At 64.3% G+C, this 57,671-nt stretch carries 50 protein-coding genes (1 of these 50 running past the window's edge); 26 read left to right on the plus strand and 24 right to left on the minus strand.

What is annotated here, in order from left to right; genetic code table 11:
• From QN358_RS07075 to QN358_RS07100, 6 genes are all read right to left on the minus strand, one after another.
• Positions 1-1,064: LacI family DNA-binding transcriptional regulator (locus QN358_RS07075; RefSeq protein ID WP_323511975.1), on the minus strand; the 1,064-nt coding region annotated here is incomplete at its 3' end.
• 72 nt (positions 1,065-1,136) lie between these two features.
• On the minus strand, positions 1,137-2,210 hold the full coding sequence (locus tag QN358_RS07080; protein ID WP_136643415.1) for an ABC transporter permease: 1,074 nt from the start codon (positions 2,208-2,210) through the stop codon (positions 1,137-1,139).
• Between the two features lie 48 nt (positions 2,211-2,258).
• Positions 2,259-3,773, minus strand: a complete 1,515-nt coding sequence (locus QN358_RS07085) for a sugar ABC transporter ATP-binding protein (RefSeq protein WP_136643416.1) — start codon at positions 3,771-3,773, stop codon at positions 2,259-2,261.
• A gap of 3 nt (positions 3,774-3,776) precedes the next feature.
• Positions 3,777-4,862 (minus strand): sugar ABC transporter substrate-binding protein, encoded by a 1,086-nt coding sequence (locus QN358_RS07090; RefSeq protein WP_136643417.1) that lies wholly within the window; start codon positions 4,860-4,862, stop codon positions 3,777-3,779.
• Between the two features lie 145 nt (positions 4,863-5,007).
• A complete protein-coding gene (locus QN358_RS07095) occupies positions 5,008-6,093 on the minus strand; it encodes a nitrilase-related carbon-nitrogen hydrolase (protein ID WP_136643418.1) in 1,086 nt (361 codons plus the stop codon).
• Positions 6,094-6,654: 561 nt separating this feature from the next.
• Entirely contained in the window at positions 6,655-7,188 is a 534-nt protein-coding gene (locus QN358_RS07100) for an alpha/beta fold hydrolase (protein ID WP_136643419.1), read from the minus strand.
• 518 nt (positions 7,189-7,706) lie between these two features.
• On the opposite strand from QN358_RS07100, the gene QN358_RS07105 reads away from it, so the two are divergent.
• A complete protein-coding gene (locus QN358_RS07105) occupies positions 7,707-8,744 on the plus strand; it encodes a zinc-binding dehydrogenase (protein WP_201799356.1) in 1,038 nt (345 codons plus the stop codon).
• 50 nt (positions 8,745-8,794) lie between these two features.
• Complete coding sequence (locus QN358_RS07110) at positions 8,795-9,202, plus strand: cupin domain-containing protein (protein ID WP_136643420.1); 408 nt, start codon at positions 8,795-8,797, stop codon at positions 9,200-9,202.
• A 19-nt stretch (positions 9,203-9,221) separates the two neighbouring features.
• Here the strand turns inward: QN358_RS07110 and QN358_RS07115 are convergent, their stop codons facing one another.
• Positions 9,222-10,124, minus strand: a complete 903-nt coding sequence (locus QN358_RS07115; RefSeq protein ID WP_136643421.1) for a helix-turn-helix transcriptional regulator — start codon at positions 10,122-10,124, stop codon at positions 9,222-9,224.
• A gap of 135 nt (positions 10,125-10,259) precedes the next feature.
• Here QN358_RS07115 and QN358_RS07120 point away from each other — a divergent pair, with 135 nt between their 5' ends.
• The gene (locus tag QN358_RS07120; RefSeq protein WP_136643422.1) at positions 10,260-11,225 is read left to right on the plus strand and encodes a DUF817 domain-containing protein; all 966 of its coding nucleotides are present in this window, start codon (positions 10,260-10,262) and stop codon (positions 11,223-11,225) included.
• Between the two features lie 19 nt (positions 11,226-11,244).
• Here QN358_RS07120 and QN358_RS07125 read toward each other — a convergent pair whose 3' ends face one another.
• The 4 genes from QN358_RS07125 to QN358_RS07140 form a co-directional block, all read right to left on the minus strand.
• Positions 11,245-11,739 carry an Hcp family type VI secretion system effector gene (locus QN358_RS07125; protein ID WP_136643423.1) on the minus strand — a complete coding sequence of 165 codons (495 nt, stop codon included), beginning with the start codon at positions 11,737-11,739 and terminating at the stop codon, positions 11,245-11,247.
• A 26-nt stretch (positions 11,740-11,765) separates the two neighbouring features.
• Positions 11,766-12,314, minus strand: coding sequence for an allene oxide cyclase barrel-like domain-containing protein (locus QN358_RS07130; RefSeq protein ID WP_136643424.1), 549 nt, complete (start codon positions 12,312-12,314; stop codon positions 11,766-11,768).
• 138 nt (positions 12,315-12,452) lie between these two features.
• A complete protein-coding gene (locus QN358_RS07135; protein WP_136643425.1) occupies positions 12,453-13,847 on the minus strand; it encodes a dihydrolipoyl dehydrogenase family protein in 1,395 nt (464 codons plus the stop codon).
• Positions 13,840-14,667 (minus strand): bacteriorhodopsin-like, encoded by an 828-nt coding sequence (locus tag QN358_RS07140; protein ID WP_201799357.1) that lies wholly within the window; start codon positions 14,665-14,667, stop codon positions 13,840-13,842. The genes QN358_RS07135 and QN358_RS07140 overlap by 8 nt, the downstream gene beginning before the upstream one ends.
• A 201-nt stretch (positions 14,668-14,868) precedes the next feature.
• Between QN358_RS07140 and QN358_RS07145 the strand changes: the two genes are divergently transcribed.
• Both QN358_RS07145 and QN358_RS07150 read left to right on the plus strand, forming a co-directional pair.
• Positions 14,869-15,327, plus strand: coding sequence for a Fur family transcriptional regulator (locus QN358_RS07145; RefSeq protein WP_136643426.1), 459 nt, complete (start codon positions 14,869-14,871; stop codon positions 15,325-15,327).
• A gap of 141 nt (positions 15,328-15,468) precedes the next feature.
• The gene (locus tag QN358_RS07150) at positions 15,469-15,795 is read left to right on the plus strand and encodes a hypothetical protein (RefSeq protein WP_136643427.1); all 327 of its coding nucleotides are present in this window, start codon (positions 15,469-15,471) and stop codon (positions 15,793-15,795) included.
• Here the strand turns inward: QN358_RS07150 and QN358_RS07155 are convergent.
• The 5 genes from QN358_RS07155 to QN358_RS07175 form a co-directional block, all read right to left on the minus strand.
• Positions 15,792-17,318: an alpha-N-arabinofuranosidase gene (locus QN358_RS07155; RefSeq protein ID WP_323511976.1), complete on the minus strand. Its 1,527-nt coding sequence runs from the start codon at positions 17,316-17,318 to the stop codon at positions 15,792-15,794. The genes QN358_RS07150 and QN358_RS07155 overlap by 4 nt on opposite strands.
• Positions 17,319-17,362: 44 nt before the next feature.
• Positions 17,363-18,289: a carbohydrate ABC transporter permease gene (locus tag QN358_RS07160; protein WP_136643429.1), complete on the minus strand. Its 927-nt coding sequence runs from the start codon at positions 18,287-18,289 to the stop codon at positions 17,363-17,365.
• Positions 18,286-19,260, minus strand: coding sequence for a carbohydrate ABC transporter permease (locus tag QN358_RS07165; RefSeq protein WP_136643430.1), 975 nt, complete (start codon positions 19,258-19,260; stop codon positions 18,286-18,288). Before QN358_RS07165 ends, QN358_RS07160 begins: the two co-directional genes overlap by 4 nt.
• A gap of 103 nt (positions 19,261-19,363) precedes the next feature.
• Positions 19,364-20,728, minus strand: coding sequence for an extracellular solute-binding protein (locus QN358_RS07170; protein WP_162849209.1), 1,365 nt, complete (start codon positions 20,726-20,728; stop codon positions 19,364-19,366).
• Positions 20,729-20,940: 212 nt separating this feature from the next.
• On the minus strand, positions 20,941-21,945 hold the full coding sequence (locus QN358_RS07175; protein ID WP_237280512.1) for a LacI family DNA-binding transcriptional regulator: 1,005 nt from the start codon (positions 21,943-21,945) through the stop codon (positions 20,941-20,943).
• 162 nt (positions 21,946-22,107) lie between these two features.
• Between QN358_RS07175 and QN358_RS07180 the strand changes: the two genes are divergently transcribed.
• The 5 genes from QN358_RS07180 (at position 22,108) to QN358_RS07200 (ending at position 32,596) form a co-directional block, all read left to right on the plus strand.
• On the plus strand, positions 22,108-22,887 hold the full coding sequence (locus tag QN358_RS07180; protein ID WP_136643431.1) for a hypothetical protein: 780 nt from the start codon (positions 22,108-22,110) through the stop codon (positions 22,885-22,887).
• A gap of 149 nt (positions 22,888-23,036) precedes the next feature.
• Positions 23,037-23,291: a CBU_0592 family membrane protein gene (locus QN358_RS07185; protein ID WP_136643432.1), complete on the plus strand. Its 255-nt coding sequence runs from the start codon at positions 23,037-23,039 to the stop codon at positions 23,289-23,291.
• 281 nt (positions 23,292-23,572) lie between these two features.
• On the plus strand, positions 23,573-30,697 hold the full coding sequence (locus QN358_RS07190) for a PA14 domain-containing protein (RefSeq protein ID WP_323511977.1): 7,125 nt from the start codon (positions 23,573-23,575) through the stop codon (positions 30,695-30,697).
• Between the two features lie 16 nt (positions 30,698-30,713).
• Positions 30,714-31,325 carry a hypothetical protein gene (locus QN358_RS07195; protein WP_323511978.1) on the plus strand — a complete coding sequence of 204 codons (612 nt, stop codon included), beginning with the start codon at positions 30,714-30,716 and terminating at the stop codon, positions 31,323-31,325.
• 779 nt (positions 31,326-32,104) lie between these two features.
• Positions 32,105-32,596, plus strand: coding sequence for a hypothetical protein (locus QN358_RS07200; protein WP_323511979.1), 492 nt, complete (start codon positions 32,105-32,107; stop codon positions 32,594-32,596).
• Between the two features lie 698 nt (positions 32,597-33,294).
• On the opposite strand, the gene QN358_RS07205 is transcribed toward QN358_RS07200, so the two are convergent.
• On the minus strand, positions 33,295-33,681 hold the full coding sequence (locus QN358_RS07205) for a DUF4190 domain-containing protein (RefSeq protein WP_136641885.1): 387 nt from the start codon (positions 33,679-33,681) through the stop codon (positions 33,295-33,297).
• 316 nt (positions 33,682-33,997) lie between these two features.
• Between QN358_RS07205 and QN358_RS07210 the strand changes: the two genes are divergently transcribed.
• The 4 genes from QN358_RS07210 (at position 33,998) to QN358_RS07225 (ending at position 35,869) form a co-directional block, all read left to right on the plus strand.
• Complete coding sequence (locus tag QN358_RS07210; protein ID WP_136641886.1) at positions 33,998-34,321, plus strand: hypothetical protein; 324 nt, start codon at positions 33,998-34,000, stop codon at positions 34,319-34,321.
• On the plus strand, positions 34,318-34,827 hold the full coding sequence (locus QN358_RS07215) for a hypothetical protein (RefSeq protein ID WP_136641887.1): 510 nt from the start codon (positions 34,318-34,320) through the stop codon (positions 34,825-34,827). Before QN358_RS07210 ends, QN358_RS07215 begins: the two co-directional genes overlap by 4 nt.
• 23 nt (positions 34,828-34,850) lie before the next feature.
• A complete protein-coding gene (locus tag QN358_RS07220) occupies positions 34,851-35,291 on the plus strand; it encodes a hypothetical protein (RefSeq protein ID WP_323511980.1) in 441 nt (146 codons plus the stop codon).
• Between the two features lie 284 nt (positions 35,292-35,575).
• Positions 35,576-35,869: a hypothetical protein gene (locus tag QN358_RS07225; protein WP_136641889.1), complete on the plus strand. Its 294-nt coding sequence runs from the start codon at positions 35,576-35,578 to the stop codon at positions 35,867-35,869.
• 273 nt (positions 35,870-36,142) lie between these two features.
• On the opposite strand, the gene QN358_RS07230 is transcribed toward QN358_RS07225, so the two are convergent.
• The 6 genes from QN358_RS07230 to QN358_RS07255 form a co-directional block, all read right to left on the minus strand.
• Positions 36,143-37,006 (minus strand): hypothetical protein, encoded by an 864-nt coding sequence (locus QN358_RS07230; RefSeq protein WP_323511981.1) that lies wholly within the window; start codon positions 37,004-37,006, stop codon positions 36,143-36,145.
• Positions 37,003-37,827: a heavy metal-binding domain-containing protein gene (locus QN358_RS07235; protein ID WP_136641891.1), complete on the minus strand. Its 825-nt coding sequence runs from the start codon at positions 37,825-37,827 to the stop codon at positions 37,003-37,005. The genes QN358_RS07230 and QN358_RS07235 overlap by 4 nt, the downstream gene beginning before the upstream one ends.
• 58 nt (positions 37,828-37,885) lie before the next feature.
• Positions 37,886-38,824, minus strand: a complete 939-nt coding sequence (locus tag QN358_RS07240) for a heavy metal-binding domain-containing protein (protein WP_323511982.1) — start codon at positions 38,822-38,824, stop codon at positions 37,886-37,888.
• A 62-nt stretch (positions 38,825-38,886) separates the two neighbouring features.
• Positions 38,887-40,224, minus strand: a complete 1,338-nt coding sequence (locus QN358_RS07245; RefSeq protein ID WP_323511983.1) for a ferredoxin reductase family protein — start codon at positions 40,222-40,224, stop codon at positions 38,887-38,889.
• Positions 40,221-40,661: a hypothetical protein gene (locus tag QN358_RS07250; protein WP_323511984.1), complete on the minus strand. Its 441-nt coding sequence runs from the start codon at positions 40,659-40,661 to the stop codon at positions 40,221-40,223. Before QN358_RS07250 ends, QN358_RS07245 begins: the two co-directional genes overlap by 4 nt.
• A gap of 194 nt (positions 40,662-40,855) precedes the next feature.
• Positions 40,856-41,365, minus strand: coding sequence for a GNAT family N-acetyltransferase (locus QN358_RS07255; RefSeq protein WP_136641895.1), 510 nt, complete (start codon positions 41,363-41,365; stop codon positions 40,856-40,858).
• Between the two features lie 349 nt (positions 41,366-41,714).
• On the opposite strand from QN358_RS07255, the gene QN358_RS07260 reads away from it, so the two are divergent.
• The 11 genes from QN358_RS07260 (at position 41,715) to QN358_RS07310 (ending at position 54,716) form a co-directional block, all read left to right on the plus strand.
• Positions 41,715-41,804: a potassium-transporting ATPase subunit F gene (locus QN358_RS07260; RefSeq protein WP_136641896.1), complete on the plus strand. Its 90-nt coding sequence runs from the start codon at positions 41,715-41,717 to the stop codon at positions 41,802-41,804.
• Positions 41,804-43,477, plus strand: coding sequence for a potassium-transporting ATPase subunit KdpA (gene kdpA / locus QN358_RS07265; RefSeq protein ID WP_136641897.1), 1,674 nt, complete (start codon positions 41,804-41,806; stop codon positions 43,475-43,477). The genes QN358_RS07260 and kdpA overlap by 1 nt, the downstream gene beginning before the upstream one ends.
• A 2-nt stretch (positions 43,478-43,479) precedes the next feature.
• Positions 43,480-45,639 carry a potassium-transporting ATPase subunit KdpB gene (gene kdpB / locus QN358_RS07270; protein WP_323511985.1) on the plus strand — a complete coding sequence of 720 codons (2,160 nt, stop codon included), beginning with the start codon at positions 43,480-43,482 and terminating at the stop codon, positions 45,637-45,639.
• Between the two features lie 42 nt (positions 45,640-45,681).
• On the plus strand, positions 45,682-46,290 hold the full coding sequence (gene kdpC, locus QN358_RS07275; RefSeq protein WP_136641899.1) for a potassium-transporting ATPase subunit KdpC: 609 nt from the start codon (positions 45,682-45,684) through the stop codon (positions 46,288-46,290).
• A gap of 78 nt (positions 46,291-46,368) precedes the next feature.
• A complete protein-coding gene (locus QN358_RS07280) occupies positions 46,369-48,876 on the plus strand; it encodes an ATP-binding protein (protein WP_323511986.1) in 2,508 nt (835 codons plus the stop codon).
• Positions 48,873-49,556, plus strand: coding sequence for a response regulator (locus QN358_RS07285; protein WP_136641901.1), 684 nt, complete (start codon positions 48,873-48,875; stop codon positions 49,554-49,556). Before QN358_RS07280 ends, QN358_RS07285 begins: the two co-directional genes overlap by 4 nt.
• 109 nt (positions 49,557-49,665) lie before the next feature.
• Positions 49,666-50,181, plus strand: a complete 516-nt coding sequence (msrA, locus tag QN358_RS07290) for a peptide-methionine (S)-S-oxide reductase MsrA (protein WP_323511987.1) — start codon at positions 49,666-49,668, stop codon at positions 50,179-50,181.
• Positions 50,182-50,277: 96 nt separating this feature from the next.
• Positions 50,278-50,901, plus strand: a complete 624-nt coding sequence (locus QN358_RS07295; RefSeq protein WP_323511988.1) for a TIGR00730 family Rossman fold protein — start codon at positions 50,278-50,280, stop codon at positions 50,899-50,901.
• 43 nt (positions 50,902-50,944) lie between these two features.
• The gene (locus QN358_RS07300) at positions 50,945-52,120 is read left to right on the plus strand and encodes a hypothetical protein (RefSeq protein WP_323511989.1); all 1,176 of its coding nucleotides are present in this window, start codon (positions 50,945-50,947) and stop codon (positions 52,118-52,120) included.
• A 131-nt stretch (positions 52,121-52,251) separates the two neighbouring features.
• On the plus strand, positions 52,252-54,264 hold the full coding sequence (locus QN358_RS07305; protein ID WP_136641905.1) for an ABC1 kinase family protein: 2,013 nt from the start codon (positions 52,252-52,254) through the stop codon (positions 54,262-54,264).
• The gene (locus tag QN358_RS07310; RefSeq protein ID WP_237280325.1) at positions 54,261-54,716 is read left to right on the plus strand and encodes a hypothetical protein; all 456 of its coding nucleotides are present in this window, start codon (positions 54,261-54,263) and stop codon (positions 54,714-54,716) included. The genes QN358_RS07305 and QN358_RS07310 overlap by 4 nt, the downstream gene beginning before the upstream one ends.
• Here the strand turns inward: QN358_RS07310 and QN358_RS07315 are convergent.
• A complete protein-coding gene (locus QN358_RS07315) occupies positions 54,698-57,178 on the minus strand; it encodes an HAD-IC family P-type ATPase (RefSeq protein ID WP_323511990.1) in 2,481 nt (826 codons plus the stop codon). The two genes, QN358_RS07310 and QN358_RS07315, sit on opposite strands and share 19 nt — an antisense overlap.
• 184 nt (positions 57,179-57,362) lie before the next feature.
• On the opposite strand from QN358_RS07315, the gene QN358_RS07320 reads away from it, so the two are divergent.
• Positions 57,363-57,671, plus strand: partial view of a hypothetical protein gene (locus QN358_RS07320; protein WP_136641907.1) — the 5' portion only. Its footprint extends 21 nt past the window's final position; 309 of the gene's 330 nt are visible here — the first part of the coding sequence; its start codon is at positions 57,363-57,365; the stop codon falls past the right edge of the window.

Here is a 57,671-nt window from a genome sequence, read left to right on the forward strand (position 1 = left end):
AGATGTGTATAAGAGACAGGTGGCGAACGATGGGGTGGGGGCGATCGATGAGAATTGGGCGGCCCGGTGCTGTGCCTTTCGACCAGCACGGGCATAACACCGCGGTCCGCAGCATCCGTTGTGCCCGTGATGAGCGTCACGAGCCGGGCCACCGCATGACGGCCGACGCGGTCGAAATCGATGTGCATGGTTGAGAGGGCAGGAATGAAGTAGGGCGCTTCGGGCACGTCGTCGAATCCGATGACGCTCACGTCGCCGGGCACGTCGAAACCGCGTTCGGTGAGCGCCTTGATGACTCCGAGGGCCATCTGGTCGTTGGCCACGAAGACGGCCGTTACTCCCGCCGTCTCGGCCACGCGCAGGCCGGCGCGATAGCCGGAGTCCGTCGTCCAGTCACCTTCGATCACGGGGGTTGAGGTGAGACCTGCCTCGGCGAGCGAACGCTGCCACCCGGCGATGCGAGCCGTGGTGCCGAGCCAGCCCGCGGGCCCCGCCACATGGTGAACGGTTCGGTGGCCGAGCTCGAGCAGATGTCGAGTGGCGGCGGCAGAGCCGGAGACCTCGTCGGTGACCACATTTCCCGGCACGTGCACTGCTCCTGGCTCGAATACCACGAGCGGAACGCCAATGTCGAGCAGCCGAGCCGAGCGCAGCGCCGCGTCGATGGGAGCAACGATGATGATGCCGTCGACGGGCACCGCGAGCAGGTGGTCGACGGCCTGCCGCATATCGTGATCCGGGTCGGCGATCGTCACCAGACTGGTCGAGTACCCGGCCCGCTTCGCCTCATCGACGACACCGGTCAGAATCACCGAGGGGCCGTACTGAGCAAGGCCGAAGCTCACCACGCCGATCGTCAGGCTGCGGTTCGAGGCAAGGGCTCGAGCCGAGGGGTGCCGACGATAACGCAATCGCCGAATGGCCGTCTCGACGCGCTCGCGTGCCTCTGGCGAAACACTCGGATGCTCGTTGATCACCCGTGACACCGTTTGCTGTGAGACGCCCGCAAGTCGAGCCACATCGATCATGCGTGCACTTCGTTCAGCGGAGGTCGACTCGGACATGGAGCGTTCTCCTTTCGGAAGACGAGGGCTGGGTGAGCAAAGGTGGGCGAGACGAACGACAGGCTGCCGGGTCTACTGCGCTGCCGCCGCAGATCGCGAGCGACCGAAATGCGAACTGAAAAAGCCGCTGATACGCTGAACGCCGCCTGCGCTCGAGAGGAACACCGCAATGATGATGACGGCGCCCTTGATGACCAGCTGAGGCTCCGACGAGATGCCCACGAGATTCATGATGTTGATGATGGTGGCGAGTACGAACACGCCGATCACGGCGCTGATCGGGTCACCCTTGCCACCCATCAGCGAGGCCCCCCCGACGACCACGGCGGCGATCGCGTCGAGTTCATAGCCGACCCCGATGAGCGAACTGCCCTGTTGCAGCTGCGCCGCGGCGATCAGCCCGGCGAGGCCGGCGAGAAAGCCCGACAGCGTGTACGTGATCAGCAGATTGCGCGCCACCGGCAGTCCGGAGAGCCGAGCCGCCTCGGAGTTTCCGCCGATCGCGTAGAGCGAGCGGCCGAAGGTGCTGAACTTGGCCACGAGGGCCGCGATGACGGCCACGATGATGAAAATCGCAACGGGATTACGCACCCACAACCACGACCCGCTGCTGAACGCGTTGATGAACGCCTGGTTCGTGATCTGAATGAGACTGGTCGACTGGATGATGTAGCTGAAGCCCTTGATCGCGCTCATCATGGCCAACGTCGCGATGAACGGGGGAATTCGAAGCCACACGATCAGCACGCCGTTGATGAGCCCGGCGAAGGCACAGGCGGCGAGTGTGACGCCGGTCGCGAGGCCGGCGTTCATTCCCGACTGCAGGGTCAGGGCGATGATGACGGTCGACATGGCCAGCGTCGATCCGACAGACAGGTCGATGCCCCCCGTGAGAATGACGAAGAACTGTCCGATCGCAAGCACTGCGGTGATCGATGCCGCTGCGATGACGTTCTGGGCATTGCGAGCGGTCAAGAAGTCCGGCGAGACGTAGTAACCGATGATGATGATCGCCAGGAGTACCAGCAGCAGGTAGCTCTTGGGCAGCAGGTGCTTGACGACATCGAGTGCCGTGGTGGCCGGGCGGGCATCCGGTGCCTGCGGAGACTGCGAGCGGGGTGGCCCGGTCAGGGTGTTGTTGGTCATTGTCGGTTCCCTTACGAAAGAGGTGTGTATTTTCTGTGGGCGCCGGGCTCAGGCGAACTCGGAGATCAAGGCGTGGCCTTGTGGATCGATGTCGTCGTGCTCGAACTCGGCGACGACTCTGCCCCGTGCCATGACAAGCACTCGATCGCACATCATTGCTTCGGTGATTTCAGAACTAGAGATGATTACGGTTCCGCCCGCACGCGCGAAATCGCGGATCAACTCATACATGTCTTCTTTGGCGCCGACATCGACGCCTCGGGTGGGCTCGTCGCAGATAAGCAGTCGGGATGACCGGGCGAGCCAGCGAGCCAGAATGCCCTTCTGCTGGGTGCCCCCGCTCAGTGTCTTCATCGGTTGGTTCACGCTCGACACCTTCATGCCGAGGCGCTCGACCATCTGCGTCGCCACCCTCTTCTCGGCGCGCGAGTCGATCACGCTGAACCTGCTGAACATCGGCAGGCTTGCGAGCGTGATGTTTCCGGCGACGCCCATGTCGGGAACGAAGCCCTCCGCCTTGCGGTCTTGCGGCAGAAGTCCGATGCCTCGACGAATGGCGTCTCGCGGATTCTTGAAGACCATTGCTTTGTCGTCGAGCTTGATGGTGCCTCTCGACTTGCGCCGCGCTCCGGCGAGCAAGCCCGCCAACTCGGACTGACCGCTGCCGATGAGGCCCGAGATGCCGAGCACCTCGCCTTTTCTGAGCTCGAAGCTGACACCTTCGACGCGCTCGTCTTCGCTGAGGTCACTCACAGCCATTAAGACGTCGCCGGTTTTACCGGAACCCAACCGTGGGCTCCGCTCGCCGCGCAGTGCGGCGTCGGCGATCGACCCTTGCAGGCTCTTGCCTACCATGGCCGTGACGACATCGCTGGGCGTCGACGTGGTCGTGTCGAATTCCGCCGTCTTGCGACCGTCGCGCAGAACCGTCACCTCGTGGCAGAGCGAATACAGCTCGTCCATGCGATGCGAAATGTAGAGCAGAGTGACCCCCTGCTCTGCCACCGAACGCAGCACGGTGAAGAGCCTCTCGACGTCAGGGAGGGGCAAAGTCGAGGTGGGTTCGTCGAGCAGCAGCAGCCGGGCATCCTTGTGCAGGGCCTTCGCCAGCTCGACGGCCTGCTGCTCGGCTACAGAGAAGCTGCCGACCGGGCGGCGCACGTCGAGGTCGAACCCCACCCGGTCGAGGGCGGCTCGGGCACCGGATTGCATGGTGCTCCAGTCGACGGCGGTACGACCGCGTCGCGGCAGCTGGCCCAGAAAGATGTTCTCGGCCACCGAAAGCGAGGGCACCAGGCTGAGCTCTTGATAGATGGTGTGGATGCCCGCGTTCTGCGCGTCGATCGGCTCACGGAACCTCTTCAACTCGCCACCGAGGTGCATGGTTCCGCCGTCGGGCGTCTCCGCCCCCGAGATGATCTTGATCAAGGTGGACTTGCCTGCCCCGTTCTGCCCGGCCAGCGCGTGGATGGTGCCGCGCCTAACCGTGAGGTCGACCCCCTTCAGCGCTTGCACGCCGAGGTAGCCCTTCGTGATGCCTGTCAGGCGCAGTTCGTCTGGCATGGTCTACTGGCTGTCTTGTGCGCGCACGTAGGTGTCGTCGGCCTTGTAGTAGCTGGCGGCATTGTCGGGCGTCACGACAGTGGTCTTGATGTAGAGCGTCTTGTCGGGGCACTTCGTCTGATCTTTGTTGTAGGCCGCGAGCGCCATTTTGACGGCGGTCGTGCCCTGATCCCACGGCTGGTTCGATGCGTCGGCCTGCAACGGGCCGGTCGGGTCGTCTTGCATGGTCTTCACCGACACCATTCCGCCGTCGTAGCTCGCCAAGATGATTCCAGGGCCGTAGATGCCGGCCTGCTGCAATCCCTGCACAACGCCACCGTTCATGACGTCGCTCATGCTGTAGACGACCTTGAGGTCAGGGTTCGCCGTGGCGACGTCGCGAATCGGGCCGAGCGCCTGGTCGGGCTTCCACGAGCCATACTTCGTGGGCAGCTGGTTGACCGTGATGCCGGGGTCTGCAGAGACGACGCTGTTGAAGCCCTTCATGAATCCGTTGAACCGCAGATCGGTCAGAACGTCGCCGGGGAATCCGCCGATGCCGACGATTTTGATCTCACCGGTGCTGCCGAACTTCTCTACGGCCTTCTTCGCGGCCACCGCTCCGGCGAGAGCGCCAGTGGCGCCCTGGTCTTCCGCCACGTAGCAGAAGGTGTCGGGAACGAGGCTCGGGTCGAGGTTCGAGTTCACTGTGACGACGGGAATGCCTGCTGCCTTGGCGGCGGCGATCGACGGCGCGATACCGATCGGGTCGTTGGCGTTGATGACGAGAACGTCGACGCCTTTGGTGATGAGGGTCTGGATGTCGGCGTTCTGACGAACGGTGTCGCCATTCGCGTCGAGCACATCGACGGTTGCGCCGACGGAGGAAGCCTGTGACCGGCCGCCGTCGACGAGGGTCTTCCACCAGTCGCTTCCGCTGATTCCTCGCTGGCTCCAGCCGATGACGAGGCCTTTGCCGCTCGCCTTGTCTTCAGAGCTGGCGGTGGTTCCGCCCCCTCGACAACCGGTGAGCAAGAGGGCGGTGGTGGCGATTGCGGCGACGCCGACGATGACTCGTCTGGCTCGCCGATTGCGGGCGATGTTGATCATTGGTCCACTCCTTTGTGTGTCTGACCTGCAGTGCTGAGATGGTGCTGATTGTGCCGACGGAGTCGGGGAGGTACGCAGAGTGAGAAGACGTCGTAGTACCCCGAGCCGCGCCCATCGGATGCCCGAGTCGGCGCGGCTCGACGCGCTAGTCGATCGCGGTGAACACGCCCCGCTCGATGAGCAGATCGATGTTGGCCTGCCGGGTCTTGCGCTCGCGAGCGAGCCAGCCCTCGGTGGGGGCTTCCTTCAGGTACTGATTCTTCGGATAGATCGGCTTGGCGTAGATCGCTGCGTATTGCTCGGTTCGGAGGTCTTTGAACCCATTGAAGACGCCGTTCGTCTGGCGCTCGCGGCGCAGGTGATCGATGTCGATGACGGTGCTGATGAAGCTGTCGCCGGGAACGATTCCGTTCTGCTTGATGACGACGTGACCTTTGTGATCGACGATCATCGATTCGCCACCGAACAAGTCGTTGATGATGCCGTCGGGTCCGAGCTCAGGGCCGAGGTTCGGGGCCACCACGATGGCGTTGTTGAACAGCGCGTGAGCGCGGTTCTGCACCTCCCACATGCCATTCATGGTCTGCGGCTGGAAAAGCGTGGCCCGAATGATGATCTCGGCCCCGTTCATCGCCAGACCGCGGGCGATTTCAGGGTACGAGCCCTCGTGACAGATCACGTAGCCGATGTTGCCGATGTCAGGAGTCTTGGCCACGGGATAGATGGCCTGCAACGCGTCGCCGCCGCCCTTCTTCTCGACCCACTCGTCCCACAGATCGTGCGGGTTCGTAGTGCCCAAGGTGCCTCCTTCGAAGCCGTCGCTGGTGGCCTTGGCCCGGCGGTAGACCACCTCGCCCTTCGGGTCGATCATGAACGCGACGTTGAAATAGCGGTCAGGAAAGTCATCGTCGGCGACCAGATACAGCTCGGCGGCAATGTAGGTGTTCAGTTCGCGGGCGGCTTTAGCCAATTCATCGGTCTCCGGCCCCGGAATGGTACGGGCGAATTTCTTCTCCTGCTCGCGGTCGCCGGCTTTGAATGCCATGTGCATGCCCTGGATCGCCATCTCGGGGATGACCACCAGCTTCACGGGGTGACCTTCGGTCGAGGCCACGCCGACAGCAGTTCGCATGAAGCCGATGATGCGCTTCGTGTTCTTCAGTGCGTCTTCAGGCTCCACGATCGGGATCTGCAGTGGCGAGAGGGCCACAACGGTGTACGGCTCAGTCACGTCAACTCCTTCGTTGTTGGTTACGTGAGACTGATGTTAGCGCACTATCACCGTGGCGCAAGAGTTAATTTATTGAATTCAAGGCGATATGTGCGACAGAAGGGATATCAATCGACGATCTGAGTTAGCGCACTTTCACCTGACTCAGGGTCGATTCCGGCCCTGGCGCCGGGTTGCCTCGCGCCAGACGGTGTTACGCGTGCTCGACGGTTACCCGAGCATCTTTGAAACTCGGAGACACAAATGCGCGACAGGGAAAACGTCAAGGCCGGCGGATAGGTCTGCCACCTCGTTTTTAGGACATCCGATCCATTGCGTAGAGAGCGATCGATGAGCTTCAATCACTAAATTCTCTCAATACTTGAGGTAAATTTGCGCCTATAGTGAATATTTCGTCAACAGCAGCGCGGGCTGTTTGGCATGGCTCATCTGCGCAGCGCAGCGTTTAGCAAGCTGGTTTTGAACACGCATTGCACACACTTGAGCTAGAACCGAGTGGTTTTGGAGCTTCGCTGGAGACTCAAGAAGCCCGGAATTCCGGGCTTCTTGAGCGAGAGGCTGCTAGTCCCAGTCGAGGTAGTCTTCGATCGCCCAGGCGGTCTCGCCGGCGTGCGTCTCGGGAAAACGGTGACCTGCGCCTTCGACGGTGACGATGCTCACCAGGCCGGGGGCGGAGTTCTGCAGGGCCTCGCCGTTGGCCGGGGGCGTGACGTCGTCGTCGCTCGCCTGCACGACGAGTACAGGGATGCCCTCCGGTAATGCCGTCGCATGCGCTTCGACACCGAGCAGCAGCACGCCGTTCACGCGTTCGTGGTGCGCGGCCGCGGCTGCGCGTGCGGTGACTCCGCCTCTGCCGTGGCCGCCGATCCATGCACTGGCGATGTCGAGATGGTCGAGTATGTCGAAGACGTCTTCTGCGTTGTGGGTTTGGATGCGCACGATGCGGAAGTCGGCCTGCGAAACCAGGTGCGAGAGCGTCGCGAGTGCGTCAAGGTCGGCGCCTTGGTCGACCACGAGCGCGAGGGCCGGGCCCTTACCTTCAGCTGCGAACTCGATGGTTCGCCCCTGCAACTCGAAGAACTGTCTGTCGCTCATAACGCTCCCATTCGATTCTGAGTGACTGGCTCGACAAACGGGCACAGGCACCGGGAAAGAATACCCGAACGCTTCAGACCTCGTCTGAAAGCAACCATTGCGTGACGCGAGTTACTCATAACTTCGAAATGGATTTTTATGACTAACGCACTTAGTCATAATTTCGCTGCGACTCCAGCTGATGTATGGTTCGCGGCCCGATGATGGCCGAGGTGACGGCGGGGCGAACCGTGACATTGTCACCCGAATCGAGCGCCGTGCGAGCGTGACGTGCTTCGGCTCAGGGCCGCCGCGCACACCGGTGTCGCGCGCATCGATCTCGGCGAGCCCAGCGCGGGCATCTCGACGCCGTTGTTCAAGGTCAGGTTCGTAACGGTCATGTGAGTGCCGCGAGGCCGACCAGCAATGGCAGGGGGGGCTTGGCAGTACCTGCCAGCACGGGCGTCGAGGGAGGGTCTGGCAGTACCTGTCACGACAGTGACTCCCGGCGCGCGCCTCGATGGCGTGAGATGGAAGACATGAAAGCCACATACATGTTCGGCCCCGGCGACGTTCGCATTCTGAGCGTGCCCGACCCGATCATCCAGCACCCCACCGACGCGATCGTGCGCGTGACCCGCGCCTGCATCTGCGGCTCAGACCTGCACCCGTACCACTCGATGCCGACGAGCGAGACCGGCTCACCGATGGGCCACGAGCTCATCGGTGTTGTCGAACAGATCGGTTCGTCAGTCTCGACCGTGAAGAAGGGCGACTTCGTCATTGCGCCCTTCGCATACAGCGACAACACCTGCCCGTTCTGCCTCGGCGGTTTTCAGACCTCGTGCGTGCACGGTGGTTTCTATGGGCGCCCCGAGGTCGGCGGAATGCAGGCCGAACTGCAGCGCATTCCGCTCGCCGATGGCTCACTCGTCGTTGTGCCGGGCACCGTTGACGAGAAGCTCTACCCGTCGCTGCTGACCCTTTCAGACGTCTACCTCACCGGCTTTCATGCTGCCCACATGGGCCGCGTCGAAGCGGGCAAGACCGTCACGGTGATCGGCGACGGCGCGGTGGGGCTCTCGGCTGTGCTCGCCTCGAAGCAGCTGGGCGCCGAACGCATCATCTTGATGGGCCGCCACACGTCGCGCACCAACCTCGGTATCGAGTTCGGCGCGACGGATGTTGTCGCCGAGCGCGGCGAGGAGGGCATCCAGAAAGTCATGGAGCTCACAGGCGGGCTCGGCAGCCACATCGTGCTCGAAGCCGTCGGCCACATGCCCGCCTACGAGCAGGCGTACGGAATCGTTCGCCCCGGCGGCACGATCTCGCGCGTCGGCGTGCCGCAGTACGAGCAAGCCCCCATCGGATTCGCATCGCTGTTCGGCAAGAACGTGACCCTCACCGGCGGCCCTGCCCCGGTGCGAGCGTACCTCGAGCAGGCCATTCCGCAGGTGCTCGACGGCACCATCGACCCGGGCCGGGTCTTCGACCGCACCGTCGGCATCGACGACGTTCCCGCCGGTTACGAGGCGATGGATGCCCGCGAAGCCCTGAAGGTTCTCGTCACCTTCTGATTGCCCTCCATTACCACCTCACCCTCCACCAGCACCGAAAGAACCCCCTCATGAGCACCGAAATGCAGCCCAAGACTCCCACCGTCAAAGCATCGGAGGACTGGTTCACCGGCGACGTCTACTTCAACTCGTACTACGCCGGTACCGAGCCTTCCCGCACCCGACTGAACCTCGTGCGGTTCACCCCTGGCGCCCACACCGCGTGGCACGCCCACGCCGTCGGTCAGACCCTGCACGTCACCGAGGGACTCGGCTACGTACAGTCTCGGGGGGAGGCGCTCATCGAACTCCGCCCCGCCGACACGGTCTACACGCCCGCAGGGGAGTGGCACTGGCACGGCGCGACGGAGGACAACTTCATGTGCCACCTCGCTTTGTGGGAGGCGCCGACCGCTACCGGCGAACCCGAAACGGTGTGGGGCGACAAGCTGGTCGCTGACGAATACCCGACGAAGTAGACCCGATGAAGTAGACCCGCTACTGCCCGCGAGAGGCCGGCGCGGACATGTCTGACACCACCATCGCAGACGCGTGGTCATCCGTCGCGGCCCACGAGGCGAGCACCCGCAGCGCGTCTGCCGTCGGCGACCCGGCCGGTGCCGTGTAGACATTCATCACCAGGCCCGGCTCGCTGGGCAATTCCATAGACTCATAGTTGAGGTCGAGGTCGCCCACCACGGGGTGGTGCAGGCGCTTCAGCCCGCTGCGGTGGAACACCACGTCGCGCGACGCCCAGCGCTCGCGAAAGAGTTCGCTCTGTGTCGACAACTCGCCCACCAGCTGAATCAGGTCAGGATCATGCGGGTTTCGCCCCGCCTCGAGGCGCAGCATCGCCGCCGCGTCGTTGGCGATCTGGTCGTAGTCACGCCAGAATTCGCGGGCGGCAGGGTTCAGATACGTGAACCTCGTCGTGTTCACCGGTCGCCGCGCGTCGTCGAACACCGGTGAATACAGTGCCCGGCCCATGCGGTTCGCGGCAATGATGTCGTGACGGGCGTTGCGCACCCACGCCGGCGCATCCGACATCGCATCGAGCACCTGCAGAACGGCGGGGCGTACGGCGCTGGGCTTCTTCTTCGCGGGCTTGCGGGCGGGCCCGGATGCTCGGGCCAGGTCGAACAGATACTGACGTTCGGCATCATCGAGCTTCAGCGTGTTCGCCAGCGAATCGAGCACGCTCTCTGATGCCCCGGCGAGGCTGCCGCGCTCGAGGCGCACGTAGTAGTCGACCGAGACACCCGTGAGCATCGCCACCTCTTCGCGGCGGAGACCCGCGACCCTGCGGTTGCCGCCATACGCCGGCAGACCTGCCGCCTCGGGCGTGATTCGCGCGCGCCGGGAACTCAAGAACTCACGGATATCTGTACGTACGTCGCCCATACGTCAACGCTACGCCGCCTCGGTCTCGAGGGGGAGGCACTGTAACTACCTCCCATGCCAGGTCGCAGAGCAGAAATCTCGCGTCTCAGACGAGCCCCCTACGATGGTGCTTCATCGAGCAGACGGAGCCTCAGCATGCCGAACACCGAACCGCTGCCACCGCCCCCGGCAGAGAACCGTGTGCCGGGGGTTGATCCACGCTTTGTGCCCCGCACGCGTTCGGCGAACTTCACCTCGGTCGAACAGTACTTCGATGATCTGGTTCACCGCCTGCTCGACCGGCTGCCGGCGACGGGCATCGCTGGGGCATTCGCTGAATTCGTGGCGTTCGTGCTCAAGCAAGCGTGGGCCTGTGTTTTCGGCTTCCTTCTCCTTGCCGTGATCTTCGCGGCGAAGCTCTGGTATCCCGAGGGCGCTGCGCTCGCGCGCAATGACGTTTTGACCCTGTCGGCCGTTGCGATTCAGATCGGTATGATCGTCGCCCGACTCGAGACCCTGCGTGAATTGAGGGTCGTGATCTTGTTCCACATCGTGGGAACCCTGATGGAGCTCTTCAAGACCGATATCGGGTCATGGAGCTACGACGCGGCAGGTATTCTTCGCGTCGGCGCGGTTCCCCTGTTCAGTGGGTTCATGTACGCCGCAGTCGGCTCGTACATGGTGCGCGTCTACCGCCTCTTCGACCTGCGGTTCACCCGGTATCCGCGGCCGTGGCTGACCGTCGTTCTCGCCGCCCTGGTCTACGCGAACTTCTTCACCCAGCACTACATCGTCGACGTGCGCTGGGTGCTTCTCGGCGCTGCTGTGCTGCTGTATGGGCCCTGCGTCATGCGGTTCCGTGTCTTTCGGAGAACGCTCGGCATGCCCATCGTCGTGGCCTTTGCCCTCGTCGCCACGTTCATCTGGTTCGCCGAGAACATCGCGACGTTCTCACAGGCCTGGCTGTACCCTGAACAACTCTCTGGCTGGCAACCCGTGTCGGCCACGAAACTCGTCTCCTGGTTTCTCCTGATGATCATCTCGGTCGTTCTGGTGACGTGGGTCTACCCGCCACGAAGACCCGCCGAGCGGCATCTCGCCGCGACAGGCCTCGCCGCCTGAGGGTGCTCGCGCAGCGTCTCTACGAAGCCGCCACGTTGCCGACGATGTCCCACGAGAAGTCCTTCTCGGTCGGCGCCGCACCGGTTTTGCCTGGCTGGAAGTACGCGTATTTCACCTTGCCGAAATTCAACGTGACGTTTTCGGTGAAGCGATCTTCTCCACCGCTGCCAGCCATTGTCACCGAGGTGACGAGCACATCGGTGAGGGTGATGGTGATGTACTTCAGTGGTGCCGCACCGGCCTTGCGCACCAGCAGCGTCGCTGTGGGCACATGCGTTCCCTTGGCCAAGGAGATCATGAGTGCGTTGCTGGCTGAGTCGACGTACTTGGTGAACGACAGGTCTTGAAAGCTGGCTTTGCCCGCTCCTCCGCCGGCACCCATGTGGGTGGTGCCTGACTGCGACATGCCCCAGCCCCATGACAGCACGTCGATGTCGCCCAACGGGCCCTGCACCTTGTCGGCTGATTCGCCGACGATCGTTTTGCCCATGTTGATGAACATGTCTAGTGCCATTGTGTTGTCTCCTGCGGCGTCGAGGGTCAGTTGAGCGTGATGGTGAGTGTGCCGGTGCCAGAGCCGCCGGTATTCGGATGCAGCACCGCCGAGTAGCTGCCGGTTGCGCCGCTGTACCGCCCTGAGCCACCGGTTATGGTGAAAGTGCCCGTACCGTCGTGACGAAGCAGACCGGTCGCGGTGATGGTGTCGCTGCCGTCGGAGAAGCTCAACAGCTGCGTGGTGAAGCTGGCGTGGCTGTTGTCGCCGCGCTGCGGAAGAGAGAGCACGGTTCCGGAGCCGTGAATCGTGCCTGCGGTGACCGTGCCGCCATCTGCCACCAGCTCTCCGACGATGGTCGTTCGGTCATCGATGGCCACCGTTTTGTAGCCGCCGAGCTGGCGGAGGGCCGCTACGGTGAAGCTGAGCACGACGGGTTTGCGCGTCGGTGCCGGTGTGATCTCAGCGGCCTGAGCCGGCGCAGGCATCGGAAGAACGGCTCCGGCGAGTGCGAAGGCGGCAGTGGCGGCGGCCACGACATACCGGCGGCTGACTCCCGCTTTTGGCTCGGAGGGATTGCGGGCGACATCATCCATGACGATGATCCTTTTGTATTCACTTGAAGTGCGCCCGATGATCAGGCAGCCCGCCCCCGGAACCCCCGAGCGTGTCAAATGTATGGTTACAGCGTCACGAAGTACAGACTCCCGTTCAGGGGGTAGAACGAGCGAGAATCAGTTCGCGCCGACGAGAAGCGCGCGTGCAGCGATGCCGATGATGGCGCTGTATGTCGGGTAGGCAAAGCGCACGTTCGCCAGCGTGGAGACGTCGACGCCGGCCGCCATCGCGGTGGTGAGCGATTGGATCACCTCGACGGCGTTCTCGCCCACGGCGTGGGCCCCGAGAATCAGTTCGCGCCGACGGTCTGCGACGAGCTTCAGAAAACCGAGCTCCCGGTCGTCGATGACGGCGCGGTCGAGACTCGAGTATGGAATGCGCACAACGACACACGAGGCGTCGCGCTCGCGAGCTTCTTCTTCGGTGAGCCCCACTCCGGCGTAATCGGGGTCAGTGAACCCGCCGGCCGGCAGCAGCTGGTGCGGAGTTCGCCGGTTCGCGCCCAGTACGGCGTTCTCGGCGGCCGCCTCGCCTTCGAACTGGGCTGCCTGCACCAGCATGTCGCGCCCGTTCGCGTCGCCCACGGCGAAGATGTGGGGTACGACGGTGTGAAAGTACTGGTCGACCGGAATGGACGAACGCGTCACCTCGATGCCCACCTTCTCGAGCCCGAGGTCGTCGACATCGGCAGGCCAGCCGGTGGCCATGATCACCACGTCGAACTCGTCGTCGACCGCCGATCCCTCAGCGCTCCACGTCAGAGTGATCGCCCCAGTGGATGCCCGGGCAAGGCTTCGCACCGCATCGATGCCGGTCCGCACGGTGATGCCCTGCGCCACGAACGCCTCGGCGACGACGGCCGAAATCGACTTGTCTGATGCCATCAGCACGCGAGGAGCGAGGTCGAGCAGGGTCACCGCCGAGCCGAAAGCGCTGAACACCGTGGCGAGTTGCGCGCCGGTGTTGCCGGCGCCGATGATCGCCACCCGGCGGGGGAGTGCCGGCAACGTCAGAACGTCTTCGGGAACGGTCGCGAGGGCGGCGCCCGGGATGGGGAGTCGCCGTGAGTGCCCACCCACGCAGATGATGATGCGATCGGCGGTGATGATGCGACCACTGTCGAGCACGAGGGCTGACTCGGTGACGAACCGGGCTCGGCCTTCGTGAATGAGGTCTATTCCGGCCTCGGCGAACCGCACTTCCTCACTCTTGAGGGAGCGTACTTTCTCGACCCGCTCTTCGACGCGGGCGACAGTCGCGAACCAGTCGATCGCAGAGACGTCAGCAGGGATGCCGTACACGCTCGCATGGTGCACGTCGCGAATGAGGCGGGCCGTCTTTGCAAGCACTCGGGTGGGCACGCATCCGGTGTTCACGCAGGTGCCACCGAGTCGACCCGCTTCGAGCACGACCACGCTCGCACCGAGTTCTGCTGCGCGAAGGGCAGCGGCCGTGCCGGCCGGGCCGGCCCCGATGACGGCGACGTCGTAGTGCAGGTCACCCTCACGCATGGGTGGGTGCGGGGGCCAGAGGTTCGCCTGTGGGCAGTTCGACCTTCGCAAATGCCGGGTCGTCGTCGTACGACTTCATTTTGGCGACCTGGAAGATGATCAGTGCATAGACGGCCTTGGCGAGGATGTCTGCGAGAGAGTAGCCGACCTGCTTGGCGACCCAGGCATCCGCGCCGCTCAGGTTGAGCAGGGGCAGGAGGTACGCGACGGGGTAGACGCCCCAGCTCAGCAGCAGCAGGAAGCGCAGGCGTGAAAGGGTGCCGCGCACCGCGGCGGGCTGGTGTTCGAGCGATTTGCCCAGCTCGGTGAAGAGGATGAACAGGATGTACGCGAAGGGAATCGTCGACAGCAGGCCGAACAGGCCGCGGAGGCCATTGTCGCCGCTGATCTCACCGGGGTAGCCGAGGGCGATCATCAGCGCGGCGGCGGGCACCAGTCGCACGAGGAGGTGACGCTGAACCTTACGGGCGAGGGCCAGAACGGCGATCAGCTCGACGAGCAGCAGCGGCACGGTGAGCAGCCAGTCGACGTAGCGGTAGCCCTCGTTGAAGCCAGCCCCGGTGGCTTGGCTGTAGTCCCCGGTGCCTCCCACCGAGGGAGTCACGAACGCCGAGGTGAACGAGTTGAAGATACGGAAGTAGTGGTACGTCGCGATGCCGCAGACGACGATGGCGACCGTGATCGCCTGTCGGTAGCGGGGCAACACCCGCGGAAGCGAGACGAGCAGAAAAAGCGCGGTGAAGAGCATTGAGGCGATCACGAGGGAGAGAAAATTGTAGACGGTTTCAAACTGGCCGTGGCTGAGAACGTTCGGTATCACTGTGCTCCGATGGGCAACGTTGAGGGAAGAACGGGAAGTGCCTTGCACTGTAGGAAGGTGAAAGGTGCCTGTGCTCATGTCATCTGAATGCGGCCGGAGTAAGAAGGCATTGACAGAAGATCACCAACCATCTCTCGAAGCATGTCGTCGCCGATTGCCGTCATAATTTGGTTTTATCAAAACAACTGCTATGGTTTCGATATGACGTTTTCTACTCCGGCGGTACGCGAGGTTCTGGCTGACCGTATTCGCGCTGTGGGTCTGAAAGTCACCGCTCCTCGCTTGGCCGTTCTGCACACCCTGCAGAACGCTCCGCACTCCAGCGCGGAGCAGGTGTTCGCCGGGCTCCGCGAGGAGCTTCCGGGCACCTCGACCCAGGCGGTGTACGGGGTTCTGACCTCGTTCACAGCCGCCGGGTTGGTTCGGCGTTTCGACCCGGCCGGGTCTCCTGCGCTCTACGAGTGCCGCGTCGGTGACAACCATCACCACGTGGTCTGTGTGCGCTGCGGTGACCTTCGAGACGTCGACTGTGTCATCGGTGAGGCACCGTGCCTCACACCGTCAGACACGTCAGGTTTCAGTATCTTCGCCGCAGAGGTCACCTTCACCGGGCTCTGCGCTGACTGCCAAGCGGCTGTCGCCGAACTCGAGGCGAGTTAGCCCCAGAACCGTCACGGTTCTTCCCCTCAGGCACCCGGAATGGCTCGGGTGTTGCTGATCTTTTCGTGGCGCCCGCACATACCCAGCGGGCGCCACGAACCACCCTTTTTTGTCGACCCACCCAACAGAAAGTACCCACTCATGACGTCACCCATCTTCACCATCCCGACCACGACCGGCCGCACCCGCATCAGCCCCCGCACCCGTGCCGGCGTCGCCGCGAGCATCCGGCGTTCCACCGGTCACACGCAGACCGGTGTGACCGGTGCTGCTGAGACCATCGGCAGCTACATCACCGGCACGAGAGCTATCGCGGCAGACGCCGCTGTGGTGGGTGGCTACGTAGCCTCGACCAGCTACACGAACGTCTCCGACCGCATCCGCGGCAGCTACACCAGCATCGGCCAGGCCGTCTCACGCACCACCAGCGAAGGCACCTACGTCACGCACGCGGCAGCGATTCTCTAGGCTGCTGGCAGCGCCCCCAGCGAAATGGCCGTCCACGACACGGCGGGCAGCGTGATCATCAACACCCCATCGGTGATGCTGGCCGATTCGTTCGGGCTCGGCGTCACGCGGGTCTGGTCGACGAGGGTGTTCGTGGCGTAGATGTCGTCGTCAGCCAGCGTGTGCGTCTCGAGAAGAGAGACCGTGCCGAGGTGGCTGACATCGATCGTGATCTCTGAAGCGGTTCTCTGGCTGCGGTTGACCAGGAAGATGGCCGTGCGACCGGTTTCGTCGTCGTGGGTGGCCACCGCATCGATGATCGGAACCTCGCCGTAGGTCGTCGTCTCGTACGTGTCTGAGCTGAGTTTCAGCTCGAGCGCGTCTCCGACGGCGAGCCGTGACGTGAGGGCGAACGGGTAGAAGGTCGTTTGGCGCCAGACATCGCCGCCCGGTTCGGTCATGATCGGCGCGATCACGTTGACGAGCTGGGCGAGAGAGGCCGAGGTGACCCTCTCGGCATGCTTCAGCAGCGAGATCATCAGGTTGCCGAACACGACGGCATCGAGCACCGAGTAGTTGTCTTCGAGCAACCGGGGTGCGGTGGGCCAGCTGTCGATCTCGGTGATCTTGTCTTCACTGTGATACCGGCGGATGTACCAGACGTTCCACTCGTCGAACGAAATGTTGATCTTCTTGGTTTGGCCGAGCTGTGCCCGCACCGCATCGGCCGTGGCGACCACCGACTCGATGAAGTGATCCATGTCGACAGCCGAGGCCAGAAAGCTCGCGGTGTCGCCGTCGATCTCCTCGTAGTAGGCGTGGCAGGAGATGTAGTCGACGTCTTCGTAGGTGTGCTCGAGCACCGTGTGCTCCCACGCGCCGAAGGTCGGCATGTGCGCGCTCGAACTGCCGCACACCACCAGTTCGACGCTGGGGTCGAGCTGGCGCATGGCCTTCGCGGTCTGCGAGGCGAGCTTGCCGTAGTCTTCTGCGCTGGTGTGCCCGAGCTGCCACGGGCCGTCCATCTCGTTTCCGAGGCACCACATGCTGATGGCGTGGGGTTTCGGATGCCCGTTCTGCACCCGCGCGTCTGAAAGTGCGGTGCCCGAGGCGATGTTCGCGTACTCGAGTACATCGAGTGCCTCGAGAACACCCCGCGTGCCGAGGTTCACGGCGTACATCATCTCGCTGCCGGTTTTTTCGAGCCAGAGCGCGAACTCATCGATGCCCACCTCGTTGGTCTCGGTTGAGTGCCAGGCCAGGTCGAGCCGGGTGGGGCGCTCGCTGCGGGGCCCCACGCTGTCTTCCCAGCGAAAACCGGAGACGAAGTTGCCGCCGGGATACCGGATGGTCGACACACCGAGTTCGCGAACGAGTTCGATGACGTCTTCACGAAAACCGTTACTGTCGGCGGTCGGGTGGCCGGGTTCGTAGATGCCGTCGTAGACGCATCGACCGAGGTGCTCGATGAACGATCCGAAGATGCGGCGATTGATTCGGCCGACCGTGAAGTGCGGGTCGAGGGTGAGGTGGGCGCGGGGCATGAGACTCTTTCGTCGAAAAGGGGGTGTCGAAATGGCGGGAAGGGCTATTTGAGGCTGCCGATGGCGAGCCCGCCCTGCCAGTACTTCTGAAGCGTGAGAAACGCGATGACCAGGGGAATGATCGACACGAGCGAGCCGATGATGATGAGGCCCCAGAGCGAGACCCCGCCGCTGTTGTTGGCCGAGGCCTGGCCTTCCCAGAGCCCCAGCCCCACCGTGATGGGAAACAGTTTGCTGTTCGAGAGCATCGCGAGAGGCAAGAAGTAGTTGTTCCATGTGGCGACAACCGAGAGCAGCAGAACCGTCACGAACGCCGGCCGAAGCAGAGGGAACGCGACTTGGAAGAACGTTCTGATCTCACCGGCGCCGTCAACACGAGCAGCGTCGAGCAGTTCATCCGGAACCGCATTGCTCGTGTACACGCTCATCAGGTACACACCGAAGGGGTTCAGCAGCGAGGGCAGAATGACGGCCCAGATCGTGTCAGTCATGTGCACGTTCGAGAGCAGGATGAACGTGGGAATCACGAGGGCAGTCAGGGGCACCATCACCGAGCCGAGCAGCAGCGAGAACATGAGGCGGCGGCCCTTGAAGTTGTACTTCGCGAACCCGTAGCCAGCGAGTACGGCGAGCACGGTTGCACCGAAACCGCCGGTCAGCGCGTACAACAACGAGTTGCCGAGCCAGTGGATGTAGATGCCGTCGTTGTAGGTGAACAGCTGCATCAGGTTGGGAATGAAGGCAAACGTCTTGTCGAACCACAGTGCGCCAGAGGTGCCGTTGAACAGCCCGCCGACGTCTTTGGTGCTCGCGACGACCAGCCACCAGATGGGGATGAGGAAGTAGAGAATCAGCGCCGTCAGAAAGAGGTAGGCCAGGCTGTTGCGAGTGCTGAACCGCGAGGCTGGTCGCCGGGTTCGTGACGATGAAGCGCGTGCGGAGATTCGCGAGGGGGTGCGTGCAGTGGTCATTTGAGGATGCTTCCGCGTTTGCGTGTGGCGAAGAGAAAGATGTAGACGGCGATGAAGACGATGATGCCGAGTGAGAACGAGATGGCCGAGGCGTAGTTGAAGTTCGCGTAAGCGAACGCCTGGTTGTACGCGTACATGTTCGGCGTGAAGTCGGGCGTGATCGCACCGTTCGACACGACCTGCAGCACTTGCGGTTCTGTGAAGAACTGCAGCGTGCCTATCAGTGCGAACACCAGAATCAGCAGCAGTGCTGAGCTGACCATCGGTACCTTGATACGAAAGGCGATCTGGATCGGGGTAGCCCCGTCGATTTTCGCCGCTTCGTAGATGGTGGGGTCGATGCCCTGCAGCGCCGCGAAGATGATGATCATGTAGTAGCCGGCCCACTGCCACGTGACGACGTTCATGAGGCCGCCGAACACGTTGTCGGGGCTGAGCGGCGAGATGGCCGATGTTCCGAACACCGATGCGATGTTCTGCAGCGGGCCGAACGTGGGGCTGTACAGAAAGCTCCACATCAGGGCGCCGATCACGGCGGGAATGGCGTAGGGCAGAAAGATCATCAGTCGGGCGAACTTGGCGTAACGGCTCGTGAGCGCATCGAGCAGCAGGGCTGCCGCCAGCGAGACGAACATCTGCACGGGGATGAGCACAACCGCGAACCGGATGACGAACCACGCGCCTTTGAGGAACGACGGGTCGGTGAACGCCTTGACGTACTGGGCGAGCCCGGTGAAGGTCGTGCCGGTGGCGAGGCCCTTCGTGAACAGGCTCAGATAGAAGGCGTAGGCCAGGGGCGCCACCAAGAAGATGGCGAAGATGACCATGAACGGAAGCACGAACATCCAGCCGGCGAAAGAATGCTTGCGTTTCGCGGCGCCTCGCTTGAAGCTGCGGGCGCGAAGGGGTCGAACCGCGGGTTCGCGGGGTACTGCGGGGGCGGGCAATGCCAACCCGACTGAATCTGCCATGGGGTGTGATGCTTTCGTCGAGAGTGCTCGGCTTCACGGTGCACGGAGCGCGTTGGTTGCGCGTACCGCGTGCCGCCGTGAAGCCGAGCGGGTGAGGGTGCTGCTACTGGGTGACCGTGAAGCCCTGGCCCTGCGCGTACGTCACGATGTCTTTCTGCAACTGCGTGGCGGCGTCAGAGCCGGAGATCTGCCCTTGGTTGATCTTCGCGATGGCCGCGGTCAGCTGGGCGTAGTAGTAGACGGTGATGGGGGAGTAGACCGCACCCTTGTACGCCGTCTCGGCGGGAATGTAGACGTCTTTGTTGGCCGTCTGGCCGCTGAAGAACGCCGACTTGTTGTCAATGAACTCCTGCGAGCTGAGTACCGACGTGTTCAGCGGGAAGATGACCTGGTTCTTCCAGCCGTCGGCCAGCGAATCCGCATCGGCGTAGAGGCCTTTGGCAACGGTGGTTGCGAGCTGCTTGTTCGCTGACTGCGACGTGACGGCGAACGACGAACCGCCCCAGTTCACCGAGACGGGGTTGCTCGCATTCCACTGCGGCAGCGGAGCGACGGCCCAGACGCCGGAGGAGGCGCCTGTTCCGACGCCAGCGCCGCTGAGGTAACCGGGTGCCCATGCGGCAGAGACGTAGGTTGCGTAGTCACCGTTCACAACACCCGAGATGTAGTCGGTGGTGAACTGGTCTTTCACGCCGACGACGTTGGTCTTCACGAGCCCGGCCCAATAGTCGAGAACGTCTTTCGAGGCCTGGTCGTCGAGCTTGATGGTGAGCTTCTTGGGGTCGCTCTTGTCGATCTGGAACGGCTGCGCGCCCTTCTGGATCTGCAGCGCCATGATCATCGAAGGAACGTTGCTTGCCAGGTCGCCGAAGACGGGGCCGCCCGCAGCTTTGACCTTTGCAGCGTCTGCCGCGTACTCCACCCAGGTGGTGGGCGGGGTGGTGATGCCGTATTTGGTGAAGACGTCGGTTCGGTAGATGAGAGCCATCGGGCCGCCGTCGACCGGAATGCCGTACACGGCATCGCCCTGGGTCACGTCAGCCCAGGCGCCGGCGCTGAAATTCTTCTTTACATCGTTCGCACCGTACTGGCTGATGTCGGCGAGGCCACCCTGAATCGAGTAGCTGCTGAGGTGGTCGGATTCGAGCATGACCACGTCGGGAAGTCCCTTGCCCGCCGAGATGGCCGTCTGAACCTTGGTGTATTCGGCGTCGCCCTGGCCGACGTTGTTCCAGCAGACCTGAACGTCGGTGTGCAGCTTGTTGAAGTTGTCGACGACGGTAGCCATGTTGGGGTACCACGCCCACACCGCGATGCGCGGAGCGCTTTCGTTGACGATCTTGTTCGTGCAGTTGGTCGTGTCAGCGGCAGAGGTGCTGCTGGCAGTTCCGCCGTCGCTGGCGCACGCCGCGAGCGACGCGACGAGGGCGACGGCCGAAAGACCGGAGAGGAGAACTTTTTTCTTCAATTTGGGTGATGCCTTCCTAAGACTGACTTCGTTGTCTGTACGACCCGCGGGCTCGACGAATCGAGCGGAGCGGTCGTGCACTGATTGCTGGGAGGAAAACGGACGGGCCTCGTGAAACAGCAGTACTTCTGTACTTTACGACGTTGTATATAACGTTGTAGAAGCATCATGATGAGTCAGACGGTCGGCTGTCAAGTGCTGTGCCGAGATTGTTAGCGTGAAGATTCCCGCACAATGAGCTCGAACTGAGAAAGGTGGTCTCTCGGAGCCAGTGGAACTTCAGAGGCAATGCGTTCTGTGAGGTACCGGATGGCCACGGTTGCGATTTCGTCACGCCCGGGGTTGATCGACGAAAGGGTCGGCAGTGAGTACTGAGCCTCATCGATGTCGTCGTACCCCACGACCGCCACATCGTCAGGGACCCGGATTCCGAACTCCTGCATCACCCTCATCGCGCCCAGCGCAATGGCATCGTTGAACGCCACCATGGCGTCGAACTTGATGCCCGACGCGAGTATTCGGCGCATGGCGTCGGCACCGGTGAACCGGTACCAGCCCACGATGTCGACGACGAGTGCAGGGTCGAACGGGAGCTGCGCCTCGTCTAGCGCCTGCATGTAGCCGGTGAGGCGAAGGCCCGCCGAGCCGTCGGTCTGCCCGGCTCTCGCGCCCAACGCGAGAATGCGTGTTCGACCCAGGCTGATGAGGTGCTCGGTCGCTGCCCTCGCGCCCTCGACGTTCTGCATCGTGACGTGATCGGTCGGGCCGTGCAGAATGTGTTCGCCGAGCAGCACAATCGGGGTCGAAACGCTGGTCAGTAGGTGTGCCTCGTCTTCGCGGAGGCCTGCGGCGCTGTAGAGAATACCGTCGGCGAGCTGCGCCCGATCGCTGTGCAGTAGCGCGAGTTCGCGGTCTTTCTCGCCGCCCGACTGCTCGATGATGACACTGAGGCCCTGCGCATCGGCGGCCCGCATGACCGAATCGGCGAGCTCGGCGAAGTATGCGTTCCGAAGGTCGGGAATGATCAACGACAGCAGACCGCTGCGGCCCGAACGCAGATTTCGCGCCGTCAGGTTCGGGCGGTAACCGAGCTCGGCGATCGCGTCGATCACCTTCTGCTTGGTGGCCGGCCGCATGTACGGGTAGTCGTTGATGGCGTTCGAAACGGTCTTGATCGAGACGCCGGCCAGCCGCGCAACATCGTGAATCGTCGGCACAGCGCTCCACTCTCTCAGACCCGGGAAACGCTCAACTCTACAACGTGGGAGATCCCGCGGATAGGCGGGTTCGTACACTGGAAGAATGTCTCCTGCTGAGAAGACCCGTTGCGGCAAGCGGGTCGCTCGTGCGGGCGAGGCGCGACAGCGGGGGTGGGTGTGGTGAGTGACGGGGAGTGGATACGCGGTCGCCTGCGCGGCTGGGGGCGCGTCGGCAGCGTCATTCCGCACGGTCTCGACGCCTATGCGCGGGTGTTTCACCCCGCGCGAATCTTCCGCGTCGGCTTCGGCTTCAACGACGATGCGGCGCCGCGTCGTACGGTCATCGAGCACGCGGTTCCGGGTCGTGACGTCGGTGAATCACTGTGCGCATGGGCCGAGGCTGCCCGGCACCTCGGGCGTGTGATGCACCCGCTCGCCCAGTGGAGCTCAATCTCGGGTGCGGCCATCGGCGCATCCGTCGACCTCGAGAACGGTTGGCGGCTGGACGCACCCCGCGACGGTCGGCCAGAACCCGAGCTCCTCGCTCGCCTCGTACAGGCGGTTCTGGCGACCGACCCGCCCAGCCGCACCGTGTCTGTCGGCGTGTGGAATGGCTGGGGCACCCACCCAGACGACGCGTGGGCTCTGCGGAATGGGGAGCGTCTTCGGCTGCCCGGCCGAGAATACGTGGTCTTTGCCGCTCGGCTCGGTGACCTGGCGGATGCGGCCTGGGCCGACGGTGCGGGCATCGGTCGCAAGTGGGGCATGGGGCCCATGCCGCAGCTCGTCTGGCCGTCAGGCCGAGAGTGGTGCATCGCCTCTGAGATCGACTGGAACTCCACCATCGTGGGCGGCAGCCGCGGCCTGATCGAGCGGATTCTCAGCGCACCGGAGGTGGAGGCGCTCGAGGTGGCCATCGATGACGACCTCTCGTCGGAGGGCGACACGCTCAATCGGTGAGCTCTGGCCTCAATCGCGGCGCGGTACCTCTCGCCTGCACAGGAGTTGCCCACACACGGTTGCTATCCTGAATGTCAGATGGCCGTTGCGGTCACCTCTGGACGAGTAGCAACGTACCCAGCCTGACGACGTTGCCACCGGAGGTTGTCATGGGTATTGCCGTTCAAATCGTGGGGTCACTGCTGGTTCTGGCCGGCTTCGCGCTGGCCCAGTGGGGCGTTCTGAATCTGAAGTCGAAGCGCTACCTTGTCTTGAACACAGTGGGTTCGGCCGTGCTGGCGATCGACGCTTTCATCGGGCAGCAGTGGGGTTTTCTGCTGCTTGAAGGGGTCTGGGCCATCGTCTCGGCGATCAGCCTGGTCGCAGTGCTTGCTGGTCGTTCAGAGCGCACCTCGCGGGTCTAATTTCCTGAGAGTTTGCACATACTTGCCGCCTGACGGCCTTGCATATTTAGTGACGATTCATCACTAATGAGGTCGATTCTGCGGCGTGATTCCGCGGATGTGGGCATCCGGCCCCCGCGGCGAGCAGCGGCCGTGGCGCGGATGCCCGCCAGCCGCCGAGCCGAATCGACGCTTGTTCTTTCGTGGCGCACCCCAGTAGGTTGTGGTCGTCCAGGGGGACTTCGTTCTGATTCTGCAGATCTCTGCGTGCTGCCATGCGTGGGGTCGGTTGGGGTGTTCCCATGGTGTTCCCGCGTCGTCTGCTGCTGGCCTGCGTGTCGATGGTGGTCACGGCCGGCGTGGTTGTCGGCATGTCGTCTCCTGCGTTGGCCGACGCCACTCCGGCCCCGTCACCGGCGGTGAGCGCCGCGGCGACTGCTGTGGTCGAGGCGCCTGTGGAGCAGTCGCAGACGCCTGATCCGCAGGTTGCCGCGTCGGCCACCGACGACGCTGTGCCTCCGGCCATCGATGAGGGCGGCACGGCGGCCCTGCCCGCGCCGGCGACGACACCGGATTCACCTGCGACAGCCGCACCCGACCAGTCCGCGGTGAAAGACTTCGACCCCACCGGCAAACAGGTCATCGCAGCAACAGAGTTCAGCGACACGTACGCCGGCCCGAACGGCACCACGATCTCGTCGGTTTCGGCATCGCCGATCAACATGCAGAGCACTGCGGCACCGGATGCGACGGGCGGCTGGGTTCCGATCCAGACCGATCTGCAGACCACCGGCCCGTGGTCGTGGCTCGGCCAGGGCGGCGCAAAAGTCGATCAGCACCCGCTGCATCCACAGTTCTCCCAGTACGCAGACGATCAGAACGTGGTGCAGCTCGCGAAAGACGCCAACACGATCGGGTTCACGCTGCAGGGCGCGAACCATTCCGTTCTCGAACGCGACCTCGCCGCGTGGTCGAGCACGAGGAACCATCTTGAGTACAAGAACGTGTTCGACAACACCGACCTCGTGTACGACGTCACAACCGCGGGCGTCAACGAGCTCTTCCGGTTGAACAGCAGGCCCGATTCCTCACCGGTCTGGACCTGGCGGGTCGACGCGCCGGGGCTGACCGCAGTGCAAGACCCTGATGGCGGCATCACGTTCAGTAGTGCATCCGGAGCCACCGCGTTCTCGATTCCCGCGCCCACGATGTGGGATTCGGCCGGCACCGACCAGAGGGCGAATGCCGCCGCTGCCGTGCGGCTGAACCTGTTGAAGCAGGGCGACAGCTACCTCATCTCGGTCGCTCCCGATGCGGCGTGGCTCGCTGACCCCGCACGGGTCTACCCGGTGTCGGTCGACCCCTCGGTCGGTTCGGCCGACAACGACCGGGAGCTGGCATACCGCACCACCGATGGGGTGAGCACGAACCTGACAAACACGAACAACCATGTGTGGATCGGCAATTCGAACGGCAATGGCGTCTGGCGCTCGGTGGTGCACTACAACTACGAGCAGTTCTTCGGCAAACAGATCGTTGGTGCAGAGATCGCTGTCACCGCTGTGTCGCTCGGCTACAGTGTCGACCCGCACTCCGGTGGGGTCAGCGCGGCCACGTGTGACGGGCCCAACTGCGGGGGAGCGGCGCTCGGTACGTTCACCGTCGACAATTCGTCGGGCGGTAACACCGACCCATCCGGTACCGGCATCGCCTACCGACTCTCGGACTGGGTTCGAACGAACACCAGCGGAAACGGCTTCTCGTTCGGCGGCGATGAGACCCCCGGCCAGTACACTCTCAAGGTTTTCGACACCCGCCTGTATGTGGCATACAAAGACTTTCCGGCGCCCGGAACCCTGCCCTCCCCGGCGAACGGTGCCACGAATCAGTCGCTCACCCCGGCCCTCGGGGTCGGCGGCAGCTACGACCCGAATGGAGCAGGGCTTGGCCGGTGGACCAGGCTGAGTGCGAACCCGAACCCCGAAGTGAACCCCCTCATCGACACCGGCTGGGTTCGCGACGGAGCCATTCCCGTTTCGAAGGGGCTGCTGCAACCGGGCACGACCTACTACTGGCGTTCGTGGGTCGAAGACGCGTCGGCGACGTACTACCCGACGTACCCGGTGTGGCCCGCGACCCCGGTGTACAGCTTCACCACCGACAGCCCGCCGCGGCCCGACAAAGCCACGGCTCTGCCGGTCGATCATGCCGTGGTGACGACGACCCAGCCGGTTTTCTCGATCGGCGTGCCGGCCGTGCCAGACGGTCTGGCGTTCCAGTACAGGTTCACGATCACGACCGGCACCGATGCGACCAGCGGGCAGGTCATCGCGTCGCCCTGGCAGTCTGGCACGACGTGGAGCCCGCCAGATGCGACGGCACTGCAAGACGGCGGAACGTATTCGTGGAGCGTGCTGATCAAGAACAGCGTCGGCACGTACGGGCCGGTATTCGTGAACTCGTTCAGTATCAACAAGCGCCTCGGCACGGGTGGGCCGTCGCCGTCGGATGCGGCCGGCCCGGTGTCGGTGAACCTCGCGAACGGCAACGTGAACATGTCGTTCAGCTCGCCGACGGTCAGTACCGTGGGCGGCGCGATGGGAATGGGGTTCACCTACAACTCAGAGGCCCCCTCGAACGCCGGGCTGAACGCGGAGTACTTCAATGGCATGACCGCCAGCCCGACGAACCCCACCGCAGACTTCGCTGGGGCGACGAAAGTGTTGTCGAGGGTCGACCCGCAGATCAACTTCAACTGGGGTGACGGCACCGGCGGTACTCCCGGGTCTCCAGCCCCCGGCCTGGTCGACACAGACCACTTCCTCGCCCGCTGGACTGGGTTCATCCAGAGCCCTGACGTGGCGGCGACCCCGTATCAGTTCGGGTATGCCCGCGACGACGGTGCCCAGGTATTCGTCGGCGGCGCGACGGTCATCGACCAATGGAACGCCGCCGCAGAGGTCAGCTGGGGCAGTGCGACTGCGCTGTCGAGCACTCCTTCGGCGATCACGGTGAACTACTTCGAGAACACGGGCGGTGCCGCGATGGTGCTGCTCGTCAGAAAGCAGGGCGACACGGGGCCTGGCATGGTGGTTCCGACGTCGTGGTTCACGCGCACGGTCGCGACGTTGCCGACAGGGTGGTCGGCCTCGACCGCGATTGCCGGGCCGGCCGGGTTCTATTCGAAGGCCCAGGTGAACGACACGTCGGTGGTTCTCACCGACGCATCCGGTGCCGTGCACACGTACGTCAGCAAGCCCGGCGGCAGCTACACGCCCCCAGCAGGTGAGGCGGGCATTCTCACCGTCGACGGCTCGAAGCAGGTGAGCCTCACCGATGAGGCCGGCACCGTGTACCTGTTCAATTCTGCCGGGGTCGTGTCGCAGGTCTCATCGCCGCAGGAGGCGCTGAAACCTGCCGCTCCGGTAGTGCAGTTTCGGGCGGGCACGGGCACGGGCGCGGGTGCGGGTGCGATCGACACGATCAGCGACCGGTTGTCGGCGGCGACGACCGGATCCACCACGACGTACAGCCGTCAGGTGAAGTTCGTGTACACCGACGAGACGCCCGCCCAGGCAGGGCTCTCTGGCACAGATCTGGTGGGCGGCAAGGTCTGCAAGACTGACCCGCTGAGCTTTACGGGAACCGCGGCGTTGACGGTGGGGCCGCTGCTCTGCCGCATCGTCTACCCCGGGCATGTGCAGGGCGTGCAGGATTACACCGAGATCGAGTACAACGCATACGGTCAACTGGTTCGCATCACGAACCCCGGCAACGCGCAGTCGACGTTCGCGTACGATGCGCAGGGCCGGGTCAGCGTGATCAGGAACGTGCTGCAGAACGACTGGCTCACCGCGCTTCCCGCGGCCACCCCGGCGCGCTCAGCGACAGCAACAAACGCGACGACCATCAGCTACGACACTCGAGGCCGGGCGACGAAGGTCGCACTGCCCGCCCCCGACGGCGTTACCGCGTCAGCTCAGCCCACGAAGCTCTACACCTACGGCGACACTCTCAGCCCCGCAGTCGTCAACACCACGTATGTGGACAGCGTTGACAGCGCTGGCACACCGCTGCCGAACACGCGTGTCGGTCCCGGGCACGCCGAAACCGTCACCTACGACAGCGCCCTTCGCACCCTGACGAGCACGTCGGCGATGGGCCTCACCGCCAGCACCGTGTGGAACGACAAAGACCAGACCCTGTCGGCGGTCAACGCGCAAGGGTTGGAAGCCACCACGCTCTACGACACCCGAAACCGGGCCACTGACAGCTACGGGCCTGCCGCGCCCGGCTGTTTCAACCCTGACAGAACAGCGACGCCCGCGTGCGCGTCAACGACTGCGCACACGCACACCGGGTACGACGAGAATCTGCAGGCCCTGAACAGCACCTACTACGACAACCCGTCGTGGACCGGTGTGCCGAAGGCGTATTCGTTGGGTATCCCCGGCACGGCGACCGCGGGCGACGTGAACATGGACTGGAACACCAGCTCGCCGATGCCCGGGATTCCGGCCGCGTCGTGGTCTGCGCGGATGACGGGCACGATCACGTTCCCCGACGCCGGCACGTACACGCTGCAGACGGACGCCGATGATGGCACCGTACTGTGGGTCGACAACACCCTGCTGTTCAACGACAACATCAGCTCCGGGGTTCACTGGTCGCCCCTTGGAATGGTCACGATCAAGGACCCCGGCACGGTTCTCCCGGTACGGCTCGACTACGCAAACCAGGCGGGCCCGGGCGCGTATCTCGCGCTGACGTGGATCATGCCGGGCAAAGCTTCGTTCGACGTCATCCCACACCGCTACCTCAGCCCCGACTACGGGCTCGCGACCTCCAGCAAAACCGACGACGCAGTGCCCGCCGGAACAACCGGAGTCAGCACAACCGCCGTGACATCGCTCACGACCTCGACGACGTACGGTTCGAGCCCGTGGCTCGGGATGGCCGCGACCAACACCATCGACCCCGGGGCCGGGAAACTGAACCTGACCACCACGACCACGTACGAGACGACTGCTGCGGGGTACCAGCGCCGGATCGGGAAAACCCTTCCCGCAGCGACCGCGACGGGTGCGGCTTTTGCCGGGTCGACGTACAGCTACTACTCGAACACCTCCGGCTACGAGACCTCGTACAAACCGGCCCTCACAACACCCGTCTGCGGAGTGCCGCTCGGCACACCGCAGTACGGGATGCTGCAGACATCCAGCACGCCCTCGCCGACGACCGCGGGCGGCGGCACCATTGCCGCCTCCGTCGTGTATGACAGTTACGGGCGCATCGCCGGGAGTCGGGCATCCGCCGACAGCGACTGGCAGTGCATCACCTACGACAGCCGCAACCGGGCCACCAAAACGGTGTATCCCGCGTACGGTGGTCAGCCCGCGCGAACGGTGACCGTCTCGTTCACAGACACCGGTGCGGCGACCGGCAACCCGCTCAAAGGTTCTGCCACCGACGACTCCATCGCCTCCACCACAACCGGAGGCAAAATCAGCACCACCACCGACCTACTCGGCCGAACCGTGACCTACACCGATGTGTGGAACACCGTGACGACGCCGACCTACAACGCAATCGGCCAGGTCATCTCGACTTCGACCCTGGCGAACGGATCGACAAGCCCGTCGGTGCAGGCGGCGACCTATGACCCTGACGGAAAAGTCACCCAGATCACCGCTAACGGCGCCGTCATCGCGGTTCCCGCTTATGGCGACAAAACCGCAGGAATCAACGCCGGGCAGCTCATCGGCGTCAGCTACCCGGCAGGGGCGGGTGCGGCCGGAAACGGATCGGCGCTGGCACTCACCCGCAACAGCGTCGGCGCGAGCAGCAGCATGGCATGGACCTTCGTCGCCGGGCAGCCCGGTCTCACCGACACGGTCGCCCGGTCGGAGTCGGGCCGGATCCTCACCGACACCACTCTCGACGGCACGGCGGCCGCGCAGACCTCGACCTACGGGTACGACGCCGCGGGCCGGCTGACCACCGCGCAGACGGCCGGGCACAGTCTCGTTTACGGGTTCGCGGCATCCGGTGGCTGCGGGGTGAATGCGGCCGCGGGAATGGACGGCAACCGCACCTCGGTCACCGACACCACCACCGCGCCTTCTCTGACCACGACGACGAACTACTGTTACGACAACGCCGACAAGCTCACCTCCAGCGCCGTCACCAACCCCGTGACCGGCGCCGACAGCAGCAACGCCGGCCTCGCCACCGGCCAGCTCGCCTACGACACCCACGGCAACACCACCACCCTCGCCGACCAAACCCTGAGCTACGACGTAGCGAACCGGCACATGAAAACCAGCCTCACCGGTGGCACCACCATCACGTACCAACGCGATGCCACCGACCGTGTGATCTCGCGCACCACCGTCGTGCCCGGCAGCGGGCCGGGCACTGGCACCACCATCGTGTACTACCTCTACGCCGCCGGTGGTTCACCCGTCATGGTGAAAGACGGCGCCACCGGTACGGTCAGCCGGATGCTCAGCCTCCCCGGCGGGGTGAGCATCACGATCTCCGCGACCGGGGATCAAACCTGGTCGTATCCGAACATCCACGGCGACATCGTCGTCACTTCCACCCAGGCCGGCATCCGGTCGGCGCTGTACCGTTACGACCCCTACGGCCAGCCCATCAGCCCCTCCGGCGTCATCGGCACCACCGCCAGCGACAGCAGCGTTCCAGACAACCTGCCCGGCACCGCCGACAACGCCTGGGTCGGTGCCAGCAGCAAACTCTACGAACACCAAGGCAGCATCGCGACCATCGAAATGGGTGCCCGCCAATACGTCGCAGCTCTCGGCCGTTTCCTCAGCACCGACGCCGTCGAGGCTGGCAACTCCAACTCATACAACTACCCGGGCGATCCCATCAATAAATTTGACCTCACCGGCAACCGGCAAGACTCGGGCTCCGCGAGCGTGAACAAGGCCTACTACAGCGACTTCCACAACGCGCAAACCGGCGGCGGGAGTGGGCTAAATACCATGGGGATGGTCGGCCAAGCCGCCCGAATCAGCGGCCTAAAATATGAAGAAGAGCAGGCAAATCAGCACCTTCATGCCTCACTTAAGACCATTTCCGTTGACGCTGCTTGGGTGTCCGAAGCGTTCAACCTTGGAAGTGCAGCGGTTGGTTTTGTTGCCCTGCAGTCGGTAGAAGTACCGCCTGTCGCCATCGCGTTGGAAGCGTCTTCTATACTTTTGAATAAGTTTGGGACAGTTATCGGTTTGGTCGGCACAGCAGCCGGTTGCATGGATTCCTTTGACCAACTATGCCTAACCAGTATCGGAGTAAACGGGTTTGGATTTCTAATCAGCGGGACACCAGCTGGCCCAATCTTTTCATCCCTCGTGGGTGGCGCGTTTCTTATTCCACAAGGTTGGCCCCGATGGGAATGGTAAATCAGAGGTTTCGTCGATGATCATCTACTGGTTCACCCGCGCGGGAATTACAATCGGATGGGTGCTACTCATCGGATTCTCCCTTGTTGTTCCAGCCGCGATTTTCGGGATGTACCCCTATGTAGGAAGTGGACTTCCTACGACACAGACGGGGTTAGCGACATCGGGAATACTGATCTTGGTGGCCTATCTTGCTGGGACGGCGTACCGAATACATGTTCGGGCGACTGGACTCCGCTCGACCGTTCAGAAGGTTCACTCTGCGCCCGGATTCGTCACCAGATGCAGCTCAGCGGCATATCGGTTGTTTGCGTCGAGACTATCGTCAAAGCTCATGCGCCTTCGAGCCCTGGGCAATTTGAACGTGGTGGCTACGGAAATTGGAATTGAATTTTGGTGGCCGCTTCGTCTCTCGTTCGAGCAGCGCGTGATTGTTCTCAAATGGACTGAAATCAAATCTGTTACCCACCGTTCAAGTTTTGGTCGTCAGCTCATCCAGTTCGATCTCACTGATTCCGAAAAAAAGATCGAATTTGGAATATTGAGCGGAACTCTGAGGCCTGTCTCGATTCAAGTCGCACTAAACATCGTCGATCATTTCAACTCCATGAGGCACCAGAACGGCTAGTATCCGGACCTCTCTTAAACGCATATTTATGCCAAATTAAGGTAGTATCAGTTCGGCCAAGCGGCCTTAGATGCACTGCCCAGGTCTCATCTCAATACTCCGTCAGAATTTGGAGTATGGACATTTTGGGACGACGTGCCCGTAAGGCTCATCGTTGAGATCGGGGCCGAGGCGCCGAGACCAGCTCCAGAGCACTTCTACTCCCTGGTCAGGCCTGCAGGCCGCCCACCCCGCCGCGATCGTCCAACTAGAGCCACAACGACGAACGGGAGAAAACCAAAAACAATGCAGCAGGCCCCGAACACCCGAGTGACCTGCTCAGTAGATGGTCCAACTACCCACGACATGGCAATGATAAAAACTCCGGCCAAGACTACTGCGTAGCACCACGCTTTTGTTCTTGATCGACGAGCCGACGCCCCCGCCGCGTGGGCGAGCTGAGCGCCTGCGCGGCGCGGCTCTGCTAACGACGAGAGTAACTCCCAAGCTATATTTTGAATTGCTGAGTCATTTGCTGCACCCACAGCCTGCCGTGCAGACCATCTGCTCCAACCCGGTACGCCCACTCGAACGCCCGCCAGATTTGCCGCTTCTTGAGTCAAGCTCTTAAATTTCAGATCGGCCACTCGATCAGGAAAAAGCATCGGTCCGTATATACCCAGAGGATCTACAATCGATACGTAGTCAGCGCTGACTACGCCGTCGTAGAGACGCGCGCCCTCCACACTAAGTGGATGAGCGGAAACATCTTTCAAAATTAGCGCTTGCGAGAATGGCCGATGAGAAATTCTGAGTTACATCCAATCCTCCGCTCGTTATATCAGATTGAACGGAGCCAGTCGGTACCAAAAGTCATCGTCGACGCGATTTTCGCTCGTGAGACCGGTGTTGTGCTACACGGTGTCAGTGGGTGGGAAATACAGCTGTCTTACGATGCCGACTTGCCCACCGTTTTTTCTCAAATGTCTGAGGTGGAGGCCCACTTGCAACCGCCCTCGGAAGACGAAGCATTTGGGATGCTGCCAAGTGATTCGATCGCGAATAACTGGATCGAATCGCATTATGACTTGGGTACCCACGAGTCCGGTCTCGCTCGGCACTCCGAAGGGTTGCATTACCTCGCTATTTCACTCGACGGCTCCAAAACTCACATAACCGTTGGCAATGGAGTGGATTCATTTACGTTCGATCAGGAACTTGGACCCGGCTTTGAATCCGTAGGTGTCCCTTACGACATAGCAGATGCTTATTTATTCGCACACCGAGATTGACGTGCCCCATGGTTTGGTGACCTGAAATGGTGTGAGGATCGGGCCTTCTCTGAGAGGCTTCGTCCACGCCACGACCATTCCCTGTTGAGTTCAGAATTCGGTGGAACTCTTGCCTCAATTTGTTTCATCGTCGGCTTGGTGGTGGGCTCTATAGCGGGTGTTCTTGGCGCTCTGAGTGTGTTGTTCAACAGAGCCGAAAAGAGAAAGCCACGGTTGTGACTGATTCGTGCCGCAACCCTCGCCTTAGCGCGCCAGTTGGTCGGCGCCGAATCCGGTCAGAACCACACCGCGAATCTGTTGAGAGGCAATAATGCCAGCCTCGCATTGGGCTATATTCGCAGTCGGAGTTTTACTGATCATCGCTGGGCTAGTGAAGCTCTGCCTGCCTGTCTGGATTAGATCCAAGCCCTCATCACGTCGGATCGCGAAAACACGGCGCCGAAACGAGAAATTTGCCCTTCTGAGAGTGTTCCCCCTGTGGCTTAACTTGATAACCATAGGCATAGTATTTTGCGCATGCACGATTTACGGAGTGCACTAATTGCGTTGGTAGTACTTGATCCTGTCGCTGCCCCTGCATCTGCTTGATCGCGGCAACGAACTCATGCCGACACATGGTCTGGGTTTCCTGTCGCATCAGGTCAACAGATCGTCGCGCTCCTCGGCCGACTCCAACAACACGGTGCCCTACGGGATGCTCAGTGGTAGCTGACGAAGAACGAGCTAGGAGTGCAGGTATAGGTCGCGTTCCCGACCTGATGAACACCGTTGCCGAGCCGGCCACAGGTTTCACCGGCGTTGACAAGGGTAGGTACAGCGATCGCGGCAATCAGAAGAGTGATCGTCACCCCGATGCCAGCAATGATGATTCCGGCCAGAGCGAACCCGTTCCTGAAGCCGTCGCGCCGAGATTTCACCAGGGCGATGATGCTGAGCACCAGTCCGGCGAGGTTCAGCAGAACGAAGAACGATAACGCGAACCCCACGATCCCAATGGTTCGCCCCCTGTTCGGGACACTCAGAGGCACCGCTGACGGCACCTCAGCAGCGGCAGGCAGGAGTGTGTGGTCGCTGGTATCAGTCATGGGTGAAATGTAGCGCAGAACAGCTCCAGCCAGTCAGCTCGGCCGCATTCGAGCCGCGACCACGAGGGGTATGAGGACGAGTGCTTGGCGAATTTCGCTAAGCCGACCCTCAGCGGAACAACTCGTTGATTCACCGAGAATGGCCCCAATCGTTGAAGAGCGGCTCGCAGTCCGAACCGTCGCTGACACGTAGCTCGCTGCTCATTCGTAGCTACCTAGTCCACCTCAAGGGCTGAGCCCAATGCCACGGAAGAATAAGAAAGATTAGTATTGCTCACTATCAACGAGGAAAGTTCGGACGAACAAGGATTGGCGAATGCACCAGCGATTTCTGTCAACTTGGGCGCCCCGTCAGCAACTTGGGACGGAACCTGACGATGTTCGTCTCGTCGTAGAGAAACACTTCAGGTCGCGCCGACGACTACGCGTCATTTCTCTAGTGTGCTTCGTTCTTGTGTGCGGCTCGTTCGTCGGCGGCGTGGTTCTCGTCGCGCTTTCATTTTCGGTATTTCATCTTTTCTACATAGCTCCCTTCTTCATTCTGGCCGGTACGTCGTTCTGGTCCATCTCGAACCTCGAGAATCCGATTTATTTGACCAATGGAGAGTTGAGCGAGCGAAAAGAACAGGAGGCGGAATGAGCAGCTTTGCGGTTCGCTGCTGTGGCTATGCGGTCGGAGCTTCACTTTTTCTAGGCTATGTTCTTGCGATCGTCTCACTCGTCGCGGGGGGTGAGACGTGGACCGATCTTGGCCTCTACATCTACTTCTCGCTTATCTACTGCGTCATCGCGACGCCTTTCGCTTTGTTCAACGGGGTTGTTGCGGGTCTGGCGGCACGAGTGTTTCTTGCGGACAACCGATCGCCGTCCAGCTCCTTTTTCGTTCAAAGCCTGAGCCTGCTGATCGGGACCATCCCGTGTGTTGTGCTGGCGTGGTCGGCTCTAAAGCCTGACACCGACGTATGGATCCTGCTAGCTGCCGCCGGAATCGTGTTCTCTTTCGGGGGAGGCGCTCTCGCCTGTAGATCAGTCAGGTGGCGCGCGGTGGCGCCGATCGCGACCTCACTGTCGCGGGTAGTCGATCTTGAACGTGCAGGATCATTGCCTTCGACGCTGAATAGCTTGAAGAAGATGGGGCATCGTTGAGACCGGCGACTGCTGAAGTCACGATGGTTGGAGAGCTGCATAATCAGGAACGGAAGCCGTGTGTGGTCAAGATGAGATATGAACTCGCGACACGGCAAATCAAGGTGGCCCTAGCGCTTTCGGCGCCGATAGGCGTGCTGAGCGGCTTCATCGGCGCGCTTTCAGTGGATGTGATAGCCAGGGGTGGAATAGCGCCCGTCTCCTGGACTGCGGCGATTCTCGGCGGTCTGGTTGGTTTGTTTCTCGGGCCGTTTTCTGCGGCAGGAGGGGTGGCCGGATATGCGGTTGCATCACGCTGCGGAGCCAATTCATTCTGGGCACGCGGGCCGTTCGTTGTCTTGTTCAGTTGCGCCGCAGCTACGGTTCCATTTTTTGCTTTGGGTCTGACTTCGATGGTCGCCGGTGTCGCTTTCGTCTCGACCGTCGCGAGCGGCCTGACCTATTTCGTGGCTGCCAAGAGATGAACTGTGCCGTGACGTATTGCGCTGCTACGCGGGAATCGATCAGTGCCGGAACGAGACGGAAGAGACTTAGTGGCATCCTTGGGCTTTCTCGAGTTGATAGTGATAATCCCGCTGTGTATTTGTATTTCTTGTTGGCGACGTCCAACATCGTCATCGCAGTGGCTGCAGGATGCTGGATCGTCTTCACAATCGTCAACAACTTCGTGATTCATTCCTGAGCGAGCGACTCGGTCAATAGAAGGCACCGAATTCCGACAAATCGAAGACGCAATGGGAGGTGGACTGTGAAAGAAATGAACCTTGGCATATTCGGGATGCTCTGCTTGCTGTGCATCCGCGGATTGGCGTTGTGGGTGATCATCCCTACGACGTTCGTAGTCTGGCTTCTTGCCTGTTACTGGTTTGTTCGTCGCGGAGCGAGCATGGGTAGATTTTTCGGCTGGGTCGATTTCAATTTCATGGTCTTTATCACCCTGACAATCCTCAGGCCCTTCTCCGAAGGGGCGCTTCCTGTGCGGGTTCCTTTTCACCGCATCCGCAGCGTCACGCATCGAATGAGCCTCATGGATCCCTCATGACCTCGGCACCGCGTGAAGTTTGGTTTGAATGTGGACGCCAATGGAAGGTTGCTGGTGGTTGCTACCAGAATCCAAACGGCGGCTCGTTTTCCTCGATGGCTCGCAGAAAGAGGAATAGATGAACTGGCCGCCTCTCATAACCGGGCTGGTCATGGCCGCAGCCGACGGCGCCCACCGAGTCGATCTGACCGACCTCGTCTGGCCGATCCAGAGCCGTCAACACAAGGCCGATGGCGGACCAATGCCGCCGCCACGGCTGTCCTCGAAGGCCCGTTACCGCAAATCCAGGCTCGACACCGCGAACCGGTCAGCCAGAAACCGCCCGTTCACGAGCAGCGCATTCGCGTCGTCGGCCACGGCCGCATCGCGAAGCTTCGAGACGGCCCCCAGAAGCACGGTGAGCTGCGCGGTCAGCGCGCCAGGGGGAGTCGAGCCGTCGCTGAATACGTGCCCGAGCGCCCACTCGACGGGCAGCGCGAGGTAGGCCCGCAGCGTGTCGGGGAGGTAGACGGTCGCCGCTCGACGCACGATCAGGTCGGTTTCTGAGTTCAACCGAACCCGCGGGGCCGTATCGAGCAGCAGCTCGATGATCTGAGCAACCAGCGCCTCTGCATCGGCCGGTATGCGCCCAGAGACCCGGCTGGGCAGGCTCCGCAGATCGGCTTCGAGGCTGGCCTCGCCGACAGAGACGCCGGCCTCAGCCGAGTGGATGCCGAGGGTCTGCAGAGCCCGCGTCGATGCTGCGGCGTCACCGGCCGCGTCTCCCGCGGCGGCAGCAACGTGCCCAGCAAACGCACTCAGCCACTCGCCGAGCGTCTGGGTGCGGCGGGCGATGACAACCCCGCCAGAGACCCGGCGGGTTTCGGCTGACCATTGGCCGCGGGCGGCTGGGCGCAGCGACAGGGTCTCGCCGCCGGCAGACAGGCTCAGCTCGGTGATGTCGCCTGGCCGGCCGGCGAGCCGGTCGCCGAGGGTGCGCGTGCGTTCGACCAGCAGTACCGTTGCCGCGACGGGCTCGGAGAGGGCCCGGGTGGCGCCGTCGACGAGGGAGGCCAGGAACGCCTGCGGGTCGGCCAGGGCGGTGGCGGCCGACGGTGCCGCGCCCGTGAGCGCAACGCTGTCAGACGGTTTGCTCACCAGCGCCCGCCGTCGGTCAGCGGCAGCACGAGGCTCGGCGTCGCGATCACATGGTCGGGCCGCAGGGAGCGCACAGCGCTGCCGATGGCGAAGAACTCGGTGGTGTGGCCGCCCCAGCGGTGCGGCAGTGACAGAAGTTGCACGCCCACAATGCCCTCGGCATCCAGAGCCTCAGCTTCGGTCTGCATGCGACCCATCGCGAGCTCACGAGCGTTGTAGAGCGCCTCGGTGAACTGGGTGATCTCAACGTTGGCGCCGATGTTGTTGAGCGAGGTCATCATGCCCTGGTGGGCGATGTGGTAGACGCAGGTTCCCATCACCAGGCCGAGTGGCGCATAGCCCGACTGAATGAGAGTCCAGAAGTCTTGGCCCGACAGGTCTGAGGTGAACGGAAGCCCCTTGTTGTTACGCCAGGTGCCCTTCTCCGGAGGCTTCTCGGCCGTGACGGCCGTGCCCACGGCGATGAATTCGGCGAGGTCGTTGCCGTACTCTTTGAACTCGATCTCGAGCCGCACCCCGACCACTCCGTCGGCGCCGAGGGCGTCTGCTTCGGCTTCCATACGGGTCATCGCGAGCTCACGAGCGTGGTACATCGCGCCGCTCAGCTTGTCGAGTTCCATGTTCTTGCCCCAGCGCCGGGCCTGGATGCCGACGTGGTAGACACTCGAACCCAGCACGAGGCCCACCGGGCGAAAGCCGGCCTGCTTCACCAGTAGAAACTCGTTCACCGAGAGATCGGAGGTGAACAGGTTCTTCTTGCCATCTGCCAGGCGGGCACGCGCGTCTGCGGGGAGCGAGATACCGGAGAAGGGGTCAGTCATCGGTTGCACTTTCGTTCGAGAGGTGAGAGAGGGATGCGATGGGCCGGCTGCCGTGCGTTCACGCGCCGCCCCGCCTGGCCGGTGGTGGCGGTGCGTCGCGGAGCGGCAGAATCGTGAGGGCCGACGACCCGGATGCTCGTCGCCGCGCACCCGGCATCGCCAGCAGGGTGGTGCCCACCACCACAGATTCGGCGTGCAGGTCGCGGCCGTCTTGACCGCCGCAGGGCGTTTCGAACTCCGACAGGCTCATGCTGGTCACGGCCAGTTCGGCGCTTCCCATGTGGGTGGCGCGGGCGGCGAGGCGCTCACGGGATTCGTGCCGTGCGGCCTGAATCAGCTCGGTCATGCCCGTCACTTCGCCGTTCACCCAGCTCGAGCGTTGCTGCCGCAGCTGCCAGTCTTCGTGTTTGGTCGAGATCGACACGCCGAGCACGATCTCACGGGGAATGTAGCCCGACAGAATCGCCGCAGCGCAATCTTCGCCGCTCAGGTTGGTGCTCCACGCGTCGGCCGCTGTGCGCGGAATCGGCGAGAGCGACGGGTCGATCGACCGAACCGCTGTGCCGAGCGCGCTGAACTCCCACGACGAGCCCTCGAGTTGACGGCGAACGATGCGAACCCCCAGCACGCCGTGTGCGCCGAGCGCCACCGCTTCGGTCATCATGCGCTTCAGCGAGCCGTACCAGCCGCGCTCGAAGGCGTTCACGTACGGCGCGAAGCTCCCGTATTTGCCGCCGGCGCCAGAGGTGGTGACGGGGGTGACCATTCCCATGCTCGCCATGCCGAACCCGCCGGTGTTCCACCACGAGCAGCCGCCGCCCGTCCAGCCGAGGTTCATGACCACGCAGCCGAACACTTCGCCCACAGGGATGAGGCCGGCGCTGTGGACGCTGGCCGCAGCGGGCGCGGAGAGCAACGACCCGGCGGTACTGCCAGCTTTTTGACGCGCGATTCGCTCGTGCGCTGCCGGCGGGAGCCCATCGATCCATTCGTCCACGTCTTCATCCAACCACTCAGTGCACTCGTTCGCCCCTTCTCGAACTGGGAGTTTTCACACCCTCAGAACGAGAAGACCTCCTCGTGCAGGTGCCGCCGGGGCAGACCAGTGGCTAGCAGTGCGGTGCGAGCCGCGTCAGAGAGCGCGGGCGACGCGCACAAGTACACCTCTCGTGTGCGCACGTTCGGTACAAGCTGCGTGAGGCGTTCGGCGCTGAACCTGTTTGCGGGGTCAGACGAGCGACCGATCATCCAGACGATCTCGACGCCTCGGTGAGCGGCAATCTCTTCGAGTTCGTCTCTGAAGACGATGTCGTCAACCGTCGACGCCCGGTAGAGCAGGGTGATGGCGCCGCTGTCGGCGTCGAGCGTCTCGAAGAGAGCGCGCATGGGGGTGATGCCCACGCCGCCGGCCACGAGCAGCACGTCGGGCCGGGTTCGCCGCCGCGAGGTCATGGCGCCGTACGGGCCCTCGGCGAGCACCAGTGTGCCCGGCGTGATCGAGTGCAGCAGGCGACTGCCCGAGCCGAGGTCTTTGACCGTGATGCGAAGTCGGTTGTTCTGGGCGGGCGCCGACAGCGAGAATGGATGCGCCGACAGCCACGTGCGTCGCGTCAAGAATCTCCAGCGAAAGAACTGGCCAGGCACAGCGTGCAGGTCATCGACGTAGTGGCCCCGAAACACGATGCTCACCACCCCCGGAGCCTCAGAAAGCACCGTCTCGACCCGCAGCCGATGCCGCCAGGTCTGCTCGAGCGGTCGCAGCACCCGATAGCGGAGAACCAAGGCGAACGCGTACACGTAGAGCAGGCTCCAGAACACCTCGGCGGGCAGGAATCCGGCAAGGTTCGGCCCCGCCAGCTCGTGCCCGAACGACAGCGCGATGGCCACGTAGGTGAGCAGATGGATGCTGTGCCACCGCTCGTACGAGAGCCGCCGGCGCGCGGCGCGAATCGAGAGCGCGCCAACGGCGACGAACAGAACGGTTGCAGCGAGGGCCGGCCAGAGCCAGGGCAGGCTCATCAGGTTGAGGGCGCCGCCGATGATGGTGTCGTGTCGCAGGGCGATCCAGGTTGCCGTGGCCGCCACGACGTGAACGATCATGGTGGCGACGAAGACCCGGCCGAGGCGGCCGTGCCACCGGGCGAGGCGGTCAGCGCCGATCTCCCGCTCAAGCAGGGGCGCGCGCGACATGAGCACGAGCATGACGGCGACGAAGTACCCGGCGAGCAGGCCGAACACGTGGGCGGCGAGCGCGAGGGTGAGCATCAGCGGGGTGGGTGCGCTCAGAACCGCGAGGGAGAGGGAGAGAACACCGCCGCCAACGAGCGCCGTCAAAACGAGGTGGTCGGCGCGGATGCGCGTACGGGTTCGTGGCCGGGGGCCGAGTGGGCGGGTCACGAGGTGGCTGGGGGTAGAGCGGGGCCGCGACCGGGTGCGTTCGAGCGGTGATCGGTGAGGTCGTCGGGTTCGTGGCCGGAGCCGCGTCGGCCTGCGGCGTCAGCGGTAGCGGTAGCTGCAGCGGCGGCAGCAGCAGTGGCCTCCGCATCCGCAGCGGCGGCGGCAGTGGCCTCCGCGTCCGCAGCGTCGACCGCGTCCGCCGCAGCAGACCCAGCAGCCGGCACGGCCGAGCTGCCCACAGCCACAGTGAGCGGCGTCGTACCGGGCGCCTCGACCGCCAGCTGCAGCCCGAGCACCGTGGCCGACACGAAGATGCCCGCCGTCGTCACTTTCGTCAGGCTCGACCACCGCTTGCTGCTGAGCCGCGGGCGTGCCGGCGCGGGCGGGTCGACATCGTCTTCTGGTGCGCGACCGTGGCGGGGCGGGGAGAGGGGCATGACTCCATGGTGCGTGCAACTGCGCTCGACGGGGGCGATTCATCGGCGACTCTTACCGCACTGTCGCCGATTGCGGAGCCCACGCATCCGGTCGCCGCGAACGCGCAACCCCGGTGCCGAATCGACGTTCTCTGCGAGGCTGAACACCGAGGCGGCGCTCGCCGCGGAGGTGGAGCGTACTAGATAAGGCCATTTCAGACGGAGTACTTGAAGCCGAGGTGCGAGCCGGTGAAGCCGAGGCGCTCGTAGAAACGGTGGGCGTCGGTGCGGGAGGCGTCTGACGTGAGCTGAACGAGGGCGGCCCCAAGTGCGGGGGCCGCGGTGTCGGTGACCCAGCGCATCATCGCGCCGCCGATGCCGTTCGAGCGATGCAGGCCGCTGACGCGGACCGCTTCGACCAGGAGACGGGTCGACCCGCGGCGGGCCATGCCGGGAATCAGGGTGAGCTGCATGGTGCCCACCACGGCGCCTGAAGCGTCTTCGACGACGAGCAGGGCGTTCGCGGGGTCGGCGACGATCGCGAGAAGGGCCGCGAGGTAGACGGGCCGGTCGGCGGGAGAAGCGATGTCTCCGCGGGCGGCACTGACCGGGTCATCCGACAGCAGCAGCATGACAGCATCGAGGTCGAGTTCGGTTGCCGAGCGGAGCGTCAGCGAGCCGTTCGACGCTGCAAGCTCGGTGGGCAGTGAGAGTCGGCGGAGCATGGATCCAGTCTGGCGCACACCGCCCGAACCGACATCTGCGCACGAGCCACCCGCCCTCCACAACCGAGGAGTTGTGGTGCGCCCAGCTGCGGCGGGGGAGGCGGGAGCGACGGGGTGTACGAGATGCGTTAACAATGCCTCCGCGGGCGTTAGAGAACCGTTAAGGCCCGAGCGCGCTGTAACACTTCGGTGTCTACTCAGGTGCTGTGCCCTGCGAGATCGTCTGACCTGACGAGTCGCACGGCCTGTGTGAGTGGAATGGAGTTCTTGTGCTTGACGTGATTTATGTTCTCGGCATCGTGGTCTTGTTCGCGGTTGTCGACCTCATCGCCAAGGGGGTCGGCAAGCTGTGATCGTCTTCGACATCATTGCGGCCGCCCTCGCGGTTGCCGCCCTCGGCTTTCTGGTGTTCGCGCTCGTCAAACCCGAGCGGTTCTAGTGGACACCCTGTTCGCCATCCTTCAGGTGGCCACCCTCGTTCTGTTCCTCGTTCTGCTCTATCGGCCGCTCGGTGACTACATCGCCCACATCTACACGGGCACAAAGAACCTGCGCGTCGAGCGCGGCTTCTACCGGATGATCGGAGTCGACCCCACCTCTGAACAGACCTGGCGTACCTACCTGCGCGGGGTTCTGGCGTTCTCGCTCGTGGGCGTGCTGGTTCTGTACGGCATCCAGCGCCTGCAGGCGGTTCTGCCGTATTCACTGGGTATGCCGGCCATTCCAGAGGGCCTGTCGTTCAACACGGCCATCTCGTTCGTGACGAACACGAACTGGCAGTCGTACTCGCCCGACGTGACAATGGGGTACTCCGTTCAGCTGGCCGGCCTCGCGGTACAGAACTTCGTGTCGGCCGCGGTGGGCATCGCCGTGGCGATCGCCCTGGTTCGCGGGTTCGCCTACCGGCGCTCGGGCACGATCGGCAACTTCTGGGTCGACCTCACCCGCGGCACGCTGCGGCTGCTGCTGCCGCTGTCGATCGTCACCGCCGTCATTCTGATCGCCGGCGGCGTGATTCAGAACTTCAACGGCTTCACTGACGTGACCACTCTCACGGGCGGCACGCAGAGCATTCCGGGTGGCCCGGTGGCCTCACAGGAGGCGATCAAGATGCTCGGCACGAACGGTGGCGGGTTCTTCAATGCCAACTCGTCGCATCCGTTCGAGAACCCCACGGCCTGGACCAACCTGCTGCAGATCGTGCTGATGCTCGCCATTCCGTTCAGCCTGCCGCGGGCGTTCGGCCGCATCGTGGGCGACAACCGCCAGGGCTACGCGATTCTGGCCGTGATGTCGACCATCTTCGTGGTGTCGCTGTCGGCACTGTCGATCTTCGAGGCGTCGGGTGCCGGCTCGGCACCGCAGCTGGCGGGCGCGGCCATGGAGGGCAAGGAAGACCGCTTCGGCATCTTCGGTTCGACTCTGTTCGCCACAACGAGCACGCTCACCTCGACCGGTGCTGTGGATTCGATGCACGACTCATTCACCTCGCTCGGCGGCATGATGCCGATGCTCAACATGATGCTCGGCGAAGTGGCTCCGGGCGGCGTGGGTTCTGGTCTGTACGGGATGCTCATCCTCGCGGTCATCGCGGTGTTCATTGCCGGGCTGTTGGTGGGCCGCACCCCCGAGTACCTCGGCAAGAAGCTCGGCCCGCGCGAGATCAAACTCGCGAGCCTGTACATTCTCGTCACCCCCACCCTTGTGCTCGCCGGCACTGCACTCAGCTTCGCGATACCGGCCGTGCGAGACGACGTCACAAGCACCTCGATCTACAACTCGGGGCTGCACGGCCTCTCGGAGGTGCTCTACGCCTTCACCTCGGCCTCGAACAACAACGGTTCAGCCTTTGCCGGCCTCACCGCGAACACGCCGTGGTTCAATGCGGCGCTCGGGGCGGCGATGCTCCTCGGCCGGTTCATTCCCATCGTGCTGGTGCTGGCGCTCGCCGGTTCTCTGGCACAGCAAGACCGCATCCCGAGCACCGCCGGAACCCTGCCGACCCATCGGCCCCAGTTCGTCGGGCTGCTCGTCGCGGTGACCGTGGTCATCGTTGCTCTCACCTATTTTCCCGTCATCACGCTAGGACCGCTAGCGGAAGGGCTTCAGTAATCATGTCGACCATCACCCCCCTCAGACCCCCCGAATCCCACCCCACCGCGCACGAGGCCACCGAGAAGAAGGCCGCGTTCGGCGTCGCCCAGCTCCTCGAGGCCACACCGGGGGCATTCCGCAAGCTCCACCCGCGTGAGATGTGGCACAACCCGGTCATGTTCATCGTCGAGATCGGTGCCGCGCTCACCACGGCGCTCGCCATCGCCGAGCCGTTCATCGGCGGCTCGGGGTCGTCGGGCGGCACCGCAGTGCCGGCCTCGTTCACCTGGGGTATCGCGATCTGGCTCTGGCTCACCGTTCTGTTCGCGAACCTCGCCGAGTCGGTCGCAGAGGGCCGCGGCAAGGCGCAGGCCGACAGCTTGCGGAAGACGCGCACGAGCACAACGGCGAACCGGGTCACCGGGTACGACCCCGCGGTCGACCCGATGGCCGAATCGACGCCCCTCGTCGCACTCTCGTCGGCAGACCTGACGCTCGGCGACGTGGTTGTGGTCACGGCCGGCGAGCTGATCCCCGGCGACGGCGACATCGTGGCGGGCATCGCCTCCGTCGACGAGTCGGCCATCACCGGCGAGTCGGCCCCCGTAGTTCGTGAGTCGGGCGGCGACCGCAGCGCCGTCACCGGCGGAACCCGCGTACTCTCCGACCGCATCGTGGTCGAGATCACCTCGAAGCCCGGCGAGACCTTCGTCGACCGCATGATCGCGCTGGTCGAGGGCGCGTCACGGCAGAAGACACCGAACGAGATCGCCCTGAATATCTTGCTCGCCAGCCTGACGATCGTGTTCGTGATCGTCACCCTCACGCTGAACCCCATCGCGGGCTACGCCGGGTCGCAGGTGAGCCTCACCGTTCTGGTTGCGCTGCTGGTCTGCCTCATCCCCACCACCATCGGGGGACTGCTCTCTGCCATCGGCATCGCCGGCATGGATCGCCTCGTTCAGCGCAACGTTCTCGCCATGTCGGGCCGCGCGGTCGAAGCCGCCGGCGACGTGACCACCCTGTTGCTCGACAAGACCGGAACCATCACCTACGGCAACCGCCAGGCCGCAGAGTTCATCGCGCTCGCCGGGGTGGCACCGGATGCCCTGCGGCACGCTGCCGCTGTGTCATCGCTCGCCGACCCCACGCCCGAGGGTAAATCGATTGTCGACCTCGCCGCCCGGCAGGGTTTCGACCGCCAGATCGCGGTGTCGGGAGACGTCGTACCGTTCACGGCGCAGACCCGCATGTCGGGGCTCGACCTGCCCGACGGATCGCAGATTCGAAAGGGTGCCGGCTCGTCGATCATCGCCTGGGTCGAAAGCTCTGTGGCGCTGTCGAGCACCGTTCGCAGCGAGCTCGATGCGCACGTCGAACGTGTTTCGAACGCCGGCGGTACTCCGCTGGTTGTTGCGAGCGCAGACGCCACGGGAGTGGCTCGTGTGCTCGGCGTCATCTACCTGAAAGATGTGGTCAAGGAGGGCATCACAGAGCGTTTCGCCGAGTTGCGTGCGATGGGCATCCGAACCGTCATGGTCACCGGTGACAACCCGCTCACCGCGGCGGCCATTGCCGCAGAGGCGGGGGTCGACGACTTTCTCGCCGAGGCCACGCCCGAGCAGAAGCTCGCGCTGATCAAGCGGGAGCAAGACGGCGGAAACCTCGTGGCGATGACCGGCGACGGCACCAACGACGCCCCGGCGCTCGCGCAGGCCGATGTGGGGGTGGCGATGAACACGGGCACTTCGGCTGCGAAGGAGGCCGGCAACATGGTCGACCTCGACAGCGACCCCACCAAGCTCATCGACATCGTGCGCATCGGCAAGCAGCTGCTCATCACCCGCGGAGCTCTCACGACGTTCTCGATCGCGAACGATGTGGCAAAGTACTTCGCCATCATCCCGGCCATGTTCGCCGGGGTCTTTCCCGGGCTGCAGGTGCTGAACATCATGCAGCTGCACTCACCGTCGTCGGCGATCCTCTCCGCGGTCATCTTCAACGCGGTCATCATCATCGTGCTGATTCCGTTGGCGCTACGCGGAGTGAAGTACCGCCCGCTCAGTGCGTCGCGCATTCTCAGCCGCAACCTGCTGCTGTACGGCGTCGGCGGTGTGATTGCACCGTTCGTGGGCATCAAGATCGTCGACCTCATCGTCACTCTCATTCCGGGCTTCTGACCGAAGCCCCCCAGAACAGAAGCCCGCAGAAAGGTCATTCACATGAGTACCTCACGAACGTTCGCCCGGCAGTACGGTGTCGCCGTACGAGCCATGATCGTCTTCACCCTCGTGCTCGGGGTTGCTTACACAGCCCTGATCACGGGTATCGGGCAGCTCGCGCTGCCCGCCCAGGCCAACGGATCGATTGTCCGCTCGGGCAACACCGCGGTGGGCTCGGCCCTGATCGGGCAGTCGTTCACCGACGCCGACGGCAACGCTCTGCCGGAGTGGTTCCAGTCTCGGCCGTCGGCCGCCGGCAACGGGTACGACGCAGCCGCCTCGAGCGGCAGTAACTACGGCCCGGAGAATTCCGACCTGCTCGCCGCGATCGCCGACCGCCAGAGCGCCATCGCCGCGTCAGACGGTGTTTCGGTCGCGCAGATTCCGGCCGACGCCGTCACAGCCTCGGCCTCGGGGCTCGATCCGCACATCAGCCCCGAGTACGCTCAGATTCAGGTGGCACGCATTGCTGCCGCTCGAAACCTGCCCGTAGACGAGGTGCAACAGTTGGTCAGCAACGCTACGACGTCACGCGATCTCGGGTTTCTGGGCGAGCCCACCGTCAACGTGCTGCGCCTGAACATCGCGCTGGCCGGCCTGGCCGGTTGAGCACGGTGCGGCGGGCGGACATGCGGGCAGTGAAGCCGAGCGATGGCTCAGCGGCGATGACACGATGGTGATCGCCCAGTGAAACGCGGGCACTTTCGCGTGCTGCTCGGTGCCGCGCCCGGGGTCGGTAAGACCTACAGCATGCTCGAAGAGGGCCGGCGCCTGAAGGGCGAGGGCGCCGACGTGGTTGTCGCGGTCGTCGAGACGCATGGCCGCGCGGGCACGTCGAGCATGCTGCTCGGTTTCGAGGTCGTTCCGCGCAGCGTCAGCGTTCACCGCGGTGTCGAGCTCAGCGAGATGAACCTCGAGGCCGTTCTGGCGCGTAAGCCGGGCGTCGCGCTCGTCGACGAGCTGGCCCACACGAACGCGCCAGGCTCGACCCACGAGAAGCGCTGGCACGACGTCGAGGCGTTGCTGGCCGCCGGCATCGACGTGATCTCGACCGTCAACATCCAGCACATCGACTCGCTCGCCGATGTCGTCGAGCAGATCACCGGCGCCAAGCAGCGCGAGACTGTGCCCGACAGCGTACTGCGCTCGGCCGACCAGATCGAGGTCGTCGACCTCGCCCCCCAGGCCCTTCGCGACCGGCTGGCGGGCGGCTTCGTGTACCCGGCCACCCGCATCGACGCTGCCTTGTCGAACTATTTCAGGCTCGGCAACCTCACGGCACTGCGCGAGCTCGCCTTGCTCTGGCTGGCCGACGAAGTCGACAGCGCACTCAAGTCGTATCGCGCCGAGCATCGCATCCAGAGCACCTGGGAGGCGCGCGAGCGTGTCGTGGTGGCGCTGACCGGCGGGCCTGAGGGCGAGACTCTGCTGCGCCGAGGCGCCCGCATCGCAGCCCGCTCGGCCGGTGGCCAGCTGCTGGCCGTGCACGTGTCGAGCAACGACGGCCTGCGGGGGGCCGACCCCGGTGCGCTGGCAGCCCAACGAGCGCTCGTCGATTCGCTCGGCGGCTCGTACCACCAGGTCATCAGCGACGATGTGCCGCGCGGGCTGGTCGAGTTCGCCCGGGCCGAGAACGCCACCCAGCTCGTGATCGGCGTGAGTCGCCGCAGCAGGGTGGGCGCGGCGCTCACGGGGCCGGGAATCGGTGCCACGGTCATCCGCGAATCTGGCGACATCGACGTGCACATCGTGACGCACGCGGCGGCCGGCGGTCGGTTCGCATTGCCTCGCCTCGGGGGCGCTCTCACCCTGCGGCGCCGGATGATCGGGCTCGCCGTCGCACTGGTGGGCGGCCCGCTCGTCACCTGGCTGCTCGTGGCTGTGCAGACCAAAGACTCGATCACCAGCGACGTTCTGACGTACCAGCTGCTCGTGGTCGTCGTCGCCCTGGTCGGAGGGTTCGGCCCGGCGCTGTTCGCCGCGCTGCTGTCGGGGCTCACACTCGACTTCTTCTTCGTCGACCCCATCTACACAGTGACCGTGACCGAGCCGGTGCATCTGCTCGCGCTCGGGCTCTACGTTCTGAACGCGACGCTGGTCAGCGTGGTTGTCGATATTGCCGCGCGTCGAACCAGAAGCGCCCGGCGGGCGGCGGCCGAGTCAGAGCTGCTCGCCACGGTGGCCGGCAGTGTGGTTCGCGGGCAGGATGCGCTGCAGGCGCTGGTCACGCGTACGAGGGAGGCGTTCGCTCTGAGTTCGGTGCGCCTGCTCGTGGACGGGCAGCCCACTCACGTCGACGGCGACACTGTGCCGGCCGACAGCGTCACCGTGGTGGCGGTGGGCACCCGCGCCCAGCTCGAGTTGCACGGCGCAGACCTGGCCGCGTCAGAACGGCGGCTGCTCAGCGTGATCGCCGCCCAGCTCGACGCTGCGCTCGAGTACAGCGACCTGGCCGAGACGGCAGGCGAAGTAGCGCCCCTCGCGCAGGCAGACCGCGTTCGAAGTGCCCTGCTGGCTGCCGTCGGCCACGACCTGCGCCGCCCCCTCACCGCGGCGACCGCTGCCGTCAGTGGGTTGCGCGCCACCGATGTGACCCTCACGCAGACCGACCGCGACGAGCTGCTGACCACCGCGCAGGAGAGCCTTGATTCACTCTCGCTGCTGGTCACCAACCTGCTCGATGTCACACGGCTGCAGGCCGGCGCGCTCGCGGTCTTCCTCAGCCCGGTCGACGTCGAAGACGTCATTCTGCCGGCCCTCGACGAGCTCGATCTCGGCCCGGCCGTCGTCGAGCTCGACCTGCCCGACGACACCTCTGCTGTCGAAGCCGACCACGGCCTGCTCGAGCGCGTGGTCGTGAACCTGCTTTCGAACGCCATTCGGTTCTCGCCCCCCGACCAGCGCGTGCTGATCTCGGCGAGCGAGTTCGGCGGCGCGGTGGAGATCAGGATCGCCGATCACGGCCCGGGGGTGCCGCCTGAACGACACAACGACATCTTCGTGCCGTTCCAGCGCCTCGGCGACACCGACAACCTCACCGGGCTCGGGCTCGGGCTCGCCCTGTCGAAGGGCTTTGTCGAAGGCATGGGCGGTACCCTCGAGGCCGAAGACACCCCTGGCGGCGGGCTCACCATGGTGATCTCTCTGCCCGCCCACCAGCGAACCGAAACTGCCGTGCCGGAGCCCGCCCCATGAAGATTCTCATCGCCGACGACGACCCGCAGGTTCTGCGTGCGCTCAACGTGACCCTCCGCGCCCGCGGCTACGACATCGTCACCGCGGGCGACGGGGTCGAAGCGCTCAACCGCGCCATCGAGCACCATCCCGACCTCGTGATGCTCGACCTCGGGATGCCGCGACTCGACGGCGTGGAGGTCATCCACGGCATCAGGGGCTGGAGCGACGTGCCGATCCTGGTCGTCTCGGGCCGTACCGGCGAGGCCGACAAGGTCGAGGCCCTCGACGCGGGGGCAGACGACTACGTCACCAAGCCGTTCTCGATCGATGAGCTGCTGGCGCGCATCCGGGCCCTCACTCGGCGTACGGCCGCGCCCGACGATCTGCCGGTGGTCACCTTTGCCGACGTGACGGTCGATCTCTCGGCCAAACGTGTCTACCGGGGCAGCGCTTCGGCGCCCGAGACCATCAGGCTCACCCCCACCGAGTGGGCCATTCTCGAGGTGCTGCTTCGAAACCCCGGGCGGCTACTCACGCGCGATGCGTTGCTCACGCACGTGTGGGGGCCGCACCACACCAACGATTCGGGCTACCTGCGGGTGTACGTGGGTCAACTGCGCAAGAAGCTCGAACCCGTGCCGTCGAACCCGCGCTACTTCATCACCGAGTCGGGAATGGGGTACCGCTTCAGCCCGTGACTGTTCGGTGAGCTTTCAGCAAGCGGGAACTTTTCGAAGCCAAGCACTGTTTGATAGACAGAAGGCCCGGTGATCGCCGCGGCCTGTTCACGATGAAGGAGGCCAGACCATGGCTACTGAAACCGCAATTCTCGCCGGCGGATGCTTCTGGGGCGCGCAGGAGCTCGTGCGCCGACGCCCGGGCGTCATCTCGACCCGGGTGGGCTACTCGGGTGGCGACACCCCGAACGCCACGTACCGCAAGCACGGCGACCACGCCGAGGCAGTCGAGATCGTCTTCGACCCGTCGATCATCTCGTACCGCGACCTGCTCGAGTTCTTCTTTCAGATTCACGACCCGTCGACGAAGAATCGCCAGGGAAACGATGTGGGGCGCGCCTATCGTTCGGCCATCTTCTATGCCGACGACGAGCAGAAGCGGGTGGCGCTCGACACGATCGACGATGTCGACGCATCGGGCCTCTGGCCCGGCCCCGTTGTCACCGAGGTCGAGCCCGTCGGCGACTTCTGGTTGGCCGAGGAGGAGCACCAGGACTACCTCGAGAAGTACCCCGCCGGGTACACCTGCCACTACGTGCGACCGGGCTGGAAGTTGCCGCACCGCGAAGGGCAGCTCGCAGAGTAGCGGCAGCTGGAAGTCGTTTCGCGGCAACCGCCCCGAAACACTTGTCGGCTACCGTCAGCTGCGAGTGTGAACCGAATCGCCCGAAAGGCCACCCCCATGTCACCAGTCGAACGCCCGTTCACCGTCGCTGTCTTCTGCGGCTCGAGTACCGGTAACGACCCCGTCTACCTCGAGGCGGCCCGGCAGGTGGGCAGAACGCTCGCCGAACGGGGCATGGGGCTGGTCTATGGCGGCGGGCACGTCGGGCTGATGGGGGCGGTTGCCGACGCCGCGCTCGCGGCGGGCGGCCACGTCACCGGGGTGATTCCGCGGGCCCTGCACGATCGCGAGGTCATGCACGACGACGTCACTGAGCTGATCGTCGTCGAGACGATGCACGAGCGCAAGACGCTCATGGCCGAGAAGTCGGATGCGTTTCTGGCGCTGCCGGGCGGGCCGGGCACACTCGAGGAGATCACGGAGCAGTGGACCTGGGCGCAGCTCGGAATCCACGAGAAGCCCTGCGGTTTTCTGAACGTGGCCGGCTACTACGACCCGTTCATCACGCTCGTCGAGGCGATGCGGGATCGCGGGTTCACCCACCCGCGCTACACGGCGATGCTGCAGTTCTCCGCCTCGATCGACGAATTGCTCGCCGACTTTCTGAGCTACGTGCCGCCGGTGCGCGTGGCGGCGTCACCCGGTCTCGAGATGAGTACGCACCTCAGCGTGCAGCCCTGAGGCGCGGCGCTGCGGCCGAATACGGGTGCGCTAACATCGGGGCATGACCGACGAGGCCGAAGGCGGCGTGACGGAGCCGGTGCCGGCACCTCGGCCGCGCTGGCGACGCAGGCTCATCGTGACGGCCTCGGTCATTGTGGCGGCTGGAGCCCTCGCGGGCGGGTTCTGGGGCTGGAGTGCGGCCAGCGAGAGCCGCTTCGATGAGGCGTCGGCGTCGCTCGCCACGCAGCAGGCGGCCGAGACGAGCGCCGTGCACGCCTACGACGCGCGGTTGCGCGATGTGAGTCTGGTCTCGCAGCGCATCCGGTCGGTCGTCGACAGCCCCGCTTTCGTCGGTCAGGGCGCCACCGAAGCGGCAACGCTCAGCCAGGCGTTGGGCGTTCTCGAACCGCTGGCCGCGGCGCAGCCCGTTGAGGTGCCGGCCGCCGTTCACATCGACCAGAGCGCGTACCGCCCGCCGTGGCAGCTCGTGACCGAAGCCGAGCAGTTCGAGGGCCGCACGCGGGCTTCGCAGCAGACCGAGGGCAGCCTGCGCACGCTGGCGAGCGATGCGGCCGCCGCGGAGACCAGCGTCTACGCCGCTGAGACCGCGTACTTCGGCAACGCGGCGACGGCAGCCGAGCAGACCATCTCGAGCAACGCGCTGTCGAACCGCTCGGTGCAAGTGCCATTGCTTCGCCTCATCGAGCAGGCCCGAAACTCCACTCTCAGCGAGAGCCGCAACGGCGCCTTCGTCGATTCGCTCGCGAACGCCGAAGCGCAGGTCGTCGCGTCTCAAGCCACGCAGCAGTCCGAGCTCGACGACCCGGCCTGGGCCGTGCGCCGCGAGGTCGAGGCCTACGCTCGCTCGCTCAGCAACGGCGTCGCTCTCGAATTCGTCTGGGCACCCGAAGTCTCGGGGCTCGGCGACAACTGGCTGTCGGGAACGGCGGAGTCGTACGACAGCGACGGCGGGTGGTCGATCATCAGCCTCAACTACACCGTCGAACGGGAGTGGGAGAACGGCCGAAACGCCCGCGCCCTCGTGGCCCACGAGGTGGGGCACACGCAGGTCTACCGCTGCTGGCCGCTGTTCTCGGGTGACGCCTTTCACCAGAACTCTGAGATCTGGGCGACAGCGTGGTCGATCAGCCAAGGGTTCGATGTGCCGGGCTCCGGCATCGAAGCGTACGGCCGCCCCACCGACGAGCAGATCTCTGTGGCGGGCCAGTGCCGCTGAGGTGCTGAGGTGCTGGCCGCCCAGGCGCGGGCTGCGTTGACGTACACGATGCCGGGGTTCGAGCCTCCGCAATAAGATGATCGTCAGGGCAACAGGCCCTTCATCCGGTGGGGCCAGGGGGGAGAACGCGCATGCTCGCAAACGTCGTGCTCGTGATCGTCGGCGTCGTCTCTGCCGTGCTCGTCGGCCTGGTCAGTCGCCGCGTTCTCGGCGGCCCGGTGGGTTGGCCGCGCAGCATCATCGTCGGCCTGCTCGTGTTCGTCTGCGGTTCGCCATTCGCACTGTGGGTGGGTGAGCAGACCGGTACAGTCTCGAACACCGACCACACGTTCGAGAGTTCGTCGCTGATCGGCATCGTCGTCATCGTCGTCAGCGTGGCCTGGATCTTCGCCCTCGGGGTGGCCGTTCTGGCCGGCCTTGAGGTTCTGCTCCCCACCCGACCTCTGGTGAACCCCATCGACGTGGTTCGCGGTGCGCTTGCCCAGCGCCGTCGCACCCAGCGTTACCTGCAGATACTCGAGATCGCCTCGCGCCACGGCGCCGGTTTCGTGTTCTCGGGGCGGTCGCGACGAAGCTCTGAACTGTCGACAGCCCAGCAGCGGGCAAACGCTGTGATCGCCACGATCAATGCCTCTGGCGTGACCTTCGTCAAGATCGGCCAGGTGCTCTCGACCCGGCGCGACCTCGTGCCCGAGCCTTACCTGAGCGCGCTCGCATCGTTGCAGTCGAGCGCAACCACGCTGCCCTGGCCCGCGATCCGCGCGGCGGTCGAGGCAGAACTGGGCCGGCCGATCGCTGAGTTGTTCCTGCACGTCGACGAAGAGCCGCTCGCCGCCGCCTCGGTGGCACAGGTTCACACGGCGACCCTGCTCGACGGCACGAGCGTCGTGATCAAGGTGCAGCGGCCCACCGCCCGCCACCAGGTGGAGGCCGACGTCGACATCATTCTGCGACTCGCCCGCCGGGCCGAGGAGCAGACCAGTCAGGGCCGGGAGCTGCGCGCCGAGTCGGTGGCCCGCGGGTTCACAACCACTCTGCTCGACGAACTCGACTACACGATCGAGTACAACAACACCGAGATGATCCGCTCGACTCTGATGCGCATAGCCGAGCACCACGGCACGCCAGGCGTCACCATCACCGTTCCGACGGTGTACCCCGAGGCGAGCAGCGGGCGCATGATCACGATGGACCTGGTCGATGGCGTGCCGCTCAGCCGGGCATCCGATCGCCTCGCTCTGATGACGCCCGAGCTTCGTCACACGCTCGCGGTGGGGCTGATGAACACCGTGCTCGAACAGATTCTGGTCTACGGGGTCTTTCACGCCGACTTGCACCCCGGCAACGTGATTCTGCGCGAGAACGACACGCTCGGGCTCATCGACTTCGGCGCGATCGGCATCATCGAGCGCAGCCAGCGCGAGCGCCTCGCCACGCTGCTGCTCGCCGCGTCGAACGAAGACGACATCGCGGCGACCGACGCCCTGCTGCTGATCGTCGATGTGCCACCGGATGCCGACATCGACTCGTTTCGCCACGACATCGGCATCGTGCTGACCATCGTGCGACACCGAGCGGGCGGCGGCGGGTCGATCTTCACCCTGATGCTCGACGTGATACGCCAGCACCACATCGCGCTGCCCGCCACGCTGGCCTCGGCGTTTCGGAGCTTCGCCACCCTCGAGGGCTGCCTGCGTGTGCTGGTGCCCGACTTCGACATGATGGGCAGCGCGCTCGACCGCGTGCCAACGCTTCTTCTGCGCATGCTGAGCGTGAAACGCATTGCCGCCACGGCGCAGGCGCAGGCGTCGAACACCGCAGCCTACGCGCGCACCCTGCCTCGCCGCCTCAACTCACTGGTGTCGCAGCTCGAGAGTGGCACGTTGGGCGTGAAGGTGAGGCACTTCTCGGCTCCGGATGACCGGCTCTTCGTCAACGCGATCGTCGGCGAGATCGTGGGCACCTTCGTCTCGGTCGCCGCCATTGTCGTGTCGATCGTGCTGGTCGTGGTGGGTTCTGGCCCGTTGCTGGCCCCGAACCTGCACCTGTTCGACCTGCTCGGCGCGGTCATCGGGCTGTTCGGATTCCTCGGTGTCATGCGGGTTGTGCGCAACGCCCTCGTTCGGCGGGTGGGCGGCAGATGACAAGGCAGCTGCCCGGCCCCGCGACGGGCCGCCCGACCGGGGCCACGGGCCCGCCGCGCCGGCCCGGCATCGTGACTCTGGTCGTGGTGCTGATCTACGTGGCAGGGTTCGTCGACATCGGCCTGGGGCTGGCGGCGATCTTCGCCCGGTACCTGCCAGAGGTCGTGGCGGCCGGCACCACCACCCGGCTCATCGTCACGCTCGTCGGGGCCGCCACCGTGCTGTTCGGCCTCCTGAGTATTGCGCTTGCGTCGGGAGTCTCCCGCGGCAGCAGGTTTGCCCGCTGGGGTGTCAGCGGTCTGCTGCTGGCGGGGCTGCTGCTCACCGTGGTGTTCGCGATCGCCGAGCCCGGCGACGGGTTCTCCGGCGTTGTCACGCAGGCCGTTGCGTGTGCGGTGGTGATCGCGCCGCTCTGGCTCGGGCGGGGTGGCCGCTACTTCGTCGACGCCTGAACCGCGTCGAGGCTCTGCAGGGCACGCAGTTCGTCGCGGGCCGTCAGCCTCCGGTGCACGAAGCGCACCACCTCGATGAGCCCGATGCTGGTCGCCGAGATGACAAGCACGAGCGCCGCCGTCGGCAGCGTGGGGTCGACCAGTTGTAAGAAGTCGCTGACGAGCGGAATCGCGTAGACCAACACCAGCCCGATCATCATGGCGCCGATGACGGCCGCCTTGATCGGGCCGACGGGCCGTGAGAGCACCACCAGAATCCAGAGTCCGACGATGGTGAGAATGAGGGTCGATCCCGTGCGAATCTCGGCTTCGGGAATCGCCAGGTTCGCCGCGACCCGCGCGAACACGGCGAGCCCCACCGTCACCACGGCCCCGGCCGGAATGGCGAACGTCAGCGAGCGACGCAGAAAGCCGGGCACGTAGCGTTTCTTGTTCGGCAGCAGCGCGAAGAAGAACGCCGGAATGCCGATGGTCAGCCCGTCGGTGATCGAAAGTTGCCGCGGCAGAAACGGGAAGGGCAGCAGCAGTACGCCGAACACCAGCGCCAGAAACGCCGCATAGGCGGTCTTGGTGAGAAAGAGCATCGACACCCGCTCGATGTTCGCGATGACCTGCCGGCCTTCGGCGACCACGTGCGGCAGGTGCGAGAACTTGCTGTCGAGCAGAATCAGGCGAGCCACCGCCTTGGTCGCCGCCGCGCCCGAATTCATGGCGATGCCGATGTCGGCCTCTTTGATGGCGAGTGCGTCGTTCACGCCGTCGCCGGTCATGGCCACGGTGTGTCCGGCCGATTTCAGTGCAATGACGATACGCTTCTTCTGCTCGGGGGTGACCCGGCCGAAGACGATGTTCTGTTGCAGCACCCTGATCAGGGCATCCTGGTCGTCGGGCAGTTCGCGGGCGTCGAAACCGTGCGGCACATCGAGGCCCACATCGCGGGCGATCGCCGCCACGGTCTGCGGGTTGTCGCCCGAGATGACCCGCACGGCAACGCCCTGCTCCGCGAAGAAGTCGAGCGTCTCACGCGCGTCGGGCCGGATGTTCTCGCGGAACGTGAGCAGTGCAACAGGCACTGCGTCGCCGGGTACGGTCTCGTTGTCGGTGGGTGTGCCGTGCGCGAGCACGAGGGTGCGCCGGCCGGTGGCGGCGAGCTCGGCTGCCCGGTGGGTGAGGGCTGAGTGATCAGGGAGGGCCGGGTGGTCAGCGGGAAAGACCATCTCGGGGCCGCCCAGTATCCACATGCTCTCATCGAAGATGACGGCGCTCCACTTGCGTGCCGACGAGAACGGCACCGTGCCCGTGGGGGTCGCGTCAGGCGCCACCGTGAACTCCGTTGCCAGGCTGCGAGCCGTGGCATTTGCGTCGTTCTGAACCCCGTACCAGCCCAGCACCTCGCGCCAGCCGGCTCGTTCGCCGAGCGGGTGAGCCCCGTCGAAGACGATGTCGCCCTGTGTGAGGGTGCCGGTCTTGTCGAGGCAGATGATGTCGACGCGGGCCAGGCCCTCGACGGCGGGCAGCTCCTGCACCAACACCTGCTGGCGCGACAGCTTCACGGCCCCCACCGCGAACGTGATGCTCGTGATCAGAACAAGGCCCAGCGGCACGGCTGCCACGACCGACGCGATCGTCGCGACCACCGCGTCTTTCCATCGGCCGCTGGAGATGGCTTCGCCCCACCCACCCTGCGCGATCATCTGCGAGTTCAGCACGATCACGGCGAGCGGGCCGATCACCCAGGAGATCCACTTCAGAACGCGGTTGATCGACGACCGAAGCTCAGAGGTGACGAGGGAGAACTTCTTCGCCTCGTTCGCGATCGTGTTCGCATACGAGTCGGCTCCCACCCGGATGACGGTGGCGCGGCCCTCGCCGCCCACCACGATAGAACCTGAGAGCACTTCGGCTCCGGCCACTTTCTCTACGGCGTCACTCTCGCCGGTCAGCATCGATTCGTCGAGCTGCAGCCCGCGGGCATCGAGCACACGGCCGTCGGCAGAGACCTGGTCGCCGGCGCGCAGCACGAGCAGATCATCCATCACCACCTCACCGATGGCTATCTCGACCTCGACACCGTCACGCAGCACCCGGGCGCTCGGAGCGTTCAGCACGGCCAGACGGTCGAGCGCCCGCTTCGCCCGGTACTCCTGCACCGTGCCGATCACGGCATTGACCACCGCGCTGAAGCCGAACAGCGCGTCTTGCCAGCGACCCACCACGATGAGCACCAGAAAACATGCCGCAACAATGGCGTTGAACAGGGTGAGCACGTTGGCGCGCAGGATGCTCCACACACTGCGGCTCGACCCCTGCACATACGCGTTGGTGCGATTCTCGGCGACGCGCGTGGCCACCTCGCTCGAGGTCAACCCGCCTGAGGTCAACCCGCCCGAGGTCAACCCGCCTGAGGTCGACCGGCCTGAGGTCGACCCACTCGCGGTCGTGTGAACGGGGGTCGGCGTCATGGCTCCATTCTGGGCTGAGGGGGCGGGGCCGCGCTACTGAATCGCCTGCTGGTGTCGATTCACGAGCCGCCCTTCGCAAACTCACCCCGCGTACCGCGTCACGTTTTGCTGCGTTGATGGTCTTAACAGGTGGAGGCCCGTGTGTGGGCCGCGTACGACCCCCGAAAAGACTAGGAAATGCGTGATGAAGAAGTTCCAGACAGCCGAGCCCGTCGACGAGACGGCCGAGGGCACTGTTCGCCAAGGCCTCACTCGCCGCCAGATCGCCGCAATCAGTGGCGCGGCCTATGCCGCTCCGGTGGGCACATACCCGGCCAAGACCATCACGTTCAGCCTCGGTCTCGCCATCGCCGCGGGCAGCTCGCAGACCTTCGCGCTCTCGGTTCTGCTCGGTGCCGGTACCGTCGACGACGGCACTGTACTCAGCTGGGACACGAGCGTGAAGATTCTCGGCAGCTACCAAGTGGGCTCAGAGAAGACCTCTGATCTCTCG

It is taken from the genome of Subtercola sp. RTI3 (genome assembly GCF_035018625.1).
GTDB lineage: Bacteria > Actinomycetota > Actinomycetes > Actinomycetales > Microbacteriaceae > Subtercola > Subtercola vilae.

Bases quoted from the DNA above. Each gene is read 5' to 3' on its own strand.
- QN358_RS07210 (WP_136641886.1), top strand. From the start codon at position 33,998: ATGCACCAGCGATTTCTGTCAACTTGGGCGCCCCGTCAGCAACTTGGG.
- QN358_RS07100 (WP_136643419.1), bottom strand. From the start codon at position 7,188: ATGAGCGACAGACAGTTCTTCGAGTTGCAGGGGCGAACCATCGAGTTC.
- QN358_RS07090 (WP_136643417.1), bottom strand. From the start codon at position 4,862: ATGATCAACATCGCCCGCAATCGGCGAGCCAGACGAGTCATCGTCGGC.
- QN358_RS07190 (WP_323511977.1), top strand. From the start codon at position 23,573: ATGGTGTTCCCGCGTCGTCTGCTGCTGGCCTGCGTGTCGATGGTGGTC.
- QN358_RS07205 (WP_136641885.1), bottom strand. From the start codon at position 33,681: ATGACTGATACCAGCGACCACACACTCCTGCCTGCCGCTGCTGAGGTG.
- QN358_RS07250 (WP_323511984.1), bottom strand. From the start codon at position 40,661: ATGCCCCTCTCCCCGCCCCGCCACGGTCGCGCACCAGAAGACGATGTC.
- QN358_RS07315 (WP_323511990.1), bottom strand. From the start codon at position 57,178: ATGACGCCGACCCCCGTTCACACGACCGCGAGTGGGTCGACCTCAGGC.
- QN358_RS07110 (WP_136643420.1), top strand. From the start codon at position 8,795: ATGAGCACCGAAATGCAGCCCAAGACTCCCACCGTCAAAGCATCGGAG.
- QN358_RS07080 (WP_136643415.1), bottom strand. From the start codon at position 2,210: ATGACCAACAACACCCTGACCGGGCCACCCCGCTCGCAGTCTCCGCAG.
- msrA (WP_323511987.1), top strand. From the start codon at position 49,666: ATGGCTACTGAAACCGCAATTCTCGCCGGCGGATGCTTCTGGGGCGCG.
- QN358_RS07115 (WP_136643421.1), bottom strand. From the start codon at position 10,124: ATGGGCGACGTACGTACAGATATCCGTGAGTTCTTGAGTTCCCGGCGC.
- QN358_RS07165 (WP_136643430.1), bottom strand. From the start codon at position 19,260: ATGGCAGATTCAGTCGGGTTGGCATTGCCCGCCCCCGCAGTACCCCGC.
- QN358_RS07125 (WP_136643423.1), bottom strand. From the start codon at position 11,739: ATGGCACTAGACATGTTCATCAACATGGGCAAAACGATCGTCGGCGAA.
- QN358_RS07310 (WP_237280325.1), top strand. From the start codon at position 54,261: ATGACAAGGCAGCTGCCCGGCCCCGCGACGGGCCGCCCGACCGGGGCC.
- QN358_RS07195 (WP_323511978.1), top strand. From the start codon at position 30,714: ATGATCATCTACTGGTTCACCCGCGCGGGAATTACAATCGGATGGGTG.
- QN358_RS07185 (WP_136643432.1), top strand. From the start codon at position 23,037: ATGGGTATTGCCGTTCAAATCGTGGGGTCACTGCTGGTTCTGGCCGGC.
- QN358_RS07200 (WP_323511979.1), top strand. From the start codon at position 32,105: ATGAGAAATTCTGAGTTACATCCAATCCTCCGCTCGTTATATCAGATT.
- QN358_RS07255 (WP_136641895.1), bottom strand. From the start codon at position 41,365: ATGCTCCGCCGACTCTCACTGCCCACCGAGCTTGCAGCGTCGAACGGC.
- QN358_RS07220 (WP_323511980.1), top strand. From the start codon at position 34,851: ATGGTTGGAGAGCTGCATAATCAGGAACGGAAGCCGTGTGTGGTCAAG.
- QN358_RS07150 (WP_136643427.1), top strand. From the start codon at position 15,469: ATGACGTCACCCATCTTCACCATCCCGACCACGACCGGCCGCACCCGC.
- QN358_RS07155 (WP_323511976.1), bottom strand. From the start codon at position 17,318: ATGCCCCGCGCCCACCTCACCCTCGACCCGCACTTCACGGTCGGCCGA.
- QN358_RS07305 (WP_136641905.1), top strand. From the start codon at position 52,252: ATGCTCGCAAACGTCGTGCTCGTGATCGTCGGCGTCGTCTCTGCCGTG.
- kdpB (WP_323511985.1), top strand. From the start codon at position 43,480: ATGTCGACCATCACCCCCCTCAGACCCCCCGAATCCCACCCCACCGCG.
- QN358_RS07145 (WP_136643426.1), top strand. From the start codon at position 14,869: ATGACGTTTTCTACTCCGGCGGTACGCGAGGTTCTGGCTGACCGTATT.
- QN358_RS07105 (WP_201799356.1), top strand. From the start codon at position 7,707: ATGAAAGCCACATACATGTTCGGCCCCGGCGACGTTCGCATTCTGAGC.
- QN358_RS07300 (WP_323511989.1), top strand. From the start codon at position 50,945: ATGACCGACGAGGCCGAAGGCGGCGTGACGGAGCCGGTGCCGGCACCT.
- kdpC (WP_136641899.1), top strand. From the start codon at position 45,682: ATGAGTACCTCACGAACGTTCGCCCGGCAGTACGGTGTCGCCGTACGA.
- QN358_RS07295 (WP_323511988.1), top strand. From the start codon at position 50,278: ATGTCACCAGTCGAACGCCCGTTCACCGTCGCTGTCTTCTGCGGCTCG.
- QN358_RS07285 (WP_136641901.1), top strand. From the start codon at position 48,873: ATGAAGATTCTCATCGCCGACGACGACCCGCAGGTTCTGCGTGCGCTC.
- QN358_RS07130 (WP_136643424.1), bottom strand. From the start codon at position 12,314: ATGGATGATGTCGCCCGCAATCCCTCCGAGCCAAAAGCGGGAGTCAGC.
- QN358_RS07160 (WP_136643429.1), bottom strand. From the start codon at position 18,289: ATGACCACTGCACGCACCCCCTCGCGAATCTCCGCACGCGCTTCATCG.
- QN358_RS07085 (WP_136643416.1), bottom strand. From the start codon at position 3,773: ATGCCAGACGAACTGCGCCTGACAGGCATCACGAAGGGCTACCTCGGC.
- QN358_RS07120 (WP_136643422.1), top strand. From the start codon at position 10,260: ATGCCGAACACCGAACCGCTGCCACCGCCCCCGGCAGAGAACCGTGTG.
- QN358_RS07135 (WP_136643425.1), bottom strand. From the start codon at position 13,847: ATGCGTGAGGGTGACCTGCACTACGACGTCGCCGTCATCGGGGCCGGC.
- QN358_RS07215 (WP_136641887.1), top strand. From the start codon at position 34,318: ATGAGCAGCTTTGCGGTTCGCTGCTGTGGCTATGCGGTCGGAGCTTCA.
- QN358_RS07235 (WP_136641891.1), bottom strand. From the start codon at position 37,827: ATGACTGACCCCTTCTCCGGTATCTCGCTCCCCGCAGACGCGCGTGCC.